Source organism: Croceitalea sp. MTPC5 (genome assembly GCF_036985505.1).
In the GTDB taxonomy this organism is placed as follows: domain Bacteria; phylum Bacteroidota; class Bacteroidia; order Flavobacteriales; family Flavobacteriaceae; genus Croceitalea.
The window spans coordinates 1-57,671 of sequence record NZ_BTGQ01000001.1 but is presented as its reverse complement, the minus strand read 5'-3'; the positions used below and the strand labels follow the sequence as shown (position 1 = coordinate 57,671).

Genomic DNA, 57,671 nt, shown 5'->3' with positions numbered 1-57,671 from the left:
ATGGCCTCGGAAGCACCTTTTTAATCAGTATCGTACTGACCCTAATAGGTTGGCTTCCCGGTGTTATTCACGCTTTTTATGTGAATCAATAAATAAGGCCGGTATCAGAAATAAAAAGGGCGAGTGGTAGAACCATTCGCCCTTCTTAATGGGTAAAACAACTTAGGTATTGTACCCCTAATCCGCTAAATCTTCTAAGACCTTGATGCGGTTCAAGCCCGATTCAATTCTGGTCAATTGTCTTTGAAGTACTTCTTTTGCCCCTAAGGGTAACGGTTCATCCAAAATTTCCTTGTATTCATCCATTGCCGCTTTTTCGCCCGTGATCGCAGCTTCCAACATGGCTTCGTCATTGTCGGATGAGAAGAAGGATTTGACATCCATCCAAGTTCTATGCGCCGTACCCGTAAGACTACCAGAATCTTCAATTTCCTCTCCGGTCCTTCCAACAATCGTCTCTAATTGGGTAACGAAATTTTGTCTTTCATCACTCTTGGTTGAAAAATAATTTTTCAATTCCGATGAAGAAGCATTTTCCGATGCTTTGCTAAAACCCTTTTTGGCATCAATATTCTTTTCAATCAATCCGTTTAACCTTTCGGCTACATTTTCAGTAAAATTATTCATTCTTTATATGTTTTAATACATTATCAATACTTCAAATTTAGGCTGCCTAATGTGATAAGATCGACGCTAACAATTCAGATATTAATCGATTTGAAAACACCAAAAGAGTCCTTTAAAAGTGGGATAGAATCAAATAATACTGTGGAATGCCCTAACTTGTCTAGCATCTAAAAATAAGTGCGGATTACGTTCAAAATTACAAAGGCCGCGATTAAAAAAGCTTGATGGAGGATACTCAGGATATTATCGAACAATTCAACTTGGTATACGTGAATGACCTTCATTTGCCTATTACACGTAAGGGTGAAAAAGATAAATTTCGATACCTATTGCATGGTGTTGAACTAAATGAAAAAAGCCACCTGAAAAGAATCGAGGCACTGGTCATTCCGCCAGCGTGGAAGGAGGTGATGATCACAGATCTGCCCAATGGACACCTTCAGGCCACTGGTCGTGACGCGAGATCCAGAAAACAATACCGTTACCACGATAAATGGTCGAAAATCAGGAATCAAACAAAATTCAATAAGATGGTATCCTTTGGCCGACAGTTGCCCAGAGTCAGAAAACAGGTCGATGAGGATCTAAACGAGGATGGTTGGCCTAAAAAAAAGGTAGTTGCCTTAATTGTCAGGCTTATGGAAGAAACACATATAAGGATAGGAAACATACAATACGCAAAGCGGAATAAGACCTATGGCCTTTCTACCCTTCGTAAAAAGCATGTGAATGTATTCAAGGACAAATTGCGTTTTGAATTTACCGGAAAAAAGGGCAAGGCCCATAAAGTGACCCTGAACAATAAAAAATTGGTCAAATTGGTCAGTGAGTGTGAGGAAATTCCTGGGTGGGAACTTTTTAAGTACTACGGCCCGTCAGGAACAAAGAAAACCGTGGATAGTACTATGGTAAATGACTATATCCACACTATTTTCGGTTCACGCTTCAGTGCGAAGGATTTTAGGACTTGGGCGGCATCATTGATTTTTTTCGATACGCTTTATGATTTGGGTATTACCCAAGATGAACGGCGGCAACAACAAAATATATTGAAGGCTTACGATTGTGCCTCAAAAGAACTTGGCAATACCAGAAACGTATGTCGAAAATACTATGTACACCCCGCGATAGAAAAAGCCTATGCTGATGGCCAGATCATCAACTATTTCAAAATAGTCGATGAAGAAACTGATAACGAATACGGCCGTACAGCCTCTGAAAAAGGGTTATTGGCACTTCTCGAAGATTCGTACTAACCCTATTGAATCTTTCCATTCAACTTCATGTCTTCTTGTAAGTCTTTTTTTTGCGAAGTAATCTATACCCGGTATAAGCGGCATGTACACCCAATAATAGTAGTTTTGCCTTTCTGCCCCTTGTTACCAACAAGGCTACTTTTAAGACTTTTTTCATGACGCTATTCCCGAGGTGAAGTCCCTTTTACGTTTCTGTAACTGATCGGTAAGGTCACTTATGGTTTTCTTAGTAGCAGATTTAAAATCACTGTCGTTCGATTCGGCATACAATCGTGGCCCGGGGGCACTTAATCTAATCTCACAAATACAATTTTCTCCATCAGTTCGGTTATCCCTTCTAAGAAAAACATCGGCCCGATGTATAAAAGTATATTTATTACTTAGCTTTTTTAATTCATCGGTAATGTATTCGTCCAATGCTACTGATTTGGCAATATCTACATAATTGAAAATTATTTGAAAATCTTTCATAGGCAGCTATTTTTTATTTCTTGATTTTTTTACTGAGACAATACGTTAATCGTTGGCATTACTTTCATTAATTTCGAAGGAATCACCATTTTCATTTCGATCTGCATTCGGGCTTTCCCCTTCTTTCGCACTACTTTCATTGATTTCAAAAGTGTTTCCGTTTTTATTGCCCGATTCCTCATTACCTCGGTGTTGTTCGCTACTCTTATCTTCCGCTATCATTTTACAAATTGTTTTGATGTTACCATTATTTCGATGTTTGCAAGTAACCATTAATATCAAAAGAAGGTTGACTACTTTGCGATTATGATTGACCCTAATACGAAAAGGTGGTTTTTGGGATTATGCCAACCTGTTCCAGTATTGATTTGAATTCAACGATAACCTAAATGAGTCAAACAAGTGGTCCCCTAGTGTATACCTTTGACCGAATATTCATCTGTATAGAAATGAAACTAAGTGTTTATACGAAAAGGGCTTTGTTGGGCGGAGTACTGTCATTATTGATAATCACTTCAGGATCTTTGATTTTGGGTAGCCTTAGCGGATACGAGGCCAAGGTTTTGATTAAAAATTCAATAGCCGGCCTCAACACCCTATGCAATACCATTGCACTGGCATCAGCAACGATTCTTGCCCTGTTATTGACGCTATTAAGTTTAAGTAGTGGCACGAACAGTAAACTAAAAAAAGACCATTACCAACATGTGCTTGTTATCGCAAAAGTGGACACTGCGGTTTTCATAGGCGCGGTTATGGGTTTTCTCTTATTCAATTTACCGATAACCGAGTCTGAGAATGTGCCGAGCAATTGGTATAGTAGTATTTATTATATATCCCTCGGTTTATCAAGCATTCTGAGTGCATCGTTAATCGTCGTGGTTTTGATGTTATACAATACTGTAGTGAATATCATAAAAATCGTGGGATTGGGCCAAAAAGACCATCCTCTTACCATAGATGAAGAGTAGAATAAAAGCAATAAGTGCCCCTTATCATTTTGATAGCATAGGGGACATTTAGATGGTTTGAATTCTGCCTTAGGGGTCAAGTCAAAAAGTTAACTGGTTATCCGTTAATCCGAAATATTTTATGATTGGAGGGTCCCCTCCTAGGGCAATCGCGAAAAACAATTCCCATGCTGTTGATACCAAAGTAAACTACCTCGGGGCAAGCCCGCGAGGCATTCGTAGGAAACAAACATTTAATTTCGAGGCAAGCCTCTGAGTATTATACCCTTTGGCGGCGCCAATAAAATCCACTGAAAACAGCTGAGGAACCATAAAATACAAGATGGCTTGGTATCTCGATTTCCTATTGGTACCTCAACCATATAGGCCCTAATTCACTAATTTAGCCAACAAATCATGCTGAAAATGCACCAAACATTCCGTTTATATCTTATTTTTAGTGTCATTTTTAGTTTTTTTCGGTTTGGCCTTGCCGCTCAAGAAATCACCGCAGATGCGGGTAGTTTTGGCATCGATGACAAAAACAAGATTATTGTTTGGCACCACAATGCTTCGGACTCAAAGGCAACATTACCGAAACGCATCAAAAAAATCAGGTTCGGTACTTCGTATAAGATACTCGATAAGATTAAATCGTTCTCCTATTCCCGGTCTTACACGATAAAAAGAAGGCGAGACACCTTTGCCTTGTACATCACCAGACTGCCCCTAATCATTATCGATGTGGATACTGCCTTGAACAAAGATTCAAAAGTATTGGGCACTATTGACTACTACAGTTCGAACAAATCAGTACAAAGCGCTGTTGGTATCGAGTTTCGGGGAAACCTCTCTTTGACCTATCCGAAGAAAACATTCGATTTGGAGTTTTGGACGGATAGTATCGCTAAAAACCCTAGGGACATCCAGTTCATGACCATGCGGAATGACGACGATTGGATCTTAGACGGGCTATATAACGAACCGCTACGGATTCGCTCATATATCGCTTCAGAATTATGGAATGCCATACACAAACCCCATTATAGGGCGTTGGCCCCAGAAGCAAAAAGTGGTTTTACCCAAGAATATGTTGAGGTTTTTAAAAATAAACGCTATTTAGGGTTATTTACCCTATCAGAGTCCGTGGACCGAAAGCAACTGGATTTGGTCAAAAATGAAGATAACCTCATAAAGGGAGAACTTTTTAAGGCGGAATCGTATGAAGGTGCTCCCGCATTTGAAAAAGCGCCGGAATACAATAATCTATTTCCCCACTGGGGTGGTTTTAGAATGGAATTTCCCGTTATAGACTATAAATCGCATTGGGAAGACATTGCCGACCTTGTCAACATGGTGGTAAACGCTTCAGATGCAGAATTCACGGCAAATATTGGTAAACGGCTCAACATGACCAATGTCATTGACTATTTCATCTTCGTTAATGTATTGAGGGCCACTGATAATCTAGGTAAGAACTATTATTTGGCACGTTACGATGTAGCGGAACCTTATTTTTTCGTACCATGGGATTTGGATGGCGTTATGGGAATCATTCAAGATGGAAAACGAATCGCAACCACGGACGATATTTTAAGTAATGGCCTATTTGATCGCTTGTTACGACTCAACCCCAATGGATATCGCAACAATCTTAGATTAAGATGGCAAACTTTACGAAAAAAAGAGCTCGGTGATGCTACCCTTTTTGGCCAAATAGAACATTTGTTCTCAAAACTGAAGGAGGACAAAATTTATGAGCGCGAACACGGGATTTGGCCAAACCAGAGAAAATTGGATGAAGATTATCAATATTTGGAATCTTGGGTCACAAAGCGATTGCTATTTCTTGACGGCTACTTTAATGACCTCTGATTTTATTCGAGAATCATTCTGTTACCCAAATCATCGATTACATATTCGATTTCTTTTACTATGAGCAACCCTTTGGTTTTCCCTGAATATTTGAAGTTTCCGTGCGGAACGTCTGTCATGATCACTTTACCTCCGTATCCGGTTGATATCTTTTTTACAAAGGTGTGACCTACTACAATTTTGGTCGCGTCGTAATAGGAAAGAACGTCTGAAAGCTCTAAAGCCCCTATTTTGTCATACCTTTTCGTGCTTCTGACAAGGCCCCTATACCACAAGGGACCTTTACTTCCAAATAGAAATTCATCGATTTTATCGTATTCATCGTTATTTTTATAATACCCTGCACGCATGATGGCATTGATTCCCTCAAGTGATAGGCCATAATCCAAAATTTCAGGACTTAGCCCTCCATGAACAAAAAGGTAAGGTCCTATTTTTTCAATGACGTTTTTAGTGGAAAGCCATTTTCCCAATTCAACCTGGTTGGAATACAAGAACTTCACTGCCTCGATTTTGTCTTCCTTCCCACTTATCTCTTGAGCAACCTTTATATATTTTCCGTTATTGTAGGTATGGTTTCCATTAAAATTCAGAATCTCATGATTTCCTAAAATAAAATGTACATGCCCCTTTTCCAGATATGCTTGCCGTTCTAACTTGTAAATCAACCATAATACCTGCGTAACGTTCTTTCCTCGATCTACAAAATCCCCTAAAAGCACCAAATGACCGTTTCCAAAAATCCAGTTATGCCGTTCATCAATCACCTTGTGTGCCATCAAAAAGCTAGCAAATCCATTATAGTTACCTTCAATATCAGAGATGACCACCATTTTTTCAGGCTGTGGAAAAGTGCTTTCAAAAACCCGATGCCGTGACTTCAAACCGACACGGAATGTATCACACGCTTTATTGAACACATGCACTGATAATGAATCTTGATTGGTATAAGGCTCTTTTAGAAAACGATTTGCAGCGTTTACACGGTAAAGGGTATCGTTGAAGATATATGGACCATCTTGGCCATCATAACCGATTTCTTTTTTTTGTCGTACTGTGGAAATTTTGGAATCCCTTTTGGTAGGGCTATTTGATTTCTTCCCTTGCGAAGTACCCATGTCTTGAGAATATAGGTACTGACCTAAAATCAGAACGGTAATGAATATCGGTAGTTTGAACCTAAGCATCGGTAATGTAGACAAGGGGTTATAGAACCCGTAATTTAAGCAATCTTCTTTTATTGGCACCGCCAAAGGGTATAGTACTCTGAGGCTTGCCTCGAAATTAAACGTTTGTTTCCTAAGAACGCCTCGCGGGCTTGCCCCGAGGTAGTTTACTTCCGTTTTTTTGCCAATGGTATTCTTGGGTATCCTTCTGGCTTGGCCCTTAACATATAAAATAACCATTCTATGCCCAATGAGCCCTACGATGTATTGTTTGACCTATGATCAATCTGGCAAGTTACTATCCATGCTTGAGTCAGGATATTGGTTTTGTTCAAATTAGTCGTTGCCATAGTTTGTGTCTTTAATACTCATTCTATCGTTGGTGAAAACAAGATTCGAAACGGCTTGGATACCATCCATTTACTTAAAACCTTCCGCACTTGTTTTGACGTCAAGCCTTGTTGTATTCGGAGCCTTTCAAAATAGGCATTGGGATCATCGCCATATACCAAACTTGTTCCCAGAAGTTCTGTTCTACTCCACTGAAAACCTAAGTTTTCTTGCATCCCCCTTATATCCGTAATCGCACTTTTCTTAGCCAACCCCAACTCATTTGTCGTCAGATCCTTTTCTGTAAGCCCCTTAATACCCCTCAAAAAGAATTTCTCTACATGGGTACTATCACAGGCATTGGGAAATTGGATTCTTACCTGAAACTGTCCGGCGGTTTTATACATATCGGCATATGCCCTACTATTGGCTACTGCAAAGGGAATGTACTTTTTAAGTCTATACCTATTGTTCAAATGTGACGCCACAAGTTTGAGAACCGCATCGTCTTTCAATTCATAATTCGGTATAGCCCAAGAAAAAACCATCGTATTTAAGGAATCGTTTTGGTGTGGGGTCTTCATTGAGATACTTTGTTTTGATGGTACGATAGGTTTTGAAACCTCATTTACCGGTCTCTTTTTCGATGCAACCCTACTAAAGTATTGATGGACCAATTTTTTAACCCTAGACATATCAAAATTGCCAACGACAAAAAGAATGATATTTTCTGAAAAGATGATTTCTTCATAACGCCGTTTAAAATCGTTCACGGAAAATGTTCTATTATTTTCAAGTTTGCCATAACCGTTCGCTGCGTAAGGATGCCCTTTGCCGAAAGTACCTTCACTTATTGCCAAACTCCCTTCGGCACTCCAATGGGGATTTTTCGCATTCCGCTGTATTTCAAATAGCACTTTTTTTCTTTCGAATTCGACACGATTTGCCGTAATGGCATTTGCGCCTGCAAGCAATCTTCCGGCAGCCCTTTGAAGTGCGGGTTTTATCCCTTCAGGTAATACTTTTAAATAAAATCTACTGAAGTCTTTCTTAACTTGGGCATTACTCCCTTTTAAATACGAATTAAGAAATACATGCTTATCGATGGAATCCATTTTACCGTAGGGCATTACATGCTCAAAAAAATGTTGCAAGCCATATTCATACGGATTATCAATGGCCGTTCCGGTACGAATCCAAAATTCTACCGAGACGTGGTTGAAGGTACTATCTGGCTGTAAAATCACCTCCAATCCATTTTTCAATGCGTAATACTCATATTTTAAGCATAGCGAATCAATTTGAGCATCAACGTCGCTAGTCTTTATGTGTGAAACCGTTTTACGATTAAATTCGGCATTAATGGTTTTACTGGTTTTTATGGGTAGGTCTTGCGCGAAGCTACAACAAGGGGTCAATAGCACTAGTAATCTTAAGATATTCATTTTCATATTATGATTTTGGTCTGAACAAGGTTACGTGGTCATCAAAACGGTATGACGGTAAGTACCACAAAATGGGATGCTCATATCGCATATCCACTATAGCCGATGGACCTTTCATCATACCACAAAGCCTTTTCGTTCCATTTACTGTTGCATTTTTAATATGGTATTCAAGGCACTATCCTCACCTCGCATATAATCCGAAAATCGTAGGGAAACCCTTTTATCGAGGTTTAAATGTTCTACCGCTACACCGTCGAATATGGTTATCCAAAAACACTTGCTCCAATCGTTACATCCGTTTTGCCAATCGTGATAAGCCGTCCATATCCTTAAAGGAATCTTTGAATTCGGTAATACCATCGTGCTTCCGCCGTCGGCCCAGAACCGTAAGTTATCCCCAACGGGTTCCCCAATTATAATCGCATTGCTTTTAGCCGTGTTTTTAGCAATGGCCGCCGTCATGATACCTGCTGAAAAAGTACCATTACCAGTGATAATGTAAAACGAATTACCATTTAATCGCACATTGATTTTCTTGATGAACGAGCGTGCAATAGAATAGTCACCCCCAGGGTTGAAGCGCAAATCTAAAATTGCAAATTTGAGTGGCTTATTTTTCACCCCATGCAACACCTTTTCTAGGTACGCATCAATATTGCAGGTTTCACGATGTACATTTTCATTGAGTTGAACGTAGAGGCCGTTCCGTATCGGTTTATGCCAAACATTTGAATTGGTATTTTGAAAAGGTATCGGCGAGGAAATAGCAGGATTAAGATGATGCCAGTTCTTCTTTGATTTCATTAAATTTCCATTGAGCCAGTGGGGAGGCCAATACCCCACACTGTTTTGATGTTCAGTACTAGCTTCCACTACAATATGCTTTTCCATCCCCAAATGATCCTCATAAACCAACGTAATGGCATTTTCAGTATAACCGCACCCTATGGCATCCAAAATTTCAGGTGACATAAAATATAGTGGGCTGAAAAAACGCAAACGGTTATGATTACCTCCATACCACGGTTTTAATAATCGCAACAGATCTGAAGGTGTCCTTTCATTTATTTTTGTGATTCTTACACCGAGTAATCTTTGATACGGCGATTGGGCCAATACTACCCGTAAATCGCCATCGAACCAATAACATCGTATGGGTATGGCATTAAGGTGCTTGGCCAATTCGCGTGGGGCAATATTGGTGTGCGTGTTATCGGCTTGGGCCATAATTTTAGCAACAGACATAACGAACTTGTGGTTGTCTAATGGTAACCGCGATTTCACAGTATCTATTTGGGTAAAAAACAAGGTCCTTTTTTCTTGGGTATCAAAGCTTCTATCCTTGTCTATGAACAGGGCCAAATATTCTAAATCTTGACGTTGTGCTTCTTTCAAACTCGTGGGTCGGGGATATTCCCTTTGAGGAGCTTCAATAACAAAGCGATGGTAAAAAATAGCGAAGACCAGCATTAACAGTAAAACCGCCCCAAAAGCGGTCACCATAAATCTTTTTAGCCATTTGTTCATTGTAAAAGGATAAAGATTTCTATTTGATATTGAAAAAACCTTAGAACAGATGCTAAGCTCCCTCACCGAACATTATAAGGATCGCTTCTGCAGGTTTATCTGACTCATTCCACCATTTGTGGGTCACTTGCGCTGGGATAAAGATGGTATTTCCGGCAGAGACCGTAATATGCTCACCATCCACTTCCCCTTGAATGGTTCCATTGATTATAACACACATCATAGGGAATGGATTTGCCTGTTCCCTGGGGTCATGGCGCACTTTATCACCCGGGGCAACGCTATACCAAGCGGTTCGCAAACCTTTTTCATAATAAAAAACCGTAGCGTTCGATCCATGCACTTTACGGGTAGCACCTTCATGAAACGGAATGATTTCTGGAAAACCTTTTGTCCAAAAATGAAAGGAAAAAGCGTTTAGATGATGGTCATCATCAATGGAAGGTCTAAAGGCGTTGATCTCTCGAACGCTCATCGGTGTATAATCGCTACCAAAGGCCTTACCTTGGGCGGTAAGTGCATTGATCTTACCATCGTAAATAGCCCTTAAGGTTTTCAACTCAATGCGATATACATAAGTTGGTATTTTAGGTAGTCCTTCATTCAAATTAACTTCCCAATTTTTTGAATGTAATCGTTGTCCCGTTACGGTGACCGTCCAAGCTACATCAGCTTCTGGAACTTCTATTCCAATAATGCGCTTTTTGCTTGCATGCCTATCATTTTTATAATCATTGACATAAGAGGTAATGATCTCATGAACCTCTTCTTTAAGTTTTTCCTGCGAATTCTTTTTTACCTCAGGATTGAATTCCGTGGAACAGATTTCATTTGCTGAGCTGCTAGTTGTGAAGAAACCATAAAATAGGATTATACTAAAAGTTTTGATCGTTTTCATCTGATGTATCATTTTGAATTTTTGATTGTACAAATGAATCCAAAAGGACCTTACGACCTTGAGAAAAACGATGCTTTGTGGGGAAAAAGTAAATTTTAGGGGTGAACGTGCAGAATGGTATTGATATGCTCAGCATATTTTTTTGAAACCGGTATCTCATCATGATATTTCCGTAGTGAAATTATCATACTGCGGCTATTTATTTCCTTTACTTTGAAGTATTGGGTGTTTATCAAATATTTTCTATGACATCGATATATTGGTGAGATCGGATTTACGATTTGGGATTCTATGTTCTTCAAACTCGATCTTATCACTTTTTTCTCCCGAATCCCCTTGACCTCCATATGTACATCGACATAATTGTCATCACTTACGATATACATCACTTCACTGATATTCAGTCGAAAGGGTTTGAAGCTTGAAGTTTTGATTAGGTAGCTTTCTTGAGATGATAGCAAATTGAGTTTTTTACGATTGAAAAAGCTTACGGCACCTAGTATAAAAAATGTAACGGTAATACCGATCCCCAGAACCCTACCTAGAATCAAAAAGTACTCTTTAATCGTGAAACTTTGAAAATCGGCAAGAAAAACCTTGTAAAAAAAAATCGTAGCGGATACTACAACGAGTATCAGCGGGTACCATAAAAGTGCCTTACCTAGATTCCAGCTTTTAAATGCCTTTGGAAATATAGCCGGAATTACAAACTCCATAAAAAAAATGACACCTGAAAAAATAATCCCAAAACTAAATATGATGAGGTATATATACCATTCACCCGTTTGGTTTTCAATTTTGAAAGGTTTGAATATTAAGATGAATAGACTACAGGCTAAGCCAATCAACAATAGTAGTAGCACACTTTTACGATTTCTTTTTGGCCTTGGAAATGGGGTGCGTAAAAAATTCATAACATTTGAAGAAACACATGACCTTCAATGGTTTAATGGCTCCTTACGATAATAGGAAAACCACCAGGTCAATTTCCCTCAAAACTAAGAAATATAGCTGTTTGTTAAACTTTAAAGTATTGGAATTCCGTTTAATCCATTTCCGTAGTAATTTGATTACTTACCTCTAGTCGAAAGAAAAATTCAAAACGTTCTTCAATTTATGAAATCCATACCTGCCTGACCAGGTTATTCCAATCTGATCTTAACAATAAATTCCATGTAATCGTTATTGAAAATAGTTTTAGTTGGTTCCCTCATTTCGTTTCATCCTACTTCGAAATTCGGTAGGAGTCATCGAATAACGTTCCAAGAAAATCTTGGATAAATAGCTTTTAGAGTTCAATCCGACCAGATAGGTTATCTCTGATATGGAATGCTCAGATTGCTCAAGAAGTTCCTTAATACGCAGAAGACGCTCGTTCTGTATGTATTCGTTGACAGACATGCCATAAATCGACCTAAAGCCACCTTGTAGAATATTGACACTCAAACCAAATTTTTGGGCAAGACCCTGTACTGATGGTAGGTTTTCCATGTTTTGTTTGATAAACACTGCGGCTTGCTTGATGAAGCGGGTTTGATTCTGTCTAAAGATGCTTCGTTTATCCGGTTTCTTAAAATCGTCTAAGTATTGCTCTAGAAAACTTGAAAAAATCTCATAGGCCTTGGCCTCTAAATAGATATATCTGTTCATCCCTTTTAAGCCACAGTTCTTAAACTCTTCGATCATCACACCGATATCATAACTGAAAGAACCTTTATATGTAAAGGGTATTACCCCGTTTAAATCCCTAAATAGAATTGCCATTTCGGCATCCATTTCCTCGGTGAAATCAATAATACGACTTTCGAAAAGTTTTCGGTTGACTTCAATGGAAAATAAATCGGAATCCGCCTGGGAAGGTATGATGAAATGATGGTTGTTGCCCGGCGTACTGGCAACGACCAAAACCTCCGAGAAATTTATCTCGGTATACTTTTCAAAATTTTCAAGTTTATGGTGATATACATTCCCAACGTTGAATATCAACTTCAACGGATGAACCATTCCTTTCGCCAACTCGAAATGGAAGTCTTTCGTTAATTTATAATTCGTATGGACTACACCAAAACCATCCTTAAAATCATAAGACTTTACACTACCTTGCCCGAATTCTTTAGGGAGATCGACGATGCACTCATATTTATGGTCTAAATAATCTATGCCAAGTGCAGAAGCCATGGATTTGACCACGGCATGTGCATCCGTATCCTTGACAGAAAGCTTTTTTTTCATACCCCTTCCCTATAATCGTCGAACAACATAGTAACCTAAGATAAAATTAGTTCGATAGCATGTACTCAGCATCACTAAAATACAAAAAAAACAATAGTATTACTTTTGAAGTATGAAGGCCCAATCATAAAATTGGGCCTTCTGCTGAGTACATGTTGAAAGTGAGCCTTCAAACAGTACGAGGTAAAAGTATAGTTACCCTAAAATACTTTTTGCGCATTTGCATCAAATAGTAACCCAAAAGACTAATTAAATTCAAAGTTCCTTGATTTGTAAACCGTCTCAACTGATGTTGATGAAATCAAGATTGAGTACGATGCCGTTTGGATAAAAGCATTAAGAATCAATCGTTTCTCAGGGCCTCGATAAGTTCTTCTTTGTTCATTTTTGAACGGCCATCGATACCTATTTTTTTCGCTTGCTCATACAATGCCTCTTTTGTGCGTTTTTCATAAGCCTTCGAGCGACCTCCCCTCTTTCCTGAATTCTCGGAATTAGCGATACGGGCTGCCTTTTCTTGACTGTACCCCTTGTCACGTAAAGCTTCATACTGGTCTTCGTTTTTTATACTCGGTCTTCCCATAACTATTGTTTTTGTTCCGTTGGCATAATATATACATCATTGATATTGGCGCGTTTGGGTTGTGACATTGCATATAAAATCGATTCGGCAATATCTTTGGCTTCCAACGGTGTCATTTGACCCATCTCAGATAGCTGCTCTTTAATCTCGTCGTCGCTGATGGTATCCATCAATTCGGTCGAAACAAATCCTGGCTCAATGGACGTAACGTTAATGCCATAGGTGGGGGAAAGTTCTTGACGTAAGCCCTCTGAAAACATTCTGACTGCTGCCTTCGTGGCACAATACACTGCACCTCCGGGATATATTTTTCTTCCAGCACTTGAGGCAATATTTATGATGTGCCCACTTTTATTTTCAAGCATAGTGGGTAAGACGGCAGCCACCCCGTTGAGAACACCTTTGATATTCACATCGATCATTTGATTCCACTCTTCTGTGTGCAGGTTTTTGATGAGCGAAAGTGGCATGAGTCCCGCATTATTAACGAGACCGTCGATAGTACCCCAGGCTTCTAAGGTCATTTTCGTGATCTTTTCAAAATCTTCTTTATTCGTGACATCACCAATAATGGACATTGCTTTTCCGCCCTTAGTAGTAATCTCTTTTTCCAATTCTTGCAACTTTTCCTCACGCCGTGCCGTAAGGACCACTTTGGCACCTTCATTGGAAAGTAGTTTAGCGGTTGCCCTTCCTATACCACTGGAAGCCCCAGTAATTACAATAACTTTATCTTTTAATTTCATATCTGTGTTTTTTTCAAAGTTCTTGCTTCCTGTAGCAATGGATTGACCGTATTCCTGAAAAACTTAACGTATTTCATTATAGGGAACCTCGAAAAAAGAATTTGGGAATCACTTCGGTTACATACACCAACCTTGTAAGCGCAATTTTTGGGGATTGTAGGTAATAAATCGTTCAGGTAAAAGTAAAAATGGTACAGACCATTTCGGAATCATTTAAATTGCAACTTAACGTGAGTTCGACTTAAAATTTGTCCTGTAATAAGGATATATCATTTTGCATATCGAATCAAGCATCTTCCCGCTTAGGTCATTCGGGAATATATTTAGACTATGGTTTTCGTGTTGCTGGAACATTGGTTCTACTGTATTTGTTTTGTACCAATCCCTTGTTGCAGGCACTATTGATTCCCTTTTATCTTATAATAACTTTTTGCAATCTATTTCCAAAAGGCGTTTCCAATAACACCGCATAGACCCCTGAGGGCATGGCAGAAATGTCAAAGGCAATACGATATGAGCTCTCACCGCGTTCTTTTGCGGATGTAATCAATGTATTGTTGGCAAAACTAAATATCTTGACACTTATATTTGCCCGTTCTGAAAGCTCTATATCCGCGGTGAACCTACCATTGGTCGGGTTGGGATATATAAGGAAATCCTCTAAATTCTTGGTGTTTTTATCTGTAGTAGTACCCGTAACCGTACCGTCTCGCTCTACAATAAGTACTTTCTTCGTTTGGGTTGCCAAACACTGCCCTCTCGTGGTCAAAATTCCTATTTCATATTCCCCGGCCTCGGCAAACACCACTTCAAGCTCATCATTATCTTGCTTTAAGACGGTAGCACCATCAGGCAATATCCATTGCAAGGTATCGGGTATTGGAAAACTAATGTCAACGGCAATCACAGGTTCATCGACAAATGCTTGGCTAGACATAGCGAATTCCGCACTGATTTCATCTTCTATGACCTCGATAGTGATAGTTCCCGTAGCTGTGCACCCATTTTGATTGCTTATAGTTAGACTATAGGTACCGCTTTGGTTTAAATCAACTATTGGGGCGTTACTTGAAAAACCGGTATTGGAAGACCATTCATAGGTGATATCGGTACCTTCTACGGTAGCATCCAAGGTTAAGACCTGGCCATCGCAAAGAACCCGGTCTTCACCCAAGTCGACTTCTAAGGGAACCGGGTCAACGAGGGTATAGGTACGCATCTCTGGACCATTGTCAAATCCTGTGACGGTAACCGTATAGTCGCCTGCTCCCAAGTTGGAAATCGTGCTTGTCGTTGCACCGTTGCTCCATGAATAAGAGAAATTGCCATTTCCGAAATTTACTTCCAATGCAATACTACCATCCGAACTTCCGAAACAAGTAGGCTGTATGACGGTAGCTTCGATTACATCAGGTTGCGTCACCGTAAAAGTATTCGCAAGGGTACATCCATTGTCATCCGTAACGTTCAATTGGTAGTCGCCCGCGATAAGGTTGGATAGGTTTGTTTGTCCACCTAAAGAACTATTGTCCGCTAGTCGAACCCATTCTATGGTATACGGCCCGATACCTCCCAGAATATCCACATCGATAGCCCCATCGGCACCTTCATATTCTGAAACATTGGTAATGGTAACATTCTCGAATCGTAAGGCATTTGAAGGTTCTTGAACCGTAGTATTGATCTCAACGAAACATCCATTGCTGTCGGCCACTTCAATGGTATACTCACCGGCAGCTATGTTCTGTAGGTTTTGGGTCGTTTCACCATTACTCCAAAAGTACCTATAGGGTGGTGTTCCCCCTTGAACCGCAATAGCAATTGACCCCGTAGCCTCTCCTGTACAGAGCACATCAGTGGTATTTACAACTTGCACGGTGAGCAAAGGAGGTTCTTCCAATAGCACTGAATTGGAATCAATGGTTACTCCATTGGCATCCGTAACCCTTACGAAGTATTCCCCAGCTTCCAAATCCCCCAGAATATCATCAAACTCATTTAATGGGGTATTACTTCCACCACTGATTTGAAACCACTCATAAGCATAGGGTTGAACACCACCCTGTACATCAACAACAATTTCACCGAAATCGTCACCAAAACACTCTAAAAACACCGTGGTCTGTGCAGAAACGATCAATTGTCCTGGTTCCGTGATGACAAAATCTTCGATCAAGGTACATCCATCGGAATCATTGGTATGATTGGCATCCCGTACGATCAACGTATAATTGCCGGCCGGTAAATCGGTAACATCTTCATTGGTTGCACTAAAACCATTATCTGAAAACCATTCATAGGTATAGGGCGAAGTACCGCCAGCAACAGTTACCGATATCGCCCCGTCATCAGATCCTTCTGCGGTAAGATTGGTCTGTTGATCTACAATCAATATCAATTCGGCCGGTTCATTTACGAAGATGTCATTTGTAAACTGATACTCACAATTATTGGCATCCCAAACGGTAATACCGTAAAAACCTTCGCCAAGGTCATTAAAGGTATTCGAAGATTGTACCGCCCCATTATCCAAAGCATAACTATAAGGCGGCACACCACCTTGGGCGTTGACCTGTATAGACCCGTCGGCACCCCCAAAGCAGGACACCTGTGTGGCAATACCTGTAGCCGTGAGCGCCTCCAAGGGTTCCCCAACCGTGATATTTTGGGTAATGGGGGGTGTAGCGGTGGCATCATCAATAGTAACGGTATAAATACCTGCCACAACATTTTGTAGGGAGTTCGTTGTTTCCCCGGGGATAATTGTACCATTAAACTCCCATTCAAAGTTTATCGGGTCGGTGCCCGTTGCCGTGAGGGTGATTGCCCCCGTGGCCTCTCCTTTACAGGTAACATCAACAACATCAACGGCCAATATGGACAGTGGCCCTGGTTCGATAACGGTAAAGTTTTCCAAATAAAAACAGCCACTGGCATCCGTGGTGTGTCGAGCATCACGAATCTGTAACGTATAGGTACCCGCTGCCAAACCTGAAATATCTTCGGTTACTTGGGAAAAAGCCCCCGGGCCGGACCAACTGATATCATAAGGGGCCGTGCCGCCTTGAATGGAAATGGCGATTGCACCATCCGTACCGCCATTGACCGAAACATTGGTAAGACCGTCCAAAACAACGCTAATGGCATCGGGTTCGGTTACGGAAGCCGTAGTATCGAACTCACAGGCGTTGGCATCCCTTACGGTTATCGTATAATCCCTAGGTAAGAGGGATGAAAAGGAATTTAATGTTTGGAAGGCACCTCCATCCAAGGCATAGGAATAAGGAGGGGTTCCCCCATTGGCGGAAACAACGATAACGCCATCACCACCACCATTACAAGACACTTCGGTGGGGGTAGCCGTAGCATCAAGCAAAGCCGTTGGTTCCATCAACGTAACGCTTGAAGTAACTTCGGGAGCCGTGCTTGCATCGGTTAACCTTAGGGTATAAGTACCGGCGGTCAACCCAGAAATAGTATTGGTATTGGGAGCGGTAAACCCGGGCTCCCCTTGTTTTTCCCAGACAAAATTGAAAGGTGGTGTACCAGTGACCGTGACCTGTATACTTCCCGTGGCTTCCCCAAAACAGGAAATATCGGTCCCAGAAAGGTCCGTGATGGCCAATGGACCGGGTTCCAAAATTTCTATGGGATTGGCCAAGCTGCCGGTACAACCATTGGTATCGGTTAAAATCAGGTTATAGTTTCCTGCGGGTAGGTCAATCAAACGGGTCTGGGTAGAACCTGCCGGGGGTACAAAGGCAGTTCCGTTTCTCGTCCATTCCGTAGTAGCGATTCCCACGTTATTTATTACTGAAATTTCCAAAACACCGGCAAACCCACCATTTTGCGTATTGTCCACATGGGAAGCCAATACCTCAGTAACCTGAATGGGATCAGTGGGTTCTGAAATGGTCAATACGCTTCCAAATACCACTTGACAATCGTTGGCATCGCGGATAAAAAGGGGGTAGTCTCCCGTCATACCCACTGGAATATCAAATGTACTCCCCGTAGCCGAAGTAAAATTACCCGTATTGGATATACGATAGCGATAGGGTGCCGTACCCCCATTTACCATTACTGAAATGGAACCATCATTACCGCCAAAACAACTGATATCATTGGCACTTGCATTGGCTATCACCAATTGCGCAGGTTCGGTTACCGTAACCGACTGGGATGTCCGGGCCGAAGGATTGGTTACCGGTGCCACGGATGAAGATACATTGATAGTATACGAACCTTCACTAAGTCCACCGCGTATGAATGTGCCATTAGTCGAATTTGTCTCTAGAAGCACACCATCACGTAGCCATTGGTAGTTATATGGAGCGTTACCCCCAGATATGGTCACCGTGACTTCTGCATCAGAAGCACCAAAACAACTTATTGGTTGGGTTACTTGCATTGATGTTATGGTAGGTAGTGGTACATTGGTCAAGGTAACCGTACCCGAAAAGGTAGCGGTACATCCATTCGCATCGGTTACCGATAACGAATACGTACCTGAGGGAAGTCCCGTTAGCACGCCAGAGCTTGCCGTTGTCGATAAATTACGGGTTACCGGACCGGTTACCTGATAGTTGAAATCCGGTGCCCCTCCTGTGATATTTATGCGAATCTCCCCGTCGGCGGCCCCAGGAAAACCAGGTTCCCTATTTACCGCACCCGAGGTAATGGTAACCCCATTGGTTATTTGGTTGATATTGACGGTGGCATTGCTTGGGCTGATACAGCTCACACCGCCGCCTAGCACCAATCGGCTTCTAAAAACATTGCTGCTCCCTTGCGGAAGATTGTTGAACACCGGGGAATTCTGCCAAGCTCCACCATTGTTCGAATATTGGTACGTACCCGATTCCAGATCCTGTCCCCCGATTGCGCTCAAGGTAACGCTACCAGTGTCCCCTGGGCAATTGGGCTGGTCAGTACTTGAAATTGCCACGGTAACCTCGCTTGGCCTATTGATGGTAAAGGTACCCGTTTCCCCTGTGCTTGTGGGTTGATCATCGGCACTTCCAGGACCATTTAAAATAAATGTTTGGTAGGTAATTGAATAATTCCCAGGAACCAAATTTTGCCAAGTATAACTATTGTCAACGGCAAAATTGTCTACAATAACATTCGCCTCAGGAATGGTAAATCCCTCCGGGGTCAGGCCACTAAGCGTTGCCCGGAATTGTTCACCGTTGGCCAAGGGCCTGTCATAAAATAACTTGGCGCTCCCATCACTGCTGTCAAAGCAAGAAATATTGCTTGGTGTTGTACCGTTCAATACGGGAGGACATGGCAAGTAAACATAGGTCAAAACTTCAGAATACTCGGGTGTAGCGCCAGGATTATACAAAATCCTTAGCCTTAGGTTCTCACCTGTATTTAATCCACTAAAATCGCTTTGTTCAAAGGAAAAGGTCTCTGGCCGTTCTGCATAGGGCAAAAGGGTGTTCCAGATAGTGCTCCCTCCAACCTGATACTCGACTCCATATGCCACTGCCTCTGAACATCCTGGGGTATACACCGTGAGGGATTCTGTTTCACATTCGGAGAGAGTGCTATTTGTGGCATCATAACTATTTGCATTGGTAAAGGAATCTACTTCATACACCCGAAAGTAACTTACGTTGGCCGTAGATCCATAGAGAACAAAGGGAACATTACAACCCATGTTGGAATACGTAAAACTGGCAGGACCGTTAATGGGCAAGGCCTGAAATCGCAGTGCAACTTGGGTTAAAGGAACGGAAGAGGTTATTACCCGTTTTCCAACAAAGCTCTGGGGGGTATTGGTATCACCACTGCCACTAAATAGAAAAGCACCGGATTCTTGGGTCGTATCTTCAACGGCGTAAACAATAAATTGATAGCCTTGGTTTACATAAGAAACCGCCTGCTGTTGAATAGCCCACTCCGCAAGGTAGGTATATTGAGCGTTGGATTTCCAACTAAACAAGAAAAGAGACAATAAACCAGTTAGTGTAATGTAGAACTTTTTCATAGCTTAATACATTATCTTAATTATCTTTAATCGTGATTGTGTCCCATCTTTTTTTACCAATTGCAGTGCGTACCTATACTTGGTACTGACCACGAGATCGGTATCTACAAAAGAACGTTTGTTACCCGCGATGGTTTTGTACAGGGCCAAGGAAGTTCCCTCTTCTGCACGGTACAATAAAAATTCGGAGACATTTTCTTCATCCGTTTTCCAAGACAGACGAATCCGCCGTGTCTCACGATCGACCACCCCATTGAATTTTGAAACGAGTTCGGCATAGAGCCTTTTAGGCGTGTTCACCACAATTTGTGCCGTGGGTTTACTCTCCAATCCCGTGGCATCCAAAGCCACGAGGGTATATGCATATGGTCTGCCCGGGGAAACGTCGGTATCCACGTAGGTGGTTGGGTCTTCAATTTCGATGCGGACCAATTGCTCCCATCCTTCTTCTTCAAATGCCAAATTCTTCCTGTATAGCACATGGGCAATCACGTCATCGCTTGAGCTATTGACCCAATTCACAACCGTTCCCTTTTCACTCGCCTCATAGTTTTTGATTACCGGTGGTGAAGGGGGGATAAGGTCTGGTTTTTCGAGTACCAGCGGTTCTGAAAAATCGGAGGTATTGTAGCGTTGATCTTCTGCGATGAGTTTGTAGTATACCTTTTTATTTAGGTTTGCCATAGGTACCGTATCCAAATACTCATTAGCCTTAACTACGGATAACGTTATTTGGGAGAACTCTGCTGCGGGATTGTTGGACCGGAATATGCGATAACCCGCTAAGTCCAGCTCCTCGTTCTTTTTCCAAGAAAGTCGTACCACCCCGGTAGTATCTATTTGTCCTGAAAGTTCTTTGGGGGGACTCGGGGGCAAGGAATCCAAGGGTTGCACTATGGTTGGGAAAGATGGTTTCTCCGTTCCGTTTTTACCCATTGCCACTACGGTAAAGTAATTGATCCGTCCAAGACCTGTATACCTCGTTTTACGTGCCAACGGGGCAATATTTTCCTTGACGGTCTTATAAGGGCCTTCGGGGCGGTTTGCCCTTCGAAGTTGAAAACCATTGATCTCGGTATTTCCCTCTTCAGGAAATTCCCATTCCACTTCCACGTTATCCCCATCGGTAATCGTTTTTCTTAAAATATGGGGCGTATAATCCAGAGAGGCCAGCCCCATACCGGATTCTACTTGAGAGGGAGGGCCAACTTCCCCAAAAGGGGTCATTCCCTTGACGCGATAGTAAAACGTTTTGTTGTTGGGTATGCTATCGGAATAAAATAAGGAAACCTGTTCCCCATCTTTTGAATCCTGCGCATTGAAAATTGGTTGTCCGTTTACTTTTTGAAAAGTATTTCCATCGGTCGACTTCTCTAAGATATAGCTGGAATAGGTTTTTTGAAGCAAGTTGAAATTCCAATTCAACAGGGCATTGCCATCTGCAAAAATACTTACGAAACCAAGAGGTATGGGCAATTCTTCATAAAAATCCAAACTGGCATAAATACTTCCCTCTTTTATGGGATAAGAAGTGTTTTCTAAAAGGTTGACCTTTATTTTATACAAATACTTCTCCCCTGGTTTTGCCGTATTGTCCTCAAAGGCCCATCCCGCTAATTTAGCTGCTTCATAGTTCTGTTCCGCAGCTATCAAGGCAAAGGTGAACCGTTGTTCCAATTCTTTGTTTACCGCAAAAATATTATCGACACTGCCCATGGTATCGACATCAAAATCATCACCATAAAGGGCTTGTGCAATTACAGCGGCATTATCATCTGAAGTAGCCAAGGTTTCCCATTCTACCAAAGGTCGTGGTACTAATGGGGTACTGGTAAGGGTAGTGCTTTCGACTGGAATGACTGCAGCACCATTTCTAGAAACGGTATAGCGCTCAACAATATAGCCAGACTCATTGCCTTTCTTCCATGCCAAGGGTCGGTCCGCAGCCCAACGCAACATGATTTTATCTTTGGTGGCATGGGCCAAGACCTGTATGGAAGCATCTTGCCCTTGGGCCCAAATACCTTGGTATGCCATGCTCACCAGCACCAAAAGTATAAGCTTCTTGAAGAACGTCTTTACAAAGTAACTATCCCTCGAGGCGAATCTTGTTCTATGGTACGCTCTTTCCTTACTCATCATTCCTGAATTTTATTTCGAACCGTGATGAATGTACGTTCCCCGGTGTGCGATAAATCAAATAGGTCTTGTACGTTCCCAAGGGCAGTGCAGGGAATATACCTTCTATCAGATATCCGTATTTCTCATATAAAGTAGCCTGTTGCGAACCAGCATTTACATATCTGTTTACCATGGTATATTGAAGATGTAAAAAATCCGCCTTGTAGTAGAACGGTAAATTGTACATGAGTGGATAGCGTTGGGTTACATAAGGTGATGTAGGGTTTTCCCTTAAATAAAAGCTGTACCAGTTGGGCACATCCAACCCTCTTACCGGTGGAACGCCCAGGATGTTTTCATCGCGGTTCACGGTAATGTTTCCGTCTAGCGGATAGTTTTTATAATTTAATGGATATATCTGCCTTTTGTAGTAATTGTCACTGAGAATCGCTTCACCGTACACCATTGGTTTATCTGCCGTATAGGTGGTACCCAATACTTCTGGCACATCAAAGTTTTCATATTGGGCAACTTTGAGGTGGATACTATGGATATCTGCCGCGATGATGTCCGTGATGTTATCCGTAATGGAGATCGAACGCATTTTACTTTTAAAGGTTTCATGTTTACTGGTCCCGAAAGCAAAATGCAACAGCGATTTGGGCTCGGCATTGGCCACGGTAACATTGGCAGCCTTTTTATTGGCCACCACCACGTTTGCCGAAGATGATTCGGTAGTCGTATTGCCCGAAACGGGATCGTACCAACTGGTATCCCCAGGCTCTTCATCAAATGAGGTGGTCTCTTCGACCACCACTACCTCAGCAGGCCCATTTTCACTCGGTGGAAAAGCCATAATATCCACTTGGATTTCGTTGGATAGGCCCATATCAGGCAAATCATAGGTCACTATTTTGTTGGTTCCATCATATACCAGATTGGTGCGGGTTGCCGTGCCATTTTCCAAGGTCTGGGCTTTTATGGTGTAACCGCCGTTAAATAAATACCCTTGCCCCCGTTCCAATTTTACGTAGCCCCGATCAAATTCTTTGGGATAAAGGTTTTCTTGGTCCACCACCGGATACATATAGGCAATGTTGTGCAATGGTATGTGATCTGGTGCAAGGTCTGTGGTAAATTGGGTATCCCTTTTCTCAATCGCAGGTTTACCGCCATCATTGATCACACGCCAGGTGCCACCAACATTTTCTTCAAAACTTACCTCTACCAGGGCTACCACTTCTTGTTTGGACGGCAGTACTTCATCAGGAATAAAGGTTACGGCATCATTGGCATCGTTCCATTCCAATTGTCCAGAAATGGTCTGGCCGTTGGAGGTGAGCTCAAATGTCTTTAAGTTGATTTTAAAGGTCTGTAGGCCTTCATCAGTATCAATGCTGAAAGCTTGGCCTACCGCATAATTGAACACTGCCTGCGGTGCGGTAAATACATCTACCTCATCTGAACCGTCTATTGGGGTAAGGTCTGAAATGATGGGAACCTCGGTAAAAGGATTGATATCCACGAGCTCACATTCATCCCCAAAGCTTACTTTTAAGCGCAACCGTCCTTTGATCAACCCACCAAGTACGCTAAAGTACATGCCCACATAACCTTTAAAATAAGAGGGATTTGGAAATTGGCCGTGCAACAGGGCTGCAATACCCGCCTCAGCGATCTTTATCTTCTTCTTTAGGAACAACAGTTTTACCCGAACCCCGAATTCACCATAGAGCCAAGCGTATACGTTGCCTGAGGAATACCAACCATTATTTCCAACGGGGCCCGATCTTCCTTTACAACGGGCATCGGGATAATAACGGTGCATGACGTCAAATCCGGCTCCGATTTCCAATGTAGCATAAAAAATGAGGTATTGGAACGACTGCCGGTAGGCAAAACTTAGGCCGAAAGCAAATCCACTACCCCTAGTCAATTCATTGGCCCGTCTGTTATCATTTAAGATATCGTCACCTAATATCTGTAGTATTCTTGGGTGTGGTGCCAGTTGGGTGGGCAACATATTCCCCGTCATAAAATAGCCGCCGACCTCCAGTTCCACACTATCGCTCAATCCAAAAACGAGACCCAAGCGATCTGTTGGGGAACCTACATGAAGGTACCATTCATCAGGGCTCGTATGTAGCGTGGCAAAACCTGCTTTGTTGTTAGGCCCAGCACCCCTAAGGCCTTGGGTGGAAAGGTAGAGTTCAAAAGTTCCATGGAAGGTACTCGTGGTAAAGTCCTTCTCAATACCTAAATACACCCCTATTTTTCCAGAGGAAGCAACTTCCCGCAACGGAATGTAATCCTTGGCGGTACCCAGAAAATCACCATTACGCAACGCTATTTGATACAGTAGCGGATTCTCTTTTGCCCAGGTATCTATGGCTTCCTGTAATTTTTTAAGTTCTTCTTCACCGTAGTCTTGTTGGTCTTGGGCGGTCATAAAGGCGCCTTCCCCCGAAAAACCGATTCGATTGAGCCCTCCATTATTGTTATATACCATCTCCAACACCGCTTTTCCGCGAAAGGTGGTTTTACGTTGTACCCCAATACTTACCCCGGCACGTACCCCGAGTCCTATTTCATAATCTGGCACGTACGTTGATCCGGTTGGGGTCCATACGCTATTTTTATCGGTACGGCGCATGTGGTTTGAAAGTCCGCCCATAAAAGCATCGATAAGAAACTTTCCATCCCCACCGTCGGTTTTATTCTGCCAAGCGTCTACGAACCAATACCTAAAGACCGCTTCTTCGCCCTCATTGATGGGTTTGGACCCAAAAAATCCTTTGCCCCCAACCTCAAGGTTCAACTTCTTGATATTGGCGCTAAGGTCACCGCCAAAACCATCTCCAAATTCGGGGTCGTTGTTCTTGATTTCCAATTCTCCTTTGACATGGACGCCCCCGCGTTCAAAATCAACACCTATTTTATCAATAGCCACCTTATCAAATTCCCAACTGTGTAATTTTTTCCCATCCTCAAGTTTCCCGAGAATATTCAAGGATGTAGTGGCGCCCTTGCCTAAATCATCTAGATGCAAGGCCATATCGAACTTGAGGCCCACCTGGTTATTGCTTGGGGTTACCATTTGTACTTCTGAAATGGTCACCGGTAAGAACAGCAATTGGAATTCCCCATCAAAACCAAAGTGTTTTGCTTTGATCAGGGGCTTGTCAGGTTCGGTCTGTAATTCCAGTTCTTGAAAAGTGATGCCCCTAAAATTGAACCCATCAGCACGAACGGGAATGCTATCGTTTGTTTTGGTATTGGCGGCATTTTGGTTTAAACCTCCACCTACACTTAAGCTACCAGAGAGGTTTGCCGAAGGATAAAATTCACCATCTATGGATTTTATAGCCACACTGGAGTTGGGCAAGAGTTCCATTTTACCCAAAAAAACAGGGGTATCATACCTTAGCGTATCCCCTAAAGCCACTTTGAGGCCGTATTCGTTTTCAGCGATGTAGCCTTCATACCCTAAGGGTTGTTTCATAATAGGCACCCGAATATCCCCAGCAAGTGCACCGCCCTTGATGTTATTGGTTACCAATGTAATTCCGAGGGAATCTATGGTAAAGCCCCATTTGCCAACCGCGCCTTCCCCTCGTTTTAAAAGATTGGTAGCCGAAAATGCCCCCGAGAGGCCAAAACTATCTATAATCAAATTTTGCCCATTAAAGCGTACCCGCTCCGTACTTCCGGTAATCTTTTTAAAGGATTCTGGAAGAAGGATATCAATTTCCTTGGCATAGATGCCACGCCATAAGGTTCGATTATCGGCAGGCAATAATTGGTTATAAGCCGTGGGGAAAACCACATTTTCAGAATTACGGGTATCACTAAGGTCCAACACCGCATTCTGAACATTAAAGGCCCAATTTTTAAGCCCCACCATTTCAAAATTGGGTAGGGTAACATCGATAAGCACATCGTTCCACCCTGAAGTCTGCACTGTGAATTCGGTTTCTACATAACAGGTATTCTGGGCTATTTTTTTACCTTTTTCATCAGTCGCAAAGGGTTCTTTTGAGGGGCCGCACATGTAACCGCCATCTTCATTTAGGGGCAAGAGCACACTTCTAGATACTTTTAGATTACCATCAAGGCTAATCTCCTTAAGCCCGTTACAATCTATGGAGAGGTAACTTTTACTGGTAAAGTTCCCGGTTTTTAAGTTGACACCTCCTTTTAGGGTCAACAACCAATTATCGCCATTAAAGGGAATCGGGAAATCACCAAGCAATACCAGTTTGGCATCACCCACAAGTGCCCCCTGCCTGGAAAACTTTACCCCTTCCGCCCCGAAAAACAGGGACCGATTGCTCTGCGGGATATCCATTTTGGCCCATAGCTTGAGCTCTGCATACTCTGAATGGAAGCGAACGCTACTAACGGCAATAACGATTTCATTGCCCGAAGAGGGATCGCGTTTTCGAAGGCCAACCGGCAATTGTAGAAGATCATTTCCTGTAAGTACGTCCACGAAATTCCCAAATTCCTCTAGTTTTTGAATCAGTTGGTCGGCCCGGGCAATCAACGTATCGGCCTGTGCCTGTTGAAAGTTCTGTTCTATGTAGGCCTCATTGAATTCTGGTTCTTGATCTTGTGCATAGTTAAAATGAAAATCCTTGGTTTGGGCGAGTTCGGCATCGAGGGCCGGAAAGGACCTGAATTTCTTATTGGAAACGGTAGTATACTTTTTTAACCCCAAAGCGGTAGGCCCTGTGGAATTTGCCAGTTGTTGGATCTGCCGATACAAGGTATTTTTCAACCCTTTCCCTTTGGCAACCACACTATCCTTTTCCTTAATGGGGTCTTCAACTCCCGAATAGGGAGCTGCCATAGCCAACCACTGCGTTAAAAAAAGCAGTAGCGTGATAATGGTATGTTGTCTGGTGGGTTTCATTTTGGGTGGATTTATTTAAAGTAGCATTACTTATTTCCTATTCATTTCAAAAAAATAATCTTTTTCACGTATTAATACATTCCAGCAAATTCCATTCGCAAAAGGGTCAGTATCTCCCCTAATAAGTTCTTCCCTTCCCATGTCTTCCTTTTTTGGGATTTGGAATTATCAGCGGCCATGCCTATTCCCCATATTTTATCATTCGGTGCCGCTTCTACCAGTGTAGTGCCCATAGTTTCGATTAATTCACCCATGAGGTTTTCATTTTGGTCAAACTTTAAAAAATTAGCAGCATATACCACATTACTGCGATGATATCTCCAAACATCATCATCGTAATCTTTAATCTGCCTACCAAGTTCTTTCATCTTTCTAGGGTTTGAAGTCGTCATAATTTTGTTTGCAATGGCTATATCCAAAAAAATTATTGCTTTATGGTACATCATAAACTGTTCAGCGGAATTAAATTCCAATTCCGCAGGCAAGCTGTTATTTAAATATGCCTTTTGATCTTCGTTAATACCTCGATGAAAGGATACATCCGATGATACGAAACGTGATTTATGCCATTGCGAAAAAGGACTTTTTGTTTCCCAGAAAAAGGTAAACTCCCTTTCTTCCCTTTGGCGAATGGATATAACCATTTCCCTATCTTTCCAAGATAAAAAGCTTAAACGTTCCAAGGGTATTTGCTCGTTCAATGCAATACCTATCAGCTCTTCTTTTGATTCATAACCCACATCCCTTCGATTTACAAAAAAGCTTTGGGCCGCCACTATTTTTTTTTCCGTTTCACTCATGATGCTATTCTGAGAGTTTGATGATATATCTTATCGAACCATCGTTTTGTGTCGTCTTCACCACGTCCAAAATTTCATAATCCTGATTATTTGATAACATGACCTCTTCTTGAATCCTATCACATTTTAAATTTTTGCCGCATAAGTTTTTACCATAATCTGAAATATCGTCAATATCGACCCCTCTTTTAGAGGTTATTTCAAACAGTACTTCGACTCTATCCGGATCTTTGAATTTTTGGATAAAGTCTTCCGCTACGTCAACAGACGTAGAGGTTGAAAGAAATGGAGGTTCATTGATTCGTGGGGTTATACCTCTTGCGACGCCTTCGTTGTAAACATTGACGTAACGTTCTATAATCTCTGACTCCGGTCGGTTACTACCCCTGAAAACGCTACCTTGATAAACTCTGGTCAATCTCATTTTATCAAGACCTGAATTTATCAGATTGATCCATTCCAGTTGCTGTTCCGTGAGAGTTCCTTGATAGGCACCACTGGTAAGCTCAAAATTATTGACTGTATATCGATGTATCGCCGTAGCCTCTATTTCACTTAATTCATCTACATATTTTAGCAGGTCATTTTTCTTCAGCGTGTTGTAAGACTCAAGCCATCTTACTTCTGTTCTAAAAGAAGTGCTTTGAAGTACTTGCCAAGCGTCAATGAAATCAGGTCCATCCAAAAAAGCTTGTAAAAGCTGGGAATCAGCTAAGTCGTCATTTAATAATGCAAGGGTTTCGTCAGGCCAATTAGATACTTTTGTTTTGGCTGCGTTAGGCAATTTATCTAGAAATGGATATTTTGATAAGTCATTGGCTCCGTCAGTAAATCTTCTCAGATTTGTAACAATCTCGTTTTTATCGCTATCTGGTATTGCATTTGGTGCATTTTCTATAGCTTGCAAAGCTTCATCAGCACTTCTTTTTAAGGCTTGGGAGAGCGCGATATCACCGCTTAAAGAAGCAAGTTCCACAAAAACCAAAAAGGTGTTCAATTTTTTACAAACATCGGTTTCACAGCCCGAATATTTTAAAATCAAACTGAAAGTTCCTGCGGTTACTTCCGTGGCCCCCAGTGTAATTTTCAAACCTTGCAAGCGTGTCACATGTCTTAAATGCCTTAACTTGGCCAAATTTCCAATACCAGTAAAGGTTACCGCTATATCAAATGCAAGAATACCTGACTGTTGCCAATTTTTTGTAGCATTTTTCGTAGACAACACCTTTAATAGAAACATGGGAATGATAGCTTCCTTTATTTCTATTGCGGATGCAATGGTCCTGTAATTCAAAAGTAATATGGTAGAATAAGAATAGTAAGTCCCCACTTCTTCATAACTTTCTACATAAGGTCTACCTGTATATGGGTTTGTACCCTGTCCAGCCTCTTTTTCAAGAACTGTTACATTTCTAAAGTCTTCATCAAAATAGATGGAGTACTTGCTAAAATAAAAACCTAAGAACTTATTGGATTCGTAGGGCAACGCATGGTATTCCTTAATATTATAGTGAGTAGACCTTTTCCAATATTTAGTCAATAAGGTCACCATATCCGTGAACTTTTCACCTTCTCCAACATCATCCAGCTTTTCAAACAACCTACGAAGAAGTGTCTTTCCTTTCGCTTTCTTTTCCAACAGACCATCCAATAAGGAAGTTGCACTTTTCTTTCCCAAGGATTCTATAATTGTCAGTACAGCACGTTCTTCATTAGTAAAAGTCTCGTCAACGTTACATATTAATAGGCTTCCCAATGCGGCCCATAATTGTTGATCTGACAGTTCTTGTGCATGAAATGATGGAACTTCAGCAAAATAGACATCAATATCATTGCAATGCGTCTCGTCATCTATAGTTGTCGGCAGTAGGTTGGCATCTAGCCATCGGATAATTTGTTTTGAAATATTCGTCTGACGTTGGCCAATTACCACTATCGTGTTAGATGGTGCAGGACCAGGGTTTTCCCTGAAAAAATCACCTATAGATTGACCTTCCGGTATTTCGTAAAGCTCTCTAACATCTTGTTCAGACAAATCTTCCACCTCAACAGTAAAACCCTCGGCGTTCAAATGGTTGGCACCTATACCTAAATACTTTGCGAAAGTCTCAATATCGTCATGATGGCCAAATTCGAAAACAAACTCATTTCCACTGGAATCTTCGAGTTTTAAATGATAATAAATATCATAAACCGGCCCTAAACCAAGGAGATTGGAAACTGTTCTACTTTCTTTAATTGAAAGGCTTTCTGAACCAGGTTCAATTTGAAAATTTTCAATCCCGCTGCGGGGTTGTTTGATTAATCTAAATTTGAGATCAACTCCCGAGTCTGAAGTCAGGGAATAGCTTTTTGTTAACCTACAGTCAATAGGATAAAAGTGTCTCTCATGTGTGCATTTTTTATTTACCAAATTTTTCCAAGCCAAAGGAGTTCTTTCATTGGAATATGCCGATTGAATATGATTCAATACTTGCCAAATTTTTAAACTACTATTGGTCAAAGCCCCTTCCCCATCATCATCAAACACATTGATTCGAAGTCCATCAAAGCCCATAGCCTCCCAATCGCGTATGGCGAGTTCATTGCCATCGCCATAATCCATCAACCAATTGGTCCCCAGCCCAGAACTACCCTGTTCAAAAGGATGACTTAACGCGAAAACGCCATGACCTACCTCATGGGCAACCAAATCGGCCACAGTACGCTTGCTTTCTTGTTTAGTGGTATTCAGGTTTATCGGAAAAACAAAACCAAACTGGGAATTTCTGGGCATAAAGCCCGCAATATTGCCAGGTTGTACATCATCATCGAACACAAAAACATAATACGAGTTGTTATTATATTGGCCCGAATTCGCCTTAAAGTCTTGGTAGAAATCAATAAAACTTTGGGGATGTCTCGTAAGCAAACCACTCTCCGTATAGCGCAGTTCTGAGGTATTACCTGTGTAAGTACTACCATCGATAACGTTCAATTGGCCTCCTCCTTCATTGAATTTTTGGGCCACCTGGGCTTTTATTCCCTGGATAGCAGCTCCATTTACCGGCACCAAGGTGATGTTAGCTTGAGCCAACGGGCGAAGATGATGGATAAAGAAACTGGATACCACCACTTGTTTGTCCTCACCATCTTTTAGGGTGATAATCGCTTCCTCATTGCGATACCCTCCATTTCCCTTTACGGTGACCTTAACCCTGTTGCTATTGCCGGAGACCGTTTCGGTTTCCAAAGCGAGCCCGCCAATGGTCTTAAAAACAAGCTGCTCTAAAGATAGGGTTGCATCCTTGAAATTGACATCCACATAAAAACTATCCGAGGTCCCATTTTTTACGGCTTTGTGCACCGGGTAAAAGGTACCACCGTTCTCTAAGGAAACACCGGGGTAATTGTTCTCTTCATAAGAATTGTCCACTATATCCCATCCATAGTCGGAAGCAGAATCCTTACTATAGGAAAAAGTGACCTTAGAGTCGTCAATGCTTATTACCGATGGGCTGTTCACCGTGCCATCACCCCCCTCTTGCACACCAACCGTATTGGCAGAATTGGCCGAACCGCCTTCGGCGGTCGGGCCCAGTTCGTTTACGTTACCGTTCTCATCAATACTATAAACCGTATTATTCCCGGTGATGGTGTAGGTGTCCCCTTCATCATAAGGAAAGGTCTCCTCAACTGGATTCCCATTTTCATCGGTTCCTGAAACGACAATTTCCCCATCTCGAATCTCAACCGTATCAATATCAAAATCAACGGGGTCTAAAGGGGTATGGTCCCCTCCGTTAAAAATGTCCCCAACGTCATCCACAAAATCCCATGGATCTATAATGCCCCCTAAGTTGGGATCGTACACAGTAACTACATTGCCTTGGGCCAGTTCTTTATTTTGGTTGATGAAGATATTGGTAAACTCGACCGCGACCTTGATGCTCTTTAGATATGGAATCGTGACGTAGCCTTTACCATTGAAATAGCCGTTACCCCCATTAACCTCTAGTACGGTGACAGGGAAATCCCCAGCGGTAAATTTTTCATCCACTTCCAAGCTTTCCAAAGGTACTTGGTTACTAACATCGATATTTGGGGCTATACCGCATTCATAGGCACTGTCATCATCGTCAAAAAGGTTGGTTCTGAACGTTTGTATTCTTGAATATTCACTTTCTGAGAGCACACATTTTTTAGATAACTGGTATTCATATTCCGTACCCGGTTTTAAATCCCATAACGTAATCATTTCTGCCGTGGTCTTGGAATAAAACCATTCCCCACCGCTATCTTTTTGACGGTATCGTATACTATATTCCGCAGGGTCTTGCGAAAAGTCCGTCCATAAAATATTGGCATTGGTAGCTCCCTTGACTTCATCGGTTACCGTGGAAGGTAATTCGCAGCGTGTAGTGCTACCGAACACATAAATCTCACTGAAGCCTTGGTTATTAAAGACCCCAATTTCTTCGGCACCCTGCACTGCCCTGACCTGAACGCGCCATGCGTAGTTTTTATCAGGTAACAGTAATGGATCTGAGGGCCCATAAACATAAGTCGTGGCCGTGGTAACCATGGTAAAAAATGGTGGACTGCTTAGAAAAGCGGCCTGATGGTCCACCTGATTATCCCATATCTCGACAATACTCAATTCATATTCCACATTGGATACGTTGATATGCCTTGGAGTCCATTGAAAGACAATATTCTGGGGATTGACCTGCTCAACGATCGTTCTGTTCTGGGGGCTAACCAATATAGGGGGGTCGTTCTGAAAAACAACCGTATTTACGCAAGACCTGTTACTTAGACGGTTGCCCGTCAAAACATCAAAGACCTCAAAACAAAATTGATAGGTACCCTCAGGTATAGGTTGTCCATAAACATTTGGGGAAATACCGGTAATGTTCTCAAATCGAAAATAAGGCGCAAGATCGATATTGTTCAAAACCAAGGGTAGCCCCCCCTCTAAGAATAAGGGTGCCGCACCATTGACAATTTCATTGCTTTGAAAAGAAATACCGTTTCCTTCGAAAGAGGCACGTAAACGAATCCCCCTATTTTGTATGGTCAAATCATTTAAGGTGATTTGAACGCGAAGCGGACCATTAATAGCAGTCTCGTTCGCATAACTTGAAAAATATACGGGAGTTGGGGGAATGGCCTGTGGTACAATTTGAACAGGAAAAGACTGTCCGAAAACGGTAGCTATCTGTATAAAAAACAGCACAAGAATTATGAACAAGAGTGAGGGTCTTTTCATTGGGTTGAATTAGTTCTTGTTTATGTACCTAAGTTCAAAGGTATCAGGATCCACTAAATCGGTGGACAATTTGTAATGATAATCGATGAACTGTATTTCTAAAAGTAGTTTTAATTCATCGATATCCTTGTTTTTTTCATACGTCTGGTACAATTCCATCGATGTATTTCTTTTAAAATCGGATAAATAGCCCTTAGCATTCTGAATATCAGCTAATTCTACATAGTTTTCAAATTGTTTTTGCATCCACCGATGTCCGACTAATTTCCGTAGCCGTTGTTCTACGTCTTCTTTCAATTTCTCATAGCCGTTTTGTGTTTCCTTATCCTGTTCGGTATATTCTTCCAACGGTTTATTATGAAATGGATGTTCGTCAAGCTCGGTTTTCTTACTTACGAATAGCCCTTCTAGAACGATATCGATCCCACTCATATCACCCCTGATTTTTTCTACGACCTCGTAAAGGATCTCATCATAAAGCTTTAAGAAATCACCATAGCTATAAAGATTGTCTAAAAATGTTATGGCCCGCTCTTCGTAAACAGTCTTACGTTTTTGGTGTTTGACCGTGGCGAGGTCTATTTTTAGTTCATCTTTTTTGAATGAAGGTATATTTCTGAATTTTGGGCTGCTATATACATTGGTCAATTGTGTATTAATATCCGTTATTGTTCCCCTATACGTAACCCCCCTGTGTCTAAATGCCAAAATATTCTTGTTCTGCCCAAGGGTTTTTTCCCTTCCCTTAAGCCTGAGCTTGAAATTATCAAAACTATAGCTGTATCCAAAGGTCATAGTAAAATCCCTATTACTACCAGTCTGTGCATTTCTGAAAAGGGAGAGTACATTGAGGTTTAGGTTATGTTGTTCAAACAGGGTGTAACTCGCCCCCAATCTAAAATTATACACACTGCTTTGCTGCTCTGCATTATTGAATGAGGTATTGTACGAGCTTGAGAAGTTCGTTCGTAAAGTCTTATCAAAAAACTGTTTCCCAATGGATAATGTAGGTCCTAGAATAAGGTTCGAATCTTCCATTCCGGTTTCATTCAGAGAAGCATTCCCTGCCAGTGAGATATTCAATGCCTCTTTTGGGTAGTTCCAGGTATAAGAGGCAATACCATTATAAAAATTACTTAGACCACCTTCGATGGTCTCGCCTTGTTGCTGGTTATTGGAGTTCTGATAGATGATATTAAGGTTGGCCGTCTGTTGTTTTGTTTCAGATCGTTTGGTGATGTAATTGATCCCCAGATTGGCATTTTGTGATATTTGCCGATAATTCAAGGTGTCCACATTATCAAATGCCCCAACTTGATTTATAAAATCGAATTGATCTTGGATGTTTGTAAAGGATTGGAAATTCGAATAAGACCCATTGATACCCAAACGTTCTGAAGCCGTGTAATTCAGATTTATCGAACTAACTACCCTTTGTAATTCGGATGATTTTGTATCATCAAGGTTGTCTTGCTGTAAACCGGCATTTACGGAAACATTTAATTTATTATCAAAAATGTTTTGGCTTGCATTGACGGTAATATTCTCAAAATCATTATTGAAAAAATAAGCCCCTAAAGTTCTGTAATCGGGATCTATGCGCTCATAGGCCACGCCCAATACCCCATTGCCAGCAGGATAGCTCAACGAGGCATTAAAAGCATTGAAATAATTGGTCGTTATATTTTCGTCCAATAAAAAATTGAGTAAGCCATTTTCTGATCTAGGGTCATTCAGCCCGGTATCTTCGGTTATGCCCGAAATGGCATACTCCACACGAAACCTTGCCTTATCGAATAGGGTAAATTCGGTTTCAAGAGATACCACGGCATTGTCATTAGGGGTAATATTGGCAGCAATTGGAATAGGGTTTTCAAGGGATCCCTCATCATCCGTAGCTTTGAAAAGAATAAGCCCCAATCTAAATTTTTCGAACGCATATGACGTTTTCAACCCGTAACCTATCCGTCTATAAGCAGCCATAGCCTCAGGCATTTCGGTATTGAATTCCGTTGCCCTAAGCAATCGTCCGTACATGGCGCTTATCTGAAAAGGGCCTTCTGGGGTAAGGTCAACCCCTGCACCGGTAAATTGATGCCCTGCAAGGGTATAAGGTGAAAAAGTCATATTGACATCACCGATATGGGCAGCAATCCATTTATAAGAAGGATTAAGGCTCAATCGATTGAATTTAAAGGGATTGGCAAAATTAAAATCCTGATTGGAATATGTAAATGACAATGGGATGTTGTATAATCCTGCAATATTAAAATTGAGATTACCATTGAGAAAATAGGTAAAGGACTGTCTATTGGCCGTACCATCATAAAAAACACCATTCGCGGAAATACCGCCGTTATAGCGAAGCAATTTTTCCTTTCCTACATTTTCAAAATTGACACTTTGGCACAATGCAACACCACTCAAAAACAAGAACGCAATGAGCACTATAGTAGAAAACCTGTTGCAGTCAGTATTCAGTTTCGCTAGTTTTGAGAAGCTATAGTAACCAATCAAAGATTCACGGCTTAATTTTTGTTGTGAAATTCGACAATTATGTTGTAATATATTTACTATTAAAAATAAAAAATAAGGATAATCTTAAGCAGTCTATTTTTAGGGAATGACAGACTATCGCTTTAAAGGAATACGCACTTTGAAATCAAACCTTTGTCGAGGATGGTTATGCCCTAGTGGGCATCTTTGCGAACTATTTGCGAACTTTCGTGTATTAAGTTGGTCCAATTTGGTCTATTTTGGACCTTTAGGGCTATTTTTTTGGATGAGGAAAAGAGGATTTACAAACCCTTCAAAAAAAATAAACCCCTGAATAACAGAGGTTTATTATCTGGTCGGGATGACAGAATGCCAACCTTCTCGCTATATCCCTTTAAAATCGGGGCTTTTCCAATTTTTTAATTTTTCTGTTCCCGATTTGTTCCCTTTTTATTTGAGTTAACTTGTGTTAATCCCAATAAATATACGAAAAGTATTCATCTAAGACAACCCAAATTCTCTAGTGAAAATGGTATAATGACTCATTGAAAAGGCCTTCACACCCAATACCACTTTTGTATCTCGAACAATTGTTATAGCTTTTATAATTAACAAGAATTAAGGCACAATAATTGCACTTAATTTTTAATATGGTCTGACCTTTAATTAAGCATAGCCCCAATTCAATAATGCTTTGACCTACAATGGTTACTAACGCTCAAAGGTCAGCTTATGGAATTACAACTACTATCCCAAGAACTTTCTGAAGAATTGGCAAGAATCGAATCGATTACTAAAGATATCGTCAAAAAAAGTGATTTATCTATTGTTTTATGCCGAAACTTATTGATTAAGTTCAAAAGACATATATCGAAAATCAAATACCATTCTCCTGAGGAAGAGATTCATTTTTTTAAGTATGTCAAACAGGTTCCTCTAAGCAATCTGGTATATTTTTTTGAACTCAAATCCCTTGAAATACATTGTCCTAAAGGAAGTGATTCCTCCAAGAAAAAGTATATCAATAGAAAGCTAAAAAAGTTAAATGAGTTTTTCTCCCGTAATCTCGATTTCATACAATATATCGATCAAGAGAAGACCTATTTAGACACCCACTATTTCACCAAGGAGTTTTTTGACGAGTTCAATATCACCCATGCTAGGTATTACTTTAGAGATCCTGAGTTCAGTACCTCGCATGATTTGTTATTGGCCAAATTATACGCCAATCGCAGGTTGATTTCATACCTAGATTATAGATTAAAGAATATAGGTAGGCTAAATGGCCATAAAACAATCCCTTCGAACCAATTGAATTGGACCGCTAGTAAAACGGATATGACGGAACTTGCCTATGCCCTAAAGAGTAGTCGAGCCATAAACAATGGTAAGGTCAGTATTAGTGAAATCATCAAAACCTTGGAACTTGCCTTCCATTTCAAGAGTGGAGATCCATATCAAAATTATAGTGAGATACGTATCAGGAAAAAAAGCCGTACCAAATTCTTGGACGATTTGACTGTTGGCCTTCTTTCGAATTTGGATAAAGGGGATCAGTAATTATTCCCTTATTTCAGTGCTGCATTAATGTTAAAATTTCACCCTACTTGGGTGAAACTGGTGATTTTTTTTCTAAAAAACTATTCAAGTTTGTAGAAAGAATGTCAAACAATATGAATTGGGTTTAAATAATATTTTGGGCCCAACTCCTTAAAAAGAGCGGTTATGCCAGCAAACATTATTACCTCCGATGATTTAAAGGAGTTCAAGGAAGAACTCATATCAGAAATTAAGGAACTCTTGAGCAATTATGATAGGATAACCATTGATAAATGGATAAAGTCCAATATCGTAATGAAGAAATTGGGCATTAGCCCAGGTACATTACAGAACTTTCGAATCAATGAAACCATACCTTTTTCCAAATTGGGAGGTATCATTTATTATGACGAAGAAGAAATTGATGAAATCTTAAAAAACAACAAGAATTTCTTTTTAAAAAACCGAAATGATAATCGCTACATATAATATTCAGAACATTTTTTTTCGAGACAGGGTCTTGATAAAAAAGTACCGAGAAAATAACCTTGAGCTGTGGGTTGAGGAGTTTGAAGACTTGATGTTAAAAGGTGGTCTGCGAACAAACGAAGAATTCAATCGCATGCGTGCACTATCGCAACTCTTGGGTTTTGAAGATTCACAACACAGTCCATATCTCACAATGATGTACAAAACGGGACAATTGTTTTTGAAGAAGAGCGTGGCGGCAAATACCTATAAGGCAACACATTTAACGGATTGGAACGGTTGGGTAAAATTAAACTCCAATCCAATTAATGATACGGCTATTGAGAATAAGGCCAAAATCATCAAAGAAGCATCAGCGGATGTACTCATTTTACTGGAAGTTGAGGATAGGGCTTCCTTATTGGAATTTAATACCTATTTCTTGTCGAATACCTATACCCATATACTGTATTTGGAGACCAACGATGTGTATGGTAGGGGCATCGGCGTACTGATCAAAAAGGGTTACAACGTAAAGTCAATGAAATCACACGTCAATGACTTTGATAAAAATGGCAATCCCATTTTTGATATGGATTTACAGGAATATAAGATCAGTACACCAAATGGGACAACCATTACCGTCTTATCAACTTGTTTTTTAGATGATACGGAGAACCCTGCAAAATCCAATGCCAAGATCGAAGTCCAATCCAAAAGGATGGCAGAGGTGTATCAAACACTGGATGAATCCAATGATTTAGTTGCCGTTATGGGCACCTTAAATGCACCTTCATATAGTAAGTCGCTCTCGTCCATAATAGAAGGGACTGATTTAAAAGATGTTTCAAAACACCACACGTTTGAGGTGGATTTGGATAAGGGAAAGGACTCCAAATATTTCCGTTTAGGAGCCTACAAAATGGGCGTGAACATAAGGCAACGTGATTATTTGATGCTTTCATCCAAATTATACAAAGTCGTGAAAAATAGTGGATTGATTCGAAAAGGGATTTGGTTTAAAAAACGTCCACAATGGGAAATGCTCAAAAGCATTAAGAACGAAACGCATATGGCAAGTGAACATCCCTTAGTATGGTCGCAACTTAAAATTGGATAAGAATGGAGCTACGGACAATACAAAACAGGATTTACGAAATAAGAGGGCAAAAAGTACTTCTAGATTTTGACCTTGCAGAATTATACGGAACGGAAACCAAAAAATTAAAACAGGCAGTTAGGCGAAATGTGGATCGATTCCCTAACGATTTTATGTTTGAACTGACCAAAGATGAATACAATACTCTAAGGTCACAAATTGTGACCTTAGACAATTCGGGCAGAGGGAAATATAGTAAATACAATCCTTTTGCTTTTACCGAACAAGGCATAGCAATGTTGGCTAGTGTATTGCGCAGCCCAAAAGCAATTGAAGTCAATATACAAATTGTACGTGCGTTTGTTTTTCTGCGAAAATACGCCTTGTCACATACAGAACTGACTCAAAAGCTCCAAGAGTTGGAAACCAAGTATAATAGGCAATTTAATGATGTTTTTGAGGCAATTAATTATCTAATCAAAAAAGAGAAAAAACAAATTGAGCTACGCAATAGAAAACCTATTGGCTACAAATAAGAAAAAACCAATTAACCCATCACCTCATAAACAAACTTACTTTTGGCATCACCAATTTTCTGTGATAGCTCAAGCTTGACAGGTTGTATAACACTAGGTATACTTTCCAAGCCTTGTAAATACTGTCCAAGCTCCTTTTTGTCGTTCAACATTGCCCCACCTCCGCTTTTATCATACTCTTGTAACCAAGCATTAGAACCATTGCCGACTGAAGCAGACGAAACCAAGGGAATATTAAAATACACATCACAGCTAATATCTATATGGGAATGGTCAGATAAGCTAAAATCTTTGCCAATAGCTCGATTGAGTATCATACAATGTTCCAATAGAAGGTCCAAAAACTTGCCACTCTCATCTGCTTTAATGGGCTTTAAAACGGGCTTTAATTGTTTAAAATTGTCCAATTGTCTTAATGGACTAGGCCTTGATTCAATTCTAAATTTCATCTTCTTTTATTTTAAGTTATTAATTTCTATAGCTATTGATATGCAATTTTAGGAAATCTATTGTTTTATAAATATCCATAACTCCTTTCCTATGATTACTATTATTTCTTTAAGCACTTTGTATAGACTAACATATAACTCTTTCATAATTCTCATAGTTTTATAGGCATCAAAACAGCTAATGCCAATGCGTTAATATTCTCTTTCTTTTTTAAGTAATCCGCTTCATCAATATTTGATAAAAAGCCTAGTTCTACTAAGATTGTAGGGCAAGTTTGAACGGTTTCCCGTAAAACCTGAAAATTGGCAGTTTTTACGCCCCTGCTACGATATCCCAATTTTTGGGTCAGCTCATCTAGTATAGAAATGGCTATTCTATTGGACTCCTTTTGATTTGGATTTTTCATTGGCGTATAGCGGTGCAAAAACACTTCTATACCTGTAGCCCTTTTGTTCGGAGCGTGGTTGCAATGAATGGATATAAAAAGGTCCGGTTTTAATACTCTTGCGAGTTTGGTTCTATGACTTAATGAGATAAGTGTGTCGGTATATCTAGTCATATACATATCATATTTACAATTCAGTACTTTAGTATTAAACACGAGCATTGCTTTTGCAATGCTCAGCGTTATATCCTTTTCTTTTATATGATTGTTACCTATAGCACCAGAGTCCGTTCCTCCGTGTCCAGCATCAATAATGATTACCTTTTTTTCTTGTGCTACTAACATTTGTAAAGGCATCAAAAAAAGAATTAGTACACACATTTTTAACCGTATCATCTTCATTGTGTTTTTACATTTCTCATTACACAATTTTTAAAGATTTCAACTAATCCGTAATTATCCTTGAAAATTTAACGCTGAACCTCGTTAATATTTTCAGTTTTTCTGCCTTTTCCCCTATTCCCTTATAGATTTCTCAAAAAATTATTTCAAACAGGTTGCTCTAGGCACATTAGGGAACCATTAAAACGTAAGCGTTATGAAAAAAGCAGTTTATTCAACATGGGCAATGTTCCTAATGAGCCTTCCCACATTTGCACAAATCGGAGGTATTGAAGATTCCGTAAATGATGTTTCCGATACGATTCGATCAATTTTTCCTTTGCTTCTAGGAGTTATTTTCCTAATCGGATTCTTATTTAATGCAGGGCATTTTTTCGGTGAGAATGCAGACCTTAAAAAGGGTATTACCAGAGTGCTTGTATTTGTACTTATTGCAGGTGCCGTTGTTGGCATCTTTACCTATCTCATTGGAATCGTAGTCTAAACCTCATAGAGGTTTTTATTATTAAAGCTTATCCAATGAAAAAGTACGAGGTATATAAGAACATTCGCAAAGGGGCCATGATATGGGGGCTTCCCATATCGCTCTTTGCAATGATGATGCTTTCCATATTGGCATCGCTACTGGTCATCATTTTTTCATTCAGTTTCTTGGTCATCATAGGAGCAATCCTATGGAACGGCACTTTGTATGTCTTCCTCACCAAGATTGCCCGTAAGGCCATTTCACTGAATTTCAATACGGTGTTCCCAAAAATCATCAGTAACAAAAAAGAAAACCTGACGCATTATGTCAATTATTAATATAGCCACATACAATCCCATCACTGAGATACAGGATAATGTCCTCTTTGCCAATAATGGTAATGTGATAGCCTGTTATATGGTGAAATTACCCGAGGTCTACTCCCTGTCAGAGAAGGATTTTGAGGATTTGCACGGCATTTGGTTTCAGGCCTTAAAGTCATTGCCCGTTGGTTGTCTCATCCATAAACAGGACGTATATCTTAAGAAAGCGTTCAATTCTGAATACTTGCCCAATGATACGTTTCTGGCAAAGGCCACCCACGACCATTTTAAGGGAAGGGAATATATCGAGCATAATTGCTACCTGTTTTTCACTTTGGTGCGGAATAAAACCTTGAACAATCCCAAATATGTCAACCCCTTTAGAAAGGTCGGCAAAGGGATCCATCAAGAATTAAATCAGAACGTGCATAGTTTCATTGGTTCGGTCAATGATTCCATCACCTATATCAACAATAGCCGTAAGGTGTCGTTGCAACCTCTTGATAAAAAGCAGATTCTTGAACTGAGCCGTGATTATTTCAACGGCTTCAATATCGGATATGATACCGATATGCTTTTGGAAAAGTCCAAGGTAACCATTGGTAATAACCATTTTGATATACTGGCGGTCAATAGTGAAGCCTGTTTTGGTGAGAGCGTCCAGACCAGTAAGATCAATGAGCGGTTCACTTCGGATGATTTTATGTTTCATCAAGGTTACATCGATGGTCTGGGACTTTCTCTCAATGAAAACCATATCGTCAACCAAATCATCTATCTGGACGATAAGCAGAAATGGCGCAGGCTACTGGATAAGAAAATTGAGGAACTTAAAAAGAGTTCAAATTTTGGAACACAGAACAAGGTCATCCTTAAAAAGATTGAGCATATCGTTGGTCAAATCAATAATGACGATAATGCCCGGATCATAAGGGGCCACTTGAACATTGTGTATTGGACCCGAGAAGCCCGTGAGCTAGAAAACATAGGTTCGCGGATAAAATCAGAATTTAAGGAATTGGACATCACCCCATATTATCCAAGGGGCGAGGAACGCAAAAATTATATCTTGAACAGCTATCCTTGTTTTGCCTCCAACTTTTCCAATGAAGATCTGTATGTAACGGATTTGAAACATGCGCTTTGTTTGTATCTGAACAATACCAATTATAGAACGGACCATCAAGGTGTCATTTTTAATGACCGTGGGCATAACATCCCGGTACTGAAAGATGTATGGGATGAAAAGAAGAAACGTATCAAAGCACGCAACTTTGCCATTTTTTCACCAACGGGAGAAGGAAAATCCTTTCTGGCGAACAATGTTTTACGACAATATTTCGAGGCCGGAGTACGGCTGGTCATTATAGATCTGGGCGGTTCCTATACGAAATTTGCAAGTTTATACCCAGAACAGTATACAGTATTGCGTTATGAAAGTGGAAAGAGCTTGGGCATCAATCCTTTTTATATAGCGAATCCCCATGATGTCGGTCCTGAACGATTGGAGGATCTGTCCGTATTCTTATTTGAACTCATTGGCGAGGGCACCAAGCCTAAAAAGGAACAGTCCGTTGCTTTAAAAAAGATACTGCACGCTTATTATAAAGAAAGAGGGAATGCCCCACATTCCCTTGATGGTTTTTATACCTATGTGGAATCGCAGCGGGAGGATTTATTGACAAAGCTCCATATCCATCCGGATTACTTTAATGTTGGGGGATTTTTACACATTTTATCGGAGTATGTGCGCGAAGGGTTGTACAGCTTTTTATTTGAGACCAACAAAGACCAATCCTATAAAATCGAGGACAAGCGCCTCATTGTTTTTGAGTTGGACGAGGTGAAGGACAATAAGGAAATCCTTTCCGTGATGCTCAAATTGATCAAAACCGCTATCCAACGTACCATATGGCAGAACAAAGCTGAAAAAGGGATTATCCTGTTCGATGAGTTTGCGAAACAATTAAAGTTTGAGAACGTATTGGAATCGGTGGAATTCTATTATCAGGCCATCCGAAAACAAGAAGGTGCCATCGGTATCATTTTACAGTCCATCAACCAATTGCCGGATAATTCCACATCGGCAAGTATTTTGGAAAATACCCAGGTCATTTATAGTCTGAACAATGAAAAGGGCTATGATCAACTGGTAAAGCGTTTGAACCTGTCCAGCCACGATCTCAATCAACTGAAATCCATCAAAAATAACCTGTCGGGAAAACACAGGTACACCGAGATATTCATCAAAATAGGGAAAGAGAGCAACATCTTTCGGTTGGAGGTACCCCAAGAGGTATTTGCTGCTTATCTCACCGACGGCGCAGACAACGACCGCATAATGCGGATTTATAAAGAAAAGGGCTCGATGGAGAGAGCTATCAAGGAATTCATTCATTTAAAATTACAGAAATCATGAAAACACTTATTTGTAAAATAGTATTGGTATCCACAATCTTGCTCATACCAAATGGCCACAGTGTGGCCCAGGGGATGCCGGTATATGACAACACCAATTTTATTACGTTGGGCAAACAGATTCTTGAGGCTGCAAAGCAAACAGAAAACCTTATCAAAACGGTGGAGTTTATGAAGCAGCAAAAAGAGCGCATTGAAAAGGTGAGCAATGTTGTAAAACAATTGAAGGCGGTAAGGGAATTGGCCCGCAACAACGAACGCCTTTTTGATGTGGTCCGAAATGATGTGCGTCATATTTTAAACTCGCCCTATATCAAGGCAGAAGAAATCACGCGGGTATCGCAATCCTTTGAAAATATCATTGAAAATTCACTGAAAGACTTGGATTTTGTGCAACAGATACTTTCCAGTGACTACCTGAAAATGACGGATGGGGAACGGGCTAAGGTATTAAAGGAACGGGAAACACGCTCTAACGAAATGGTTGCCGAGATAGAGCGTAAGACCAAGCGGTACCGAGACATTATTTCCTTTCGGGAAATGCAGGCCGTTATCAACGGCAGGAAAACAAACTATTAAAAAATGGCCGGTATACCTTTGAGCATCGGATTGGAATATGTGGACGCTGTTTTTGAGACCATAAAGGACAGTGATTTTCTACAGTATACTATCGTGGGGATGAAGGCCCTCGCCATCTTGTTCTTTTTGATCAATATCCTTAAAAAGTACAATGAGGGTGTTACCAACAGGGATGGATATACCTGGGGCTTGACCCCAACAGAATTGGTAAAGAATTTCATCGTTGTCATTCTGGTCATCTTTTCCAGTCAAGTATTGGAGGTGTTTGACAATATCTTGGTGGCAATCGAGGCACAGTATCGTAATACAGCCCCATCCTTATTGCCCTTGCAATTGCAGGATGTGGAAATCGAGGAAGACACAGGGGGACTGGAAGCTGCTAGCAAAGGACTGGCCTTATTGTTCGAGGCATTGAGTTCCCCTTTGTTCGGCTTGAAAATACTGGCCTTTATTCTGAGCGTATTCCTTTGGTTGCTAGACCTGTTCATTTACCCTTTGTTTCTGGCAGAACGGTTTTTCCTGTTGGGGATAATGCAAGCCTTTTTTCCATTGGTGATAAGCCTTGCAGTTTTCGAGAAGTTCAGGTCTATGGCCTATACCTTTTTCAAATTGTATGCAGCAGTATATATGCTCGTTCCCGCCTTTTTTCTGGTGAATGTATTTGTCAATGCGCTGTACACGGAGTTTACCACCAATTTTTGGGTGAACCTGTTCGGCTTTGATTTCGGGAGTTCATTTTTCGCCCCCATCATAGAATTGGGCACGATTGGCTTTATCGTCTTTTTGAAGTTCAAACTTTACAAGCGAGCCACCTCGTTCACTTTCAAACTATTCAGTGCCTAAGGCACACTTAAAAAATGAATTATGAAGACACCATATAAGAATATTTATGAGGTATTGAAGATGAATCGGTTTATAGTACTGGCTGTTATGGTAATGGCTTTTCTATCCACCATCATTTCAAGTCTGATATCCTACAAAATGTACAACAAGTCACTGGACGGGGCCTTTGCCATTGGCAAGAATGGAGAAGTAATCCCTTTACAATGGGTACATGAAAAGGAAAATCTAGAGGTGGAAGCCTTGGAGCATCTACGGCTCTTCCATTCATATTTCTATGGGTTGGATGCCACAAACTTCGAAAGCCATATTGAAAAAGCCCTATGGTTGGGTGATAGTTCCATTGATAATGTGTATCGACAGAAAAAAGCTGATGGTGTCTATAACCGTTTGATGCAGTATTCCTTGGTTCAAAAGGTCATCAGCGTTGAATCCGAACTTGACCTTACCTCAGAACCATACCCTTTTAGAACGGTCACTGTTTTTCAAATCAACAGAGGGTCGGCAATCGACACCTACGAACTGGTATCCACAGGCAAACTCTTGCATTTGGAAAAAAGAAACTTTCCGAAAAATACCCACGGACTCTTGATCACAGATTATTTCGAAAATACATTGAAAAAGGTCGAAAATCTACCTGTCAATAAGTAGGTCGACATTTAAAAATAAGGTCATGAAACTAGATAAGAAAAAAATAACGTTTGTAGCGGTCATCGGGGCAGTGGTCATTTTTATATTGACCTATTCGATTTTGGAATTTGGTGGGGACGGTTCCCAGAACGATGGATTACGACAGACCGAAGTTCCTGTATTGGAAAACCCGGTAGAGAATTATAGGTCCAGATTGGATGCGGTAAATGATATAAAGGAAGTTAGACAAACCAACGCACCCAGTATTTATGATGAAAAGTACCTAGATTCCACAGGTGTCTTTGACCCTGATTTTTTGGAAAAAGAAAAGATACGGATGGTGGATAGTATCTATAACAATAGCCGCATCAATTACACTACGGGTACTTTTCGAGCAACAAATACTGTTCGAGATAGTGTGGTCAATGCCGTCGCTCCCAAAAGGAAAGCACAAAGAGCTGAAGAACCAACATCGATTGAAACGATTGATCCTAAAGCTTTGGCATTGGAACAGCAGTTGTTTTTTGCTTCCAATCCGTTGCCCGTTGAAAAAATGCCAAATATCCCCAGTATAGAAGTGATAGTTGATAAGAAGCAGGTCATTAAGGTCAATGACCGATTGGAAATGCGCACCTTAAACGATGTTATGATTGAAGGTGTCTTGATTCCAAGGAACACCATCCTTTTTGGTATTGTAAGCTTTAAACCCAATCGAGTACTATTGCAAATCGAAAATATTGGTGACATACAGCTGCCCTTTAAGGCTTATGACATATGGGATAAACTGGAAGGCATTTACATCAAGAACAGTTATCGAGAAGAATTGCGGCAACAAGTATTGGGGGATGTCGTGGACGATATCAATGTGCCCGGTCTACCACAGGTGACAGGAATCAAAAGACTGTTCCAACGCTCTAACCGTAAGGTAAAGGTCACGGTAAATAATAATTATACACTCACATTAAAAGTAGATAAACGAGAATAAAATATAGGATATGAAAAAGTTGATTATACTGTTGAGCTTGGTTTTGTTTTACCCAGTTCACGCAACGAACACAAAAACATTGGATACTATTTATGCCAATTCAACGATGACGATGACCTTGTTCTTTCCCTCAGATATCAAACAGGGTATTACAGGTTCGGAACATTTTGTGTTCACCTACAATCGCGAAAAAGAGCAAAACTTGGGGTTATTGAAAGCCGTAAAAGGGAATCCCAGTAATTTACTGGTTGTTACCACGGATGGAAAGGTGTATTCCTTCATCCTAAAGTATGCAGAGCATCTAGAGAATCCTAATCGATTTATTTCTATTCAGGAAAGTATAGGGGATGCCAAAAGGGTATTAACAAAAGAGGTGAAAATATATGACAACCCGAATACAAGCATTTCGGCCAATACTATTCCGAATCATATACGCAGGTCCTGTGAATCCTTATTGGAACTTCCTGAAAGGAAAAATAAGCACATAAAGAAGAACGGTATAAAATTAAGTCTTAAAAATATGTACTATCGTGAAGACCACGTGTTCATGCAGTTTGAGATTGAAAATAAATCGGCGATACGATTTGATTTTGACTTTCTAAAAATTTCTAAGGTAAGTGGGAATAAAGGACACAATGCATCTTATCAGGAAATTCCTTTGGAAACTATATATGTACATAATAAGCCTTCTGAGATATTGCCGAATACAAAGGTCCGGATGGTTTACGTCATTCCTAGATTTATCATTTCCAAAACTGAGCGGATTATAGTTCGTTTACAAGAATTGAAAACAACTAGAATACTCTATCTGTCGTGGAGATAGTTATTTTGCCTGCCCTAAAAATTAAGGCTTCACCATCTCGTTCACATTGAGCAGTGATTCCCCATAAACGGGTTTCAGTTTCTTGTTCGAAGTGTCGTTTCGGGCATTGGTCGAATCGATCTTGGCGTTCTATGGATAGGCCAAATGGGCATCTATCTTCCCACTAAGCGGCTTAAAGTGCGACGGTGTGAAGGTGGTCATTGAGAAGCTCCGAAAACTCGTCCTGGGTCTTGATGCCATCAAGTTGCGCTACTCTCCAAAAATTGCTTCTTGCAATCTTCTCCATTGTACTTATTTTTAAAATTTAGGCAGGTCTTAACATCAGCCTAAATTCTGTTTACACAGTGTATTGCATCCTACCTACAAACTAAACCTATGTTGGATTTATGTAAAATGTGATTGCTTTTAAAAGCGGTAGGTATTCTCTAAAAGCACATATATTTTACTTCTGAAACTTAATTTCATTTCGAGTTATTTTTTCTGTCAAATTTTTCATTATTGAAAAATGGTCACCTTGAATTTCGTGAATATGTACTTCGTTCAGGAAATAATTAATTAATTCGCTCATATCATAATCAGTCATTTGAGCCTTGATGTAAGTTAAAGGAGCTTTAAGTTTTATCTCACTGTCATTAGTGAAAGAAATATTATTTAATGATCTTATTTTATTTAGATAAACAATCGATTTCTTAATTGTCATATCATTTAGATAAGGATTAATCGATTTTAAATAGTTCGGTATACAATCTTTGATTCTGGACAACCCATTTGATTCTTCTTTCAAACATTGATATGCATATTGCCATAAGTCCTTTATTGAATCTATACCGGAAATATCTTCTATCTGGCCTTTCAGAAGATTTCGAACATATTTTCTTTCATTATCTAAATTTATCTTAGCAATATTTTCACTCCTAGAAACGATACTATCAATCATAATTAACTGTTCCACTTTATCCCCTTTTTGTTCTAATTGTTTGGCGATTTCAAAGGCTATCCCCCCTCCCAGACTCCAACCTCCAAGTGTATATGGGCCACAGTTTTGTATTGATTTTATTTTACTAACATATTCATTTGAAAGGCTCTGTAAATTTATGTTTTGTGGCTCTAAGGAATCATCAACTAAACTTCTTAAAGCATAAGAATTGTATCTTTTTAATGATTTTGAAATTCCAATATAGCTTTGAACATCTCCACTTCCATCATGTATCCAAAAAAAGTTTTGGTCGTTTTTGGTAACTTTATTTAATAATATTATTGATTTTTCTTCTGGTAATTTGATTTTTCTTTTCTTCTCTACTTCAATTGCAATTTCTTTTACAGTAGAATGAGTGTAGACGTCAACAAGAGATAATTTTGTATTTAAAATTCGATTAATTTCATAAACCATTTTTGTTGCATTCAAAGAATGTCCGCCTAGTTTAAAGAAACTTATGGAAATGCTTATATATTCCAGTTTTAAGTGTAGTAACTCTTGCCAAATCCTGCAAATGATCAACTCCGTAGTGGTAGAGGGCTCAACATAATTTTCGGATTGTAAACTAAGTTCTGGATTAGGTAAAGCAGTCCTGTCTAGTTTTCCATTTATTGTAAGAGGCATAGATTCCATCTTTATAAATGTATTTGGTATCATATATTCCGGTAGAATTGTTGATAATTTCTTAATTATGACTTTCTCCTCGATGGATTTGTTACCGGTGGATACGAAATAACCAACTAAGTATTTAATATCAACTGATTCATGCTTTCTTTCCCTTGCCAGCACACACGTTTGCTCAATACCCTCAACTCGTGACAATGCCTGTTCGACCTCACCAAGTTCGATACGATATCCTCTTATCTTAACTTGATTATCTTTTCGCCCAATAAATTCCAGTTCCCCGTTTGGGAGCCAGCGAAACATATCGCCTGTTTTGTAAAGACGAGTATAACCATTTTTTCTATCTTGTTCGGTGGCAAAAGGATTATTGATAAACCTTTCTCGAGTGAGTTTTTTATTGTTTAGGTATCCACGAGCCAATCCAGCACCACCGATATATAGTTCTCCAATTCCTCCAATGGGAACCGGGCTTAAATGTTCGTTTAAGACATATTTTTTAATACAATGGATATTTGTATTATTTAATAGGAATGAATTAATTGAGATTAATGATATTATTGTAGCTTCCGTTGGGCCGTACGCATTTATTACAGTTGTTATATTTTCACTATACCTATCAAATAAAGATTTAGTTAAATACTCTGCTCCAAATACTACTCTTTTTACTACACTTAATTCTAAAGGATTGATAGGAGATAGGTAAGATGGGGTAGCGTGTAAATGGGTAATTCGACTTTTTGTGACGAAGTCTATAAAACTTTTACTATCAAGAATAAATTTTTCTTCTATGATAAATAACTGTCCTCCCGATAATAAGGATAGAAACATTTGTTCAATTGATCCATCGAAAACATAATTAGCAAAAAGCAAGAACCTATCTGACACGGTAGTTTTATATTTAGCTTTTAAGCTTTTTATTAAATTACAAATACCGTTATGTTCAATCATAACTCCTTTTGGTGTCCCTGATGTTCCTGAGGTATAGATGACATATGCCAAGTCATTAGGCTTACCAAATACCTTTTGAACTCCAACATTCTGACTTTGATAAAAATCTTCATCAAAGTCAATGTTAATTAGTTTGCTTTTAGGTAGTTCTAGTTCAGTATTGTCAGTTACCTCCTTTTGACTCAGTAATATTTCTGCATTAGTATCCTTCAGAATGTAATTAATCCTTTCCCTTGGGTAAGCGGGATCAATAGGCACATATGCACCTCCAGCTTTAAGCACTGAAAGAATAGCCGTAATCATCTCAAAGCCACGGTAAAGACATAAAGGTATAAGCGTATCAGGTTCCATCTCTTTTCCTGTATTATGCAGGTATTTCTTTCTAATATGAAAAGCAAGCCGGTCACTTTTTTCATTAAGATCGTAATAGGACATCTCCTTCTTTTGGAAGACTAATGCGGTGGACTCTGGTGTCTTTTTTGCCTGCTCACAGAACAGCTGATGTAAAGTCTCGTTTATTGGGTCAACTTTTAGTGTTTGGTTCCACTGATGTATAATGGTATCATATTCCTTTGGAGCGAGTAGGGAAATTCCTCTAAATGATTTTTCGGGATCTTCTAGAAAATACTTCAATACTTTATCCAAATAAAACGCTATTTTTTCCAATGAATATCCAGATTTTAGTTCTTTTCTTAATGAGTAATTCATTATGAAATTTTGTTGGGTGGTAATCATTGAAAGGTCTAGATAAGTATTTGTAGGGCCAAAATCTTTAATTTTTAAGTTGCCTTTGGACATTACTTCACTCTCAAATTCAATATCATTATAGACGTGGAAATCAATATAATTGAAAACTACATCGAAAAAAGGATTTCCGTTACTTGAATTCTCTCTTGTTTTTTTAGATATTTCAAATAATGAAATTCTGTCTTTACTCTTTATTTCCAGGTATTTGTTTTCTATGTATTTGAAATAAGAAATCCATGTGTCATCCTTGTAAGAAAGCATATGGCAACGGAAGGGAAGAGTATTTAAGAAGCAACCCAAAACCTTATCTCCATCTTCTTGAAGAGGACGCAGATTAGACACTAGACCAATAGTCAATTCATTCTCTGGAGTCAACAGTTTCAACGAGAATAAATAAGCCCCTAAAAATAGATTTCGTAAGGAGATATTGTATTGGTCTGCAACGGACTTTAATCTGTTTAGATAAACTAAATCATATGTTTTGTAATAAGTATGGGAGGTATCCCTATTTGTAAAAATGTCCAACCTTTTATAATCTGACATCTCTTTTTTCCAGTAATCTATGTAGTCTTCATTCAATTTGTTAACTAAATTTTTTACTATACTGGCCTTATAATTGCACTTCAAAAGAGGTGGCACATAATCTGGATTAGTAGATAACCGAATGCATAAGTTGTATAATTCAGTAATTAAAGAAGCATCACTCCAGCCATCTAAGAGGGCATGATGGAACTGGAACAGGAGAGTATAAGAAGAGCCGGTGTTAAACAAAGTGGAGCGCCACAATGGAGCTTTGGAAATATCAAAAGGTCTTTTTCTTTCACCTTGCATAAACTTTTCGATTTGTATAATTTTTTGCTCCTCATTTTTTTGTGTTAAATCGATTTCATCTATAGAGTATGATACTTGTTTATAAACAATTTGAACTGGCTCCCGAAAGTCATAAAGATTAAAACCAGTACGTAGTATGCCATGTTTAGATACAAGAAGTGAAAATGCCTTACGAAATACAGAAATTACTTTTGAAGGAACGTTAAAGGTCAATTGAACATGATATATACCTAAACTTGGGTTCTTTAGGGATCCAAAAATCATACCCTTTTGAATATCGCTCATGGGAAATATATCCTCTACTGGTACGGATTTTTCTAAAGTAATCAGAATCTCGTCCCTTAGTGCGTCAAGTTTCTGTACTATTCCATTTGTGACACTCTCCTTTTCTTTATGACTACTATTTTGATTAAAGTAGGCGGCTAATCCCTCAATGGTGGGATCTTGATAAAATTTTTGAATATCTACATCTTTTTCTAAATCTCTTTTCAATCTATTCGCCACTTGAATCAAGATTATTGAATCACCGCCTATATTGAAAAAGTTACTTTTTATACCAACTTTGTTTACCTTTAAAGCCTCTTTCCAAATCTTGGCTATTTGTTTTTCTGCCATGGTTCTAGGAGCAATATAATCTACACCTTTTGTTATATGTAGTCCTTCGGGATTGGGCATGGCCAAACGATCTATTTTACCATTTGTAGTCAGTATAAATTCCTTTAACTGCACAAAAAAATGGGGTAGCATATAGCTGGGTAGTCTTTCACTCAAATATTTCTTTAGCTCATTTGTATTTTCTTTCTTTCTTGATACAAAGTATGCTATTAATTTTTTTTCTGAACCGTTGTATTCTCTTACCTGGGCTGAAACCCTTTCAACAGAATCATAACTCGATAACACATGCTCAATTTCGCTAAGTTCTATGCGATGTCCTCGCACTTTGACTTGGTCATCATCCCTTCCGATAAACTCAAGGTTGCCGTCCTTTAGATAGCGTACTATATCGCCGGTCTTGTAGATACGAGTATGCCCATTTTTCTTATCATCATCAGTAATAAATGGGTTATTGATAAAACGTTCTTGAGTAAGTTTTTTATTATTCAGATATCCGCGTGCAAGCCCGGCACCTCCAATACAGAGTTCACCTTTTACGCCTATTGGGACTGGGATGCCATTTGTATCCAGAACGTAAAACCTTTTATCGGATAAGGGTTTGCCTATTGGGACAGTGATATCAGTATTATATTCGTTTAAAAGGCAATAACTGGAATAAACAATATTTTCAGTCGGACCATATACATGTATTAAAGAGGTGTTCTGATAGCTGTTTTTAAAAGTATTGATGATATGAGAATCGCACAATTCTCCTCCAAATAGTACTTGACTTAGATTGTCTAAGCAATCTGAGTGGTTTTTTACCAGAGCATTAAAAAGTGCTGTCGTCACAAAAATAGTGTCAACCTGATTTTCCATAATCTCGGATTCTACTGCTGATAAATCAAAAGAACTTCCTGTATCTACTAATACTAGTTTTTTACCATTAAGTAGTGGGAAGAAAATATCAAAAACGCTGCCATCAAAAGCAAAGTTGGAAACACCTGCCACGATATCGACTTTATTATAATCAATAAAATTGTTATTCAAGACGAAAGACAATATTTGTTGGTGTTCAACCATAACTCCCTTGGGTTTTCCTGCGGTTCCAGAAGTGTAAATAACATAAGCCATGTCTTCTGCACTATTAATAATTTCAAGGTTCTCTACATTATTACTATTTAGTGAAGCAATCTCCTCGAACTCCAAGTCTATTGAAAGTACATCAACCTTCAAATCCGCAATGTCAAAGAGACTGTCAAATTGTATAATGAGAGATTTAAGTTTGGCGTCATTTATGATATGGGCAATACGTTCCGAAGGGTGTCGAATGTCTATTGGCACATAGCCAGCTCCTGATTTTAAGATCCCCAAAATAGAAATTATATACCATTCTGAACGATGCATCATCACCCCAATAAGATCATCTGGTCTTACTTTGTATTTTGCCCTAAGAAAAAGTCCAAGTTGGTTAGCTTTTTGGTTTAGTTCTCGATAGGATAACTTTTTTCCCTTGAACACAATTGCGATGTTCTCAGGCTTATTTTTTGCTTGGTTTTCAAATATGTGTAATAGTGTTTTATCCTTGGGAAGTTTCTCATTGGTGTGATTCCATTTATGAATTAGCATTTCGAATTCTCTGGGGCGCAACAATGAGATGTTATCATATGGCCTTTCTGGAAATTTTGTCAAACACTCTAACAAATGGATATAATGGCTAGAGAGTCTTTTAATGGTATCTTCCTCAAAAAGACTGGCGGCATAGTGGATTAGTCCTGTAAGTTGTTTTTGATTTTCATATATGTAGATAGATAAATCAAATTTTACTGCCCCTGAGGAATGAGATCCTCGATAGGGGTTTAGAAGTTTTTGCTTTGTGTTGTCTCGAATCTTGCCATCACCAAAACTTTGAACTTCAAATGATACCTGAAAAACGGGATGTCTGGAGGGATCTCTTTCAACGCCAAGTTCATCGACGAGCTTTTCAAACGGTAAATCTTGGTGAAGTTGTGCTTCTACTTGATCTAAGTGGGTCTGTCGAATTAGTTCTTCAAAGCTTTGATTCTTAATTAGGTATGTTCTGTTAACCAGTGTATTAACAAAAAAACCTATGAGGTTTTGAGTCTGTCGGTGATGTCTATTAGCTATGGGACTTCCCACCACAATATCACTTTGACCTGTATATTTTCCGAGAAGGATACTTATTGCACTTAAGAGAACAGTATGAAGAGTGGTACCATTCTCCTTTGCTAAACTACGCAATTTATCGCTCGTGTTCATTGGGAGCGTAAAGTTCTGATACCCCCCAGTATAGTCTTTAACTCTGGGTCTGGGATAGTCCGTGGGAAATTGTAGGTTCGTAAATCCTGATAGTCTCTTCTTCCAATAGTTCAATTGTCGTTCAAGGAGTTCTCCAGCCACGAAGAATCGTTGCCACAACGCATAATCTTTGTATTGTATCGCTGGTAGAGGCATTTCAAATTTTGTATCTTTTTTAAGATATGCATCGTAATATGTATAGAGCTCATTTTGGAATATTTCCGAGGACCATCCGTCAGTAGCAATATGGTGGTTATTGATTAGCAAGATGATTCTCCTTTGATTCTTTTTGACGGTTTTTTTATCAGATTCAATTATGTAAAATTTTACCCTGATAGGATAATGTACCTCAAGATTGAAGGGTCTATTAATATCTTCTTTGAGATAAGATTCTAGATTGTCCAAAGCAGAAAGTCTTACCTCTTCTATAGGAAGTTGGATTTCATGAACCGACTGAATTCCTTCCTCGTTGTTTCCCAATTTAATTGTAGTCCTTAGTACCTCATGTCTGTCCACTATCTTTCTAAGAGCATATTTTATTCCATCTATATTCGTTGTCGGTTTAAGTTCGTACACGGAAGGTATATGATAAGCATTAGTTCCTTGCTCGTATTGTTCGATAAACCACAGGCGTTGTTGGGCATAACTTAAAGGGTAGCCATTTACATTAGAAAATTTTAGAATTTTTTTATTGCTGAAATCCTTCTTAGAGAAAATTTTATTCGAAGTCAGTACAGGAATGAATTTGTCTATATTTCTTTTAATGAAACTCTCAACTTCCGGATTTTTTAAATCTTTGGGGGTAGAGAGTCTGATTGAGTTATTTTCAATCCATATGGCCCCATCCCTAGAACGAAATTCTTCGATAAATTTGACGATATCTTCCATGATTACTAATTATTTTATCGCAGTTAGACGAGGTACTCCAGTATTTTTTCACCAAATAAGCGTTCTCCTATGATATCTTTTGAATCACAATAATCTAGAATCTGATTTGACTCTTTGATTGGTCTGGATTCATCTGTATATTTAATGGAACTTATGTATCTTAACCATGGTTCTAAACCCATTGCATAAACGAACACATTTTTAGGTCTAAATATGTCTATGAGAGCCTTGGCCTCGTCAAAGTTGGAACCAGCTAATCTTCTAGTTTGATCTTTTTCTTTCTCAATTTTATTTGGAAGAAGAGGACCATAGAGCCATGAAAGAGGGGCACCATCGCATTCCATTCCTAAAAATATTACGTCGATATACCCTAGGATTTTCTGTACTCTTTCATATAGTCTTGGCTCATGATTGCAAGAATCCGCAGCGAAAAGTATTTTTAATTTTTCTTTATAAGTAATGAGAGGGCAGATTTTGCTTCTAATGTTAAGATCTGCGTGTTCACCTAAAAAAGGGATACCGGTTATACTACATGACCTAAAATGGATTGTTTCCATTTCTGCAATTTCAATGACATTGGTAAATCCCAATTTTTCAAAAACGATTTTTAATGAAGGATCTTGCAATTCTCCACCATTGTTTCTTGCAACGATTATTTGACCAACTTTATATCTTATACGCAACAATGTTTCTATTAGAATATGGTCTTGATGATTATGCGTAATGCAAACAAAATCGATTTTATCCGGCAAATCGGCAAAAGTATATCTTGAAATATCAGATTCATAACCATAACTGATTACGGGATCTACCAGAATGCTGATATCATTAGTCTCTATCAAAATACATGCATGACCGAAATACCTTGTCAAAATACCGGTACCTGTATACTTTTTGTATTCTTTTGGCTTTGATTTTGAAAAAAAAGATTTAAAAAGAGGTTCTTCATGGTGCTCAATTTCAAACATGTTTTTTAACGTCCCATATTCAATTGGATTTCTCCAAGTATCAAACAAAGTATCAATTCTGAGATCATTAAATCTATATTTTTTGTGCAATACATTAGAGTCTGGGAGTCGAGGTGTGCTTAGAACAAATGACCTAGAATCGTCATCATTTATTGCCAATAAATTAAAACTCTGTAAAGAATCATTGTAATATTCGGTCTCATATAAAAGAGGTTCAAAAAATCTAAAGGAAGGGTTGTGATTTAAATCATAGAATAACTCAACTAGCCCTCTTAGTTCTTTCGGCATTTTAGAGTACAAAGGACTTAAAGTTTGCCCATCAGCTTCTTGGGCAAGCAAATCATTTAGGTCTTGTATATTCTTACATAGTTCTAATAAAACAGAACATTCCTCTAGTGTTTTCTCTCTCAATGCTTTTATCTCATCTACTCTTTTACCCTTGTAGTCAATGAATGGTCCTCCTAACATTTCAGGTTTTTTAATTGCTAATTCATGAGACTTGGGGTACTTTATATAGGAATCCATAATCGTCAAATGCCGATTCTTGATATTTAGGGCAGCTGTTGCTGGACTCAATAGATGTGCCCAAGCGTACCATTGAGAAATCAATGGTTCAATAGCTACATTATTTGATATATGAACTAAATCTGTTGACTTTATATCTGCGAAATTGTTTTCTGTTTTCATTTTTTTGAAACTATATATTAGTGTATTTCAATGTTCCATTCGATAGCATTTAAGCTATTTGATTCTAAGATGATTTTTTTTGATAGTTCTCTTATAGTTTTGGATTTAAAAAGCTCTGCAACCGTTATATCACAATCTAATATCATTCCTATCATGTGCGATGCCCTTATTGCGAGGATTGAGTTTCCACCTATTCTGAAAAAATCATCTGTTACCCCTATCTTTTCAATACCCAAAACTTCTTCCCATAATTCACACAGTTTTATTTCCAATTCACTGACAGGTTTCACATAAGTATTTGATAATGTTTCAACCTTAGGTAAGTTTTTAAAATCTATTTTTCCATTTGGGGTTAAAGGAAAGCTGTCTATGTATTCATAGTGCGAGGGCAACATATACTGAGGTAAAGTGTTTGCAACACTTTGATGTAGCTTTATATCCAATGCAATTTCTTTC

At 39.6% G+C, this 57,671-nt stretch carries 38 protein-coding genes (1 of these 38 running past the window's edge); 16 read left to right on the top strand and 22 right to left on the bottom strand.

Annotation, left to right across the window (positions count from 1 at the left end):
- Positions 1 to 92: the 3' portion of a YqaE/Pmp3 family membrane protein gene (locus AACM45_RS00190; RefSeq protein ID WP_339140032.1), read on the top strand. It extends 61 nt beyond the left edge of the window; 92 of the gene's 153 nt are visible here — the last part of the coding sequence; the start codon falls outside the window, past its left edge; its stop codon occupies positions 90 to 92.
- Between the two features lie 85 nt (positions 93 to 177).
- Here AACM45_RS00190 and AACM45_RS00185 read toward each other — a convergent pair whose 3' ends face one another.
- A complete protein-coding gene (locus AACM45_RS00185) occupies positions 178 to 627 on the bottom strand; it encodes a ferritin-like domain-containing protein (protein WP_339140030.1) in 450 nt (149 codons plus the stop codon).
- Positions 628 to 851: 224 nt separating this feature from the next.
- Between AACM45_RS00185 and AACM45_RS00180 the strand changes: the two genes are divergently transcribed.
- Positions 852 to 1,883: a DNA topoisomerase IB gene (locus AACM45_RS00180; RefSeq protein ID WP_339140028.1), complete on the top strand. Its 1,032-nt coding sequence runs from the start codon at positions 852 to 854 to the stop codon at positions 1,881 to 1,883.
- Positions 1,884 to 2,036: 153 nt separating this feature from the next.
- Here the strand turns inward: AACM45_RS00180 and AACM45_RS00175 are convergent, their stop codons facing one another.
- The gene (locus tag AACM45_RS00175; RefSeq protein WP_339140027.1) at positions 2,037 to 2,354 is read right to left on the bottom strand and encodes an HPF/RaiA family ribosome-associated protein; all 318 of its coding nucleotides are present in this window, start codon (positions 2,352 to 2,354) and stop codon (positions 2,037 to 2,039) included.
- A gap of 45 nt (positions 2,355 to 2,399) precedes the next feature.
- On the bottom strand, positions 2,400 to 2,576 hold the full coding sequence (locus AACM45_RS00170; protein ID WP_339140026.1) for a hypothetical protein: 177 nt from the start codon (positions 2,574 to 2,576) through the stop codon (positions 2,400 to 2,402).
- A gap of 227 nt (positions 2,577 to 2,803) precedes the next feature.
- Here AACM45_RS00170 and AACM45_RS00165 point away from each other — a divergent pair, with 227 nt between their 5' ends.
- Both AACM45_RS00165 and AACM45_RS00160 read left to right on the top strand, forming a co-directional pair.
- On the top strand, positions 2,804 to 3,325 hold the full coding sequence (locus tag AACM45_RS00165) for a hypothetical protein (protein ID WP_339141171.1): 522 nt from the start codon (positions 2,804 to 2,806) through the stop codon (positions 3,323 to 3,325).
- Positions 3,326 to 3,730: 405 nt separating this feature from the next.
- Positions 3,731 to 5,179 (top strand): CotH kinase family protein, encoded by a 1,449-nt coding sequence (locus tag AACM45_RS00160; protein WP_339140025.1) that lies wholly within the window; start codon positions 3,731 to 3,733, stop codon positions 5,177 to 5,179.
- Between the two features lie 2 nt (positions 5,180 to 5,181).
- Here AACM45_RS00160 and AACM45_RS00155 read toward each other — a convergent pair whose 3' ends face one another.
- From AACM45_RS00155 to AACM45_RS00090, 14 genes are all read right to left on the bottom strand, one after another.
- On the bottom strand, positions 5,182 to 6,585 hold the full coding sequence (locus AACM45_RS00155) for a metallophosphoesterase (protein ID WP_339140024.1): 1,404 nt from the start codon (positions 6,583 to 6,585) through the stop codon (positions 5,182 to 5,184).
- 128 nt (positions 6,586 to 6,713) lie between these two features.
- Complete coding sequence (locus AACM45_RS00150) at positions 6,714 to 8,126, bottom strand: M16 family metallopeptidase (RefSeq protein ID WP_339140022.1); 1,413 nt, start codon at positions 8,124 to 8,126, stop codon at positions 6,714 to 6,716.
- Between the two features lie 138 nt (positions 8,127 to 8,264).
- A complete protein-coding gene (locus tag AACM45_RS00145) occupies positions 8,265 to 9,650 on the bottom strand; it encodes a hypothetical protein (protein WP_339140020.1) in 1,386 nt (461 codons plus the stop codon).
- 52 nt (positions 9,651 to 9,702) lie between these two features.
- Complete coding sequence (locus AACM45_RS00140; protein ID WP_339140019.1) at positions 9,703 to 10,548, bottom strand: cupin domain-containing protein; 846 nt, start codon at positions 10,546 to 10,548, stop codon at positions 9,703 to 9,705.
- A 95-nt stretch (positions 10,549 to 10,643) separates the two neighbouring features.
- Complete coding sequence (locus tag AACM45_RS00135) at positions 10,644 to 11,462, bottom strand: LytTR family DNA-binding domain-containing protein (RefSeq protein ID WP_339140018.1); 819 nt, start codon at positions 11,460 to 11,462, stop codon at positions 10,644 to 10,646.
- A gap of 283 nt (positions 11,463 to 11,745) precedes the next feature.
- Positions 11,746 to 12,780 (bottom strand): helix-turn-helix domain-containing protein, encoded by a 1,035-nt coding sequence (locus tag AACM45_RS00130; protein ID WP_339140017.1) that lies wholly within the window; start codon positions 12,778 to 12,780, stop codon positions 11,746 to 11,748.
- A 343-nt stretch (positions 12,781 to 13,123) separates the two neighbouring features.
- Complete coding sequence (locus tag AACM45_RS00125) at positions 13,124 to 13,363, bottom strand: Rho termination factor N-terminal domain-containing protein (RefSeq protein ID WP_339140015.1); 240 nt, start codon at positions 13,361 to 13,363, stop codon at positions 13,124 to 13,126.
- A gap of 2 nt (positions 13,364 to 13,365) precedes the next feature.
- A complete protein-coding gene (locus AACM45_RS00120) occupies positions 13,366 to 14,109 on the bottom strand; it encodes an SDR family oxidoreductase (RefSeq protein WP_339140014.1) in 744 nt (247 codons plus the stop codon).
- 412 nt (positions 14,110 to 14,521) lie between these two features.
- Positions 14,522 to 20,107 carry a T9SS type A sorting domain-containing protein gene (locus AACM45_RS00115; RefSeq protein ID WP_339140013.1) on the bottom strand — a complete coding sequence of 1,862 codons (5,586 nt, stop codon included), beginning with the start codon at positions 20,105 to 20,107 and terminating at the stop codon, positions 14,522 to 14,524.
- A 3-nt stretch (positions 20,108 to 20,110) separates the two neighbouring features.
- Entirely contained in the window at positions 20,111 to 22,246 is a 2,136-nt protein-coding gene (locus AACM45_RS00110) for a fibronectin type III domain-containing protein (protein ID WP_339140012.1), read from the bottom strand.
- Entirely contained in the window at positions 22,239 to 27,143 is a 4,905-nt protein-coding gene (locus AACM45_RS00105; RefSeq protein WP_339140010.1) for a hypothetical protein, read from the bottom strand. The genes AACM45_RS00110 and AACM45_RS00105 overlap by 8 nt, the downstream gene beginning before the upstream one ends.
- Positions 27,144 to 27,214: 71 nt before the next feature.
- Positions 27,215 to 27,943, bottom strand: a complete 729-nt coding sequence (locus tag AACM45_RS00100) for an NADAR family protein (RefSeq protein WP_339140009.1) — start codon at positions 27,941 to 27,943, stop codon at positions 27,215 to 27,217.
- A gap of 4 nt (positions 27,944 to 27,947) precedes the next feature.
- Positions 27,948 to 33,194, bottom strand: a complete 5,247-nt coding sequence (locus AACM45_RS00095) for a fibronectin type III domain-containing protein (protein ID WP_339140008.1) — start codon at positions 33,192 to 33,194, stop codon at positions 27,948 to 27,950.
- A 9-nt stretch (positions 33,195 to 33,203) separates the two neighbouring features.
- Positions 33,204 to 35,711, bottom strand: coding sequence for a hypothetical protein (locus AACM45_RS00090; protein ID WP_339140007.1), 2,508 nt, complete (start codon positions 35,709 to 35,711; stop codon positions 33,204 to 33,206).
- A gap of 711 nt (positions 35,712 to 36,422) precedes the next feature.
- Between AACM45_RS00090 and AACM45_RS00085 the strand changes: the two genes are divergently transcribed.
- The 4 genes from AACM45_RS00085 to AACM45_RS00070 all read left to right on the top strand — a co-directional run bounded on the left by AACM45_RS00085 (position 36,423) and on the right by AACM45_RS00070 (position 39,332).
- Positions 36,423 to 37,250: an RteC domain-containing protein gene (locus tag AACM45_RS00085; RefSeq protein WP_339140005.1), complete on the top strand. Its 828-nt coding sequence runs from the start codon at positions 36,423 to 36,425 to the stop codon at positions 37,248 to 37,250.
- A 165-nt stretch (positions 37,251 to 37,415) separates the two neighbouring features.
- The gene (locus tag AACM45_RS00080) at positions 37,416 to 37,718 is read left to right on the top strand and encodes a helix-turn-helix domain-containing protein (protein ID WP_339140004.1); all 303 of its coding nucleotides are present in this window, start codon (positions 37,416 to 37,418) and stop codon (positions 37,716 to 37,718) included.
- On the top strand, positions 37,699 to 38,817 hold the full coding sequence (locus tag AACM45_RS00075) for a hypothetical protein (RefSeq protein ID WP_339140003.1): 1,119 nt from the start codon (positions 37,699 to 37,701) through the stop codon (positions 38,815 to 38,817). The genes AACM45_RS00080 and AACM45_RS00075 overlap by 20 nt, the downstream gene beginning before the upstream one ends.
- A 2-nt stretch (positions 38,818 to 38,819) precedes the next feature.
- On the top strand, positions 38,820 to 39,332 hold the full coding sequence (locus AACM45_RS00070) for an ORF6N domain-containing protein (RefSeq protein ID WP_339140002.1): 513 nt from the start codon (positions 38,820 to 38,822) through the stop codon (positions 39,330 to 39,332).
- 11 nt (positions 39,333 to 39,343) lie between these two features.
- On the opposite strand, the gene AACM45_RS00065 is transcribed toward AACM45_RS00070, so the two are convergent.
- Together AACM45_RS00065 and AACM45_RS00060 are read right to left on the bottom strand one after the other, a co-directional pair.
- Entirely contained in the window at positions 39,344 to 39,781 is a 438-nt protein-coding gene (locus AACM45_RS00065; RefSeq protein WP_339140001.1) for a hypothetical protein, read from the bottom strand.
- Between the two features lie 152 nt (positions 39,782 to 39,933).
- A complete protein-coding gene (locus tag AACM45_RS00060) occupies positions 39,934 to 40,563 on the bottom strand; it encodes an N-acetylmuramoyl-L-alanine amidase family protein (RefSeq protein ID WP_339139999.1) in 630 nt (209 codons plus the stop codon).
- Positions 40,564 to 40,765: 202 nt separating this feature from the next.
- On the opposite strand from AACM45_RS00060, the gene AACM45_RS00055 reads away from it, so the two are divergent.
- From AACM45_RS00055 to AACM45_RS00020, 8 genes are read left to right on the top strand one after another with little or no spacing between them, the layout of a single operon-like run.
- Positions 40,766 to 41,053, top strand: coding sequence for a hypothetical protein (locus AACM45_RS00055; RefSeq protein WP_339139998.1), 288 nt, complete (start codon positions 40,766 to 40,768; stop codon positions 41,051 to 41,053).
- 35 nt (positions 41,054 to 41,088) lie between these two features.
- Positions 41,089 to 41,373 carry a hypothetical protein gene (locus AACM45_RS00050; RefSeq protein ID WP_339139997.1) on the top strand — a complete coding sequence of 95 codons (285 nt, stop codon included), beginning with the start codon at positions 41,089 to 41,091 and terminating at the stop codon, positions 41,371 to 41,373.
- Positions 41,360 to 43,777: a TraG family conjugative transposon ATPase gene (locus AACM45_RS00045; protein WP_339139996.1), complete on the top strand. Its 2,418-nt coding sequence runs from the start codon at positions 41,360 to 41,362 to the stop codon at positions 43,775 to 43,777. The genes AACM45_RS00050 and AACM45_RS00045 overlap by 14 nt, the downstream gene beginning before the upstream one ends.
- Complete coding sequence (locus AACM45_RS00040) at positions 43,774 to 44,355, top strand: conjugal transfer protein (protein ID WP_339139995.1); 582 nt, start codon at positions 43,774 to 43,776, stop codon at positions 44,353 to 44,355. Before AACM45_RS00045 ends, AACM45_RS00040 begins: the two co-directional genes overlap by 4 nt.
- A 3-nt stretch (positions 44,356 to 44,358) precedes the next feature.
- Complete coding sequence (locus AACM45_RS00035) at positions 44,359 to 45,198, top strand: hypothetical protein (RefSeq protein ID WP_339139994.1); 840 nt, start codon at positions 44,359 to 44,361, stop codon at positions 45,196 to 45,198.
- A gap of 21 nt (positions 45,199 to 45,219) precedes the next feature.
- On the top strand, positions 45,220 to 45,846 hold the full coding sequence (locus AACM45_RS00030) for a conjugal transfer protein TraK (protein WP_339139993.1): 627 nt from the start codon (positions 45,220 to 45,222) through the stop codon (positions 45,844 to 45,846).
- A gap of 22 nt (positions 45,847 to 45,868) precedes the next feature.
- The gene (traM, locus tag AACM45_RS00025) at positions 45,869 to 46,810 is read left to right on the top strand and encodes a conjugative transposon protein TraM (RefSeq protein WP_339139992.1); all 942 of its coding nucleotides are present in this window, start codon (positions 45,869 to 45,871) and stop codon (positions 46,808 to 46,810) included.
- 10 nt (positions 46,811 to 46,820) lie between these two features.
- A complete protein-coding gene (locus tag AACM45_RS00020) occupies positions 46,821 to 47,633 on the top strand; it encodes a DUF4138 domain-containing protein (RefSeq protein ID WP_339139990.1) in 813 nt (270 codons plus the stop codon).
- Positions 47,634 to 48,075: 442 nt separating this feature from the next.
- On the opposite strand, the gene AACM45_RS00015 is transcribed toward AACM45_RS00020, so the two are convergent.
- The 3 genes from AACM45_RS00015 to AACM45_RS00005 all read right to left on the bottom strand — a co-directional run.
- Positions 48,076 to 55,560, bottom strand: a complete 7,485-nt coding sequence (locus tag AACM45_RS00015; RefSeq protein WP_339139988.1) for a non-ribosomal peptide synthetase — start codon at positions 55,558 to 55,560, stop codon at positions 48,076 to 48,078.
- 23 nt (positions 55,561 to 55,583) lie between these two features.
- The gene (locus AACM45_RS00010; protein WP_339139986.1) at positions 55,584 to 57,215 is read right to left on the bottom strand and encodes an MBL fold metallo-hydrolase; all 1,632 of its coding nucleotides are present in this window, start codon (positions 57,213 to 57,215) and stop codon (positions 55,584 to 55,586) included.
- 17 nt (positions 57,216 to 57,232) lie between these two features.
- A partial coding sequence (locus tag AACM45_RS00005; protein ID WP_339139984.1) for a phosphopantetheine-binding protein occupies positions 57,233 to 57,671 on the bottom strand: 439 nt, incomplete at its 5' end.

Excerpts from the sequence above, each read along its gene's own strand:
- AACM45_RS00170 (WP_339140026.1), bottom strand. The coding sequence starts at position 2,576 with ATGATAGCGGAAGATAAGAGTAGCGAACAACACCGAGGTAATGAGGAA.
- AACM45_RS00130 (WP_339140017.1), bottom strand. The coding sequence starts at position 12,780 with ATGAAAAAAAAGCTTTCTGTCAAGGATACGGATGCACATGCCGTGGTC.
- AACM45_RS00080 (WP_339140004.1), top strand. The coding sequence starts at position 37,416 with ATGCCAGCAAACATTATTACCTCCGATGATTTAAAGGAGTTCAAGGAA.
- AACM45_RS00175 (WP_339140027.1), bottom strand. The coding sequence starts at position 2,354 with ATGAAAGATTTTCAAATAATTTTCAATTATGTAGATATTGCCAAATCA.
- AACM45_RS00010 (WP_339139986.1), bottom strand. The coding sequence starts at position 57,215 with ATGAAAACAGAAAACAATTTCGCAGATATAAAGTCAACAGATTTAGTT.
- AACM45_RS00155 (WP_339140024.1), bottom strand. The coding sequence starts at position 6,585 with ATGGTTATTTTATATGTTAAGGGCCAAGCCAGAAGGATACCCAAGAAT.
- AACM45_RS00185 (WP_339140030.1), bottom strand. The coding sequence starts at position 627 with ATGAATAATTTTACTGAAAATGTAGCCGAAAGGTTAAACGGATTGATT.
- AACM45_RS00135 (WP_339140018.1), bottom strand. The coding sequence starts at position 11,462 with ATGAATTTTTTACGCACCCCATTTCCAAGGCCAAAAAGAAATCGTAAA.
- AACM45_RS00180 (WP_339140028.1), top strand. The coding sequence starts at position 852 with ATGGAGGATACTCAGGATATTATCGAACAATTCAACTTGGTATACGTG.
- AACM45_RS00120 (WP_339140014.1), bottom strand. The coding sequence starts at position 14,109 with ATGAAATTAAAAGATAAAGTTATTGTAATTACTGGGGCTTCCAGTGGT.
- AACM45_RS00015 (WP_339139988.1), bottom strand. The coding sequence starts at position 55,560 with ATGGAAGATATCGTCAAATTTATCGAAGAATTTCGTTCTAGGGATGGG.
- AACM45_RS00150 (WP_339140022.1), bottom strand. The coding sequence starts at position 8,126 with ATGAAAATGAATATCTTAAGATTACTAGTGCTATTGACCCCTTGTTGT.
- AACM45_RS00095 (WP_339140008.1), bottom strand. The coding sequence starts at position 33,194 with ATGAAAAGACCCTCACTCTTGTTCATAATTCTTGTGCTGTTTTTTATA.
- AACM45_RS00085 (WP_339140005.1), top strand. The coding sequence starts at position 36,423 with ATGGAATTACAACTACTATCCCAAGAACTTTCTGAAGAATTGGCAAGA.
- AACM45_RS00045 (WP_339139996.1), top strand. The coding sequence starts at position 41,360 with ATGTCAATTATTAATATAGCCACATACAATCCCATCACTGAGATACAG.
- AACM45_RS00075 (WP_339140003.1), top strand. The coding sequence starts at position 37,699 with ATGATAATCGCTACATATAATATTCAGAACATTTTTTTTCGAGACAGG.
- AACM45_RS00065 (WP_339140001.1), bottom strand. The coding sequence starts at position 39,781 with ATGAAATTTAGAATTGAATCAAGGCCTAGTCCATTAAGACAATTGGAC.
- AACM45_RS00035 (WP_339139994.1), top strand. The coding sequence starts at position 44,359 with ATGGCCGGTATACCTTTGAGCATCGGATTGGAATATGTGGACGCTGTT.
- AACM45_RS00165 (WP_339141171.1), top strand. The coding sequence starts at position 2,804 with ATGAAACTAAGTGTTTATACGAAAAGGGCTTTGTTGGGCGGAGTACTG.
- AACM45_RS00140 (WP_339140019.1), bottom strand. The coding sequence starts at position 10,548 with ATGAAAACGATCAAAACTTTTAGTATAATCCTATTTTATGGTTTCTTC.
- AACM45_RS00115 (WP_339140013.1), bottom strand. The coding sequence starts at position 20,107 with ATGAAAAAGTTCTACATTACACTAACTGGTTTATTGTCTCTTTTCTTG.
- AACM45_RS00100 (WP_339140009.1), bottom strand. The coding sequence starts at position 27,943 with ATGAGTGAAACGGAAAAAAAAATAGTGGCGGCCCAAAGCTTTTTTGTA.
- AACM45_RS00125 (WP_339140015.1), bottom strand. The coding sequence starts at position 13,363 with ATGGGAAGACCGAGTATAAAAAACGAAGACCAGTATGAAGCTTTACGT.
- AACM45_RS00160 (WP_339140025.1), top strand. The coding sequence starts at position 3,731 with ATGCACCAAACATTCCGTTTATATCTTATTTTTAGTGTCATTTTTAGT.
- AACM45_RS00070 (WP_339140002.1), top strand. The coding sequence starts at position 38,820 with ATGGAGCTACGGACAATACAAAACAGGATTTACGAAATAAGAGGGCAA.
- AACM45_RS00030 (WP_339139993.1), top strand. The coding sequence starts at position 45,220 with ATGAAGACACCATATAAGAATATTTATGAGGTATTGAAGATGAATCGG.
- AACM45_RS00050 (WP_339139997.1), top strand. The coding sequence starts at position 41,089 with ATGAAAAAGTACGAGGTATATAAGAACATTCGCAAAGGGGCCATGATA.
- AACM45_RS00105 (WP_339140010.1), bottom strand. The coding sequence starts at position 27,143 with ATGAAACCCACCAGACAACATACCATTATCACGCTACTGCTTTTTTTA.
- AACM45_RS00040 (WP_339139995.1), top strand. The coding sequence starts at position 43,774 with ATGAAAACACTTATTTGTAAAATAGTATTGGTATCCACAATCTTGCTC.
- AACM45_RS00060 (WP_339139999.1), bottom strand. The coding sequence starts at position 40,563 with ATGATACGGTTAAAAATGTGTGTACTAATTCTTTTTTTGATGCCTTTA.
- AACM45_RS00110 (WP_339140012.1), bottom strand. The coding sequence starts at position 22,246 with ATGAGTAAGGAAAGAGCGTACCATAGAACAAGATTCGCCTCGAGGGAT.
- traM (WP_339139992.1), top strand. The coding sequence starts at position 45,869 with ATGAAACTAGATAAGAAAAAAATAACGTTTGTAGCGGTCATCGGGGCA.
- AACM45_RS00055 (WP_339139998.1), top strand. The coding sequence starts at position 40,766 with ATGAAAAAAGCAGTTTATTCAACATGGGCAATGTTCCTAATGAGCCTT.
- AACM45_RS00020 (WP_339139990.1), top strand. The coding sequence starts at position 46,821 with ATGAAAAAGTTGATTATACTGTTGAGCTTGGTTTTGTTTTACCCAGTT.
- AACM45_RS00145 (WP_339140020.1), bottom strand. The coding sequence starts at position 9,650 with ATGAACAAATGGCTAAAAAGATTTATGGTGACCGCTTTTGGGGCGGTT.